Genomic DNA, 57,671 nt, shown 5'->3' with positions numbered 1-57,671 from the left:
TGAGATTATTTTGGCCAAAGAAATGAATAAACCGATTATTGCGAAGGATATGGATCGGGAAACCTATAAAGATTTTATGGCCTATCAGGGAGTATTCAAAGAAGCGTTTTCAGATGAACAGGGGGAACTGGTATGCGTCGGACTCGACGAGGGACTGGATGTATCAAGCTATGCCCGATCCAATGTGTCAGCCGATCAGATGAAAGAACGGATTGATCAGTTAAAACAGGGAATTGAGAATGATCTGGAGATTATTGATATTTCCGAAAGAAAACGCTTTGAACCGGAACTGGATTATGAAGAAGATTGGGCGCAGGAAGCATAAGCTTGTTTCCCGAGGAAACAGGAAATGGAAAGGAGAAGGTAATGGTACGGTTGCAGGTGACAGAAATTAAATGATCAAAAGCTGGATAAATTATTTTCTTGAAAATATCATGCCATGGCTTATTTATATTAGCATGCCTTTTACATATTTAACGCTGTGGGGGTCAGTATTTTTTTATACGCTTGGCGATGTTTTACCATTTATACTAATCATTCTATTTTTAACTGAAGGGGTGTTTGTGATATCTCGAATTATGCAAGCAAAATTCGTTTCAAGAATAATTGGATTAATTATTCTTGTCATAGCACCTTGTATTGTTTATTTATGGTGGTAATAGTCAATTTATCCAGTGCAGTATGTAAACTTGGAAAGGACAACCGATGCTAAATGAAATTAATGAAATTACAAAATATCGTAAACAGGAAAAAGAAATTGAGAGAGAAAAATATCGCAGGCGTACAAGATTTACCGTTGTTGGAATTTGTATAGCTGTAGCTTCTATATTGTTTCCATTTTGGAAAAGTTACAGTATCGAAAAGGATGATTTATTAGCTCAAACCGTCTTTGAACGGATGGAGGGTTATTCATTTGAGAATAAGGAAAATGAGAATGGTAAATGGAAGCGTATCATGTTTTATAGTGATGGATTTTTATATTATTACAGTGGTAAAAACATAGACACCTCAATAAATGAAGATTCAATTCAATATATGTATAAACAAATTGGTGACGATTCTTTTCAGTTTTTTACTGAAGGACACGTTGTTGAGGGGCAATTCATCAATTATTACACATCGGAGGAATTGCAACAGGAAATGACTTTTATGAGTTTTATGAAAGATGGTATTCCCGGAAGCTATAATTATCGGGGGATCCTTAATAATGGACAATTAAAACTAGTTGATGAAGAAGGGGAGGTATACATACTTGAGCGGGTTAAATAAAGATGATATGCAGGAGTTTGGAAACCTTATGATCCAGGCACGATAAGTTGAAAGTGGATTACGGTGACAGGCAGGTAAATAATGCTTAAATCTGTTTCCCGAGGAAACAGGAAAGGAGAGAAAAATGGGGCGTTTACCGGAGGAAGTGTTTGAAAAGGTCAAAGCGATCAGCATCGTTGATTATGCTATGGCCAATGGTTATGAACTGGTTCAGATCGGGAATCAGGTTAAAGTCAGGAATCAGGGTGGACTATTTATCGATCCCGATTTAAATCGTTGGAATTGTCTTTCCGATGATTCAAAAGAAGCGGGAGGTGGGATTATTCAGTTTGTGATGTATACGGAGAAAAAAAGCATGGGTGAAGCAATCCATGAGCTGGCAGCCTTTATCAATCATCATCACGAACCCAGTGAGGTGGCAAAAACCTATATCAAAAAAGCTAGGGAGTATAAAAAAACCAATGATGGCATCTTTAAGCCACCAGAAAAATCCGCCAATTATCGGCGGATTTTTGCATATCTGGTAAAAACCCGCTGCATTGCCCCGGAGGTGGTGAATTACTATGTCAAGCATCACAAAATCTATGAAGATAAAAATCATAATTGTGCTTTTTGTGGGTTTGATGAAAATGGAGTAGTTAAGAGCATTTCCCTTCGGGGTACCTACGATGTCCCTGGAAAGGAACCATTTAAAGGGATTGTAGAAAACTCAGACAAACATTACCCCTTTGTTCATGAAGGCAAAGGAAATCAGGTACTGGTATACGAAGCACCCATTGACATGCTCTCCTATCAAACCATTAAACGGTTGATTGGGGATATTAATCAAAATAAGGATGATCACTATATTGCACTGAATGGCGTAGCACATATTGGTCTGATTCACTATCTGAAGACACACCCGGAAATTGAACATATTGTGACGTGTCTGGATAACGATAAACCCGGACATAAAAATACCCTGGAACTAATTAATGCCGTTGAAGAAGTATTTCCAGGGAAGTACAGCTTTGATCTTAAGATTCCGCCAGAACCGCATAAAGACTGGAATCAACTATTAGTAAGCATTTGCCAGGAGCGAGAATACGCAGCCCTTCAAACAGAAGCAGAAGATGAGTGGGCGCAGGAAGCTTGAAGGAAATCTGTTTCCTCGGGAAACAGGAAATAGAAAAACAGATGATTAAGCCAAATGTGTTTCCCGGGGAAACACGGAAATCAGGAAATGGAGGATAAAGAATGTTATTTTTCGATACCAGTTAAAAGGAATAAATAAAAACGAAAGGAGGATTAACAGAGATTAAAAAAATAATACTACTGATATTGATGGTTGGTATGGTGGCTGTGGTAACCAGCGGATGTTTTATAACCGATCTGGTAACGGATATCTTTAAAAAGCCGGTGCTTGCCGGCGAATGGTACAACAAGGACAGCAATACCTACATTGCACTTAATGACGATGGAAATTTTACCATGGGGTATGGCAAAGGTAACGCCAATACGGGTGGAACCTATGATTATGACAAGAAGGAAATTACCCTCCATTTGGATTATACAATCAAGGCTGATGGAACAAAGGAGGATTGGGATCAGAGCAGCTTAACTGGTGGAGCCGGAAAAATTGTCATGCCCTATGAATTGCAAAGTAACGGATCATTAAAAATTAAGTCCGAAGGTGGTAATCTCATCTATGAAAAAATTGGCGGAGAATCGATAGAAACTAATTTAAAAAACCTAGTTGGAACCTGGGACTATGAAAAAGGCGGTCTTCAGCTGATATTGACAGACGATGGCAGCTATACCGTATGTGATGATTATGCCATATCAGATAATGACACAAAAAAGGACAATCCTGATCAGGGAAGTTATACATTCTCAGACGGAGTATTAACACTGACAATAAATGGATCATCCCACGATTTCCAGGCAGAGCTGGTGATGAAGGATCGGCTCAGGCTAGAGAATGAAACCGGAACTTTTTATTATGTTCGGGTTAAGGAATAGGCGGTGATATTGTGAAATTAAAAATTGTCCGTGCGGTCATGGCGGTGTTCATCTTTATGTTATTGGCTAGTATGTTTCTTTACTTTATCCGGGTCATTGATAGTTTTATGACTGGGCAGGGTATTTTAGAAATCTATCGTTTTCCAATTTGGGAGGTGCTAAATGATGTGCTTAATAACGAAAAAACATCACAAATGTTTCTCATTTGTCTGGCTGTTGCCCTATTTATGGCAGTGGCTTTTTTTATTGGCCAAAGCAAGACGTACAAAAGTGAACTGATCAGTATAACCCCGGATATTCAAACCCCCCGGCCGGCGGGACAGAATCAGCATGGTTCAGCCCGGTGGCTGGATCCGAACAAGAAGGATCGGGTCTTTGATTACGTGGTCATTCGAAAGAATAATCCCTTTATTCAATTTTTGTTACGCAGCGGAAAGGAGGAAAGAAGACAGGTTAAAAAAGGGAATTACTGGGTTGATAAAACCATCATGGAAAACAAAAGAAATTTCAAAATGGGTGGTTTAGTTTTGGGAAAAGAACGACAGGGATTACGAAATGAAAAGATCTACTTTATCGGGGAGGATGTTCATGGTTTAAATATCGGTGCTACCCGTTGTGGTAAAGGACGAACTGTGATCCTGCAAACCATCGGCCTGCTGGCAATGGCCAGAGAGTCGCAAATCGTTTCGGATCCCAAAGGTGAGAACTATGATTACACGGCCCCCTTTCTTAGAAAATGCGGGGTTGATGTGTTCGCTCTGGATTTTAAAGAACCCCTTAAAAGTAATCACTACAACTTTCTCCAATCAATAATTGATGCGGTTGAAAGCGGAAATATGTCTCAGGCCATTGATTATGTCTGGGATATTACCGGGATGCTGGTCGGTGAACCGAAAGGTGAAAAATTATGGAACAACGGTGAGGCCAGTATTATTGCCAGCTGCATCATGATCGTGGTCTTTGAAAACATGGACAATCCGGAGTATCAGAATCTGACCAATGTATTTTACTTCATTGCCGAGATGTGTAAAGCTCCCAAACAGGGGGACGATATGATGTTGGTTAAATATATGAAGAAACTAAAAGTCGAAAATCCGACCCACCCGGCTTTGGGGCTTGTCGCTATTTCCGATATTGCCCCATCTAAGACAAAAGGCAGTTTTTACACCAGTGCCCTGACGACCTTAAAACTCTTTACCAATCCGCTGATTTATGAAATGACCCGGAAAACGGATTTTCGGCCCAAAGACATTGGCAGTCGACCCACGGCGGTTTTTATAATCTTGCCTGATGGCAAAACAACCAATTATACCCTGGCAGCCCTGTTCTGTACCCAAGTCTACAGTGCGCTGTCGGATTTTGCGGATAAGCTGGGCGGGCGCTTGCCGATCCGGATTAATTATATGTTGGATGAGTTTGGAAACTTTACCAAGATCCCGGATTTTACGGCCCAGATTTCAGTGGGTGGCGGTCGGGGGATTCGCTATAACCTATTTTTGCAGTCCATGGCCCAACTGGAAGAAAAATACGGCAGGGAGATTGCCCGGATCATCCGATCCAACTGTGAAACCTGGATTTATCTTAAGGCCGAGGATCTGGAAACGCAAAAGGAAGTATCCGAACGACTGGGAAAATACACCACCACATCCTATTCCCTGTCATCGTCACAGCAGCAGTACACCTCCAATTCCAGTCAATCGGTCAATCTGGTGGGACGGGAGCTTTTGACCGCCAATGAAGTCAGTCGAATCCGACGCCCCTATAACCTGGTCACCAGTCGGAATGATCCTGTGATTATGACATCCCCGGATATCAGCAAATGGTCATTTAATGACTTCTATGGATTAGGCAGCAAAGAACACAATCGTATACTTCGGATGATCCGCAGCGATGCCAGACCGACCCACCAGGAAAATGGGATCCAATTATGGGGAATCTGGAAGCGCTATCAGATCTGAGTGAGCGTTGATACTTCTAAAGAAAGGAGGTGATGGCGATGTTTACGGAATTTGTTTGGGTTACCGGAACAGTTAAACTTCTGACCGATGCGTCTCTGGCGCTGTATATTGTATTACCGCTGTTGGCATTGATTGTTATTGGCTGGAATGTAGTCAAACGGCTACAGGCAGATGATCATGAAAAAATAAAATACAAAGAGAACATGAAAACGACACTGTTCTATCTGGTTATCGGAATGACGGTCAATGGTTTTATCACCATGGTCTTAAGCTATTTCCCGAGTTCCTGAAGGTTGTTTCCCGAGGAAACACGGATATAGAAATTCAATAAAATTTAAAGGAGAAATTTAATGGCTTTAAAATTAAAAAATGTAAAAGAAGCAGTAGTTAAACCCTTTGTGCTATGGCATGCAAAGCTCGTAAGCAGCGAAGCTGAAGAAATGAAAGCCGATTCCGGTTCGATCATTGAGGGGGCAGGGATGTGGATTGTCGGGTTGCTGGGTGTGGCACTGTTTTTGTATGGATTTCGGGATATCATTGGAAATACCATCCTACCATCCATCACTACTAACATCCAGACGTTATTTTCAAATATTCCCAAGCCTTAATGCAAGGATTCAAAAAGAACGGCTGCTGTTTGAACCGTTCTTTTTCTTTTTTAATCAAAGAGAGAAGGAAGAACCATGTATACAATCTTTAAAAACTTTATTTATGATTCAGTTAATAATAGCGGAGTGATCACCGGCAGCATCAAGAATCTGGCGGAGCAGGTGTTTTATATCGATAAATATATCGGAGATGTTTCGGGACTGGATCTGTCCACGGGGCTGACGCAAATTTTTTATCAACTGGCCCTATTGTTATTGGTAATCAAGTTTTCTAAGAGTGGCTTTGAAACCTATATCACCTGGACTGGTGGTGATCCGGATAGCGATCCCATGGCCATGCTGCAACGAACGGTTAAAGCGGTGGTCATGATTGTGGCTTTTCCGATGCTCTATCAGATCTTTGCCCGGGTTTGTACGGGGGTCTTGTATGAAATATTGAATAGTATGAATTCGGAGTTTTTATACGAAGATAACTATGTTAAGAACTTAATTGAAGCAAATATGGGGCCATTTGCGGTGCTTGTTTTTTTCATTGGTGCATTGATCCTCTATTTTCAAATGCTGGCCCGGGGTTTTCAGATGTGGATCATGCAGATCGGTTTTCCGCTGGCCTGTGTGGGACTCATTGAAAGTGACAACGGGGTGTTTGCCCCTTTTATGATGACCTTTTTCAAGGTCGGAATTACCACCATCATTCAGCTTTCACTATTGTCACTGTCCTATATTCTGATGGCTACCGGTGATTTTGCCATTGGCTTTGGTGCCCTGGCAGCGGGAATTTCCACGCCGGTCTTGCTACAACAGTTTATGGTTCATGCCGGCAATGCAAACCTATCCGGAAAGGCACTGACCATCGCCAGAGTAACGGAGGTAGCGGTGCGGTCAGTCAAATAAAAATGAGAGGAGTCGTATGGAAACCATTGATTATTTTATGGATTTAAACAATATCTATACTTTGCTTTTGTATTTAATCAATGCCGGTGTTGTCTTTCGGCTGGGTTACTGTATTACCCATATGATTCATTCCCCGGATGAAAAAGGGGTTTATATCAGGCGGATCAGGCACGTTTTAATCTTCTGTGTCATCGTCAACACTCTGATCCCATTTCGGGATTTAATTCTGGCTTATATCACATAAATCTGTTTCCTCGGGAAACAGGGAAAGGAGGAATTGATGGAGTATCATGAGGAACTGTATATCCCGATGGGGATTAAAGCCAACCGCCAGCTGATTGAAGGGATGGAAGTGAAGGAAATATTTTTGATGGGTGTGATGGTCTGTATCACTGTCATTCTGTGTACCCTTTACTATGTTACCTTTACCAATCCGTTTGGAACATTTTTCGGCGGTTTGGCGATCCTGTTGTCTTCCTATCTGGTGCTTAAAAAAAGCGAGAAAGATAATCAGTCTTTTCTGGATATGCTTATGCATATCGTCAGTTATTACCGGGGGCGTAAGCACTATGCCTATATCCACCTCAATGATTGGGAGTAGCAGAAATGGCAGCATTCGGATTATGTGGTGTTTTGGCTTGCTGGTTCTTTATGGGATCAGCATTAAAAAGGCAGTTTAAAAAGGCGGTTCTCCCCACGGCATTGATTGTGGCCATGCCTTTTTTATTTTTACTATTGGTGATCGATGATCCGGTGATTATTTTACGCACCGGATTATTTTGTTGTCTGATGTTTTACATCGGATACTTTGATTTTAAAACGAAGACCATTCCCCGAGTTGTCCATCCCCTGATTCTGTTTGTCGGGTGTTTTGGAATCAGCGGAGAATGGTTAGTGAGACAGGCCATCCCCGGGGCATTGACCCTGGGTATCCTGATGGCAGCTTCCGGCTGGCTGATTAAAAAAATCACCAGACAGGATCAGGCCATTGGCTTAGGAGATGTTAAGCTTGTCACCGTTTGTGGATTTTATCTGGGCATGGATGCCGGTGTAACCGGTCTGATGATCGGATTATTTCTGAGCATCCTATGGGCTCGGGCCAGACATTTGAAACGCAATGAAGTGTTTGCTTTTGCGCCGTTTCTATGCTCAGGCTTTATGATTGCAGTAATGTTATTAGAAAGGATGGTGTATCAGTGAAAAATGGAGGTAGAATGCTGATTGGTTTTTTTGTGGTCGTGTTTGCGTTGTTATTGGCCTTTGTGATTGTGCCCACGGGCACGGGCATGATTGGTAACACGACGACGATTGTACGGGTCAAAGAAACCATCCGGGTGGGGGATCAACTCACCGAACGGAATGTTGAGGAGGTGGAGGTTAGCGGATACAATTTACCGGCTAACGCCATCAAAAGTAAGAATGAGGTCATTGGCAAGTATTCCACCGCAAAGCTGGAATCGGGAGACTATGTACTGCAAAGCAAGCTGGTTAATGACATGATCACCAGTGGGAACTATATGAGTGCTCTGGATGGCGGAAAACAGATTGTGTCAGTGACCATTAAAGACTTTGCCAATGGCATTTCCGGAAAACTCATGCCCGGAGATGTGGTGATGATTTTAAATAATGCTGAAGCAGTGGGTAACCGCAGCACGATTTATCCGGAACTGCAATATGTCAAGGTGCTGGCAGTGACCACCCAGACCGGGGTGGATATGGGCGGAGAAAAATTATCTGATGATGCGGAGCTGCCAGCGACAGTGACCCTGCTGGTCAACAAGGCCCAGGCACAGCTGCTCACCGGCCTGGAAAAGAATGGAAACATTGTTTTTGCCCTGATGTATCGGGGAGACGAAGATACGGCCAACCAGTTTTTACAAAAACAGGAAGAAGTTTTTAAGACCGGTGGCATTTAAGCTGTTTCCCCGGGAAACAGGAAATGGAAGATTGGACGATACACAGTCTTGTTTCCTCGGGAAACAAAATGTTCAGGAAACGGAGGATTTTATGGAGCAAAGTCAGGAAACAGCAAGTAAATATGTGGGAATGTCTTGTGATTTTGAGAGATTGAATAGATTTTTAAAAGACGAGAAGATAATTTTTATCGATCCGAAGGGCGAATATAACCCAATACCTGAAAAGGAGGTGTCGCTATGGAAGTAATCACCGTATGGGGATCCCCAGGCGGGGGGAAAACAACCCTCAGTCTGGAGCTGGCCAAGCATATCAGTGAAAAAACAAAGGAAAACGTTGTGCTGATATTCACCGAGGATCAGGCCAGTCCCTTATCCTATTTGTTTCCCAGTCTCAATAAGGAGGGCGGATCCCTGGGAAAGATCATTACCATGGCCGGGTTTGACCAGGAAGAACTGCTAAAAACGTTGGTGAACCACCCCAAGAATAAATACCTGGCCTTTTTGGGGTATCGCAGTGAGGATTCCAAACGCAGTTATCCGGAAGTGGTGGAACCCCAGGTGATTGACCTGTTTGTCACTCTGGGCCAGAAATTCAAGTATGCCATCATCGATGGACAATCCAGCGTTCATAACGATTGGATTACCCAGTACGGCTTACGGTATGGAAAGTGTGTCATGGTCGGTGGCGGTGACTTAAAGAGCATTGCCTTTTTTAATGGAACCACCGCCATGCTCCAGGACTTTACCGGGTTTCGGGACAATGTCATCCGGGTACTGAATAACCCCTGGGATTTTGACTCCTGGCTGCTGGTGGGGGATAAATACGGGGGCGTTGATTATGCCTTTCCCTACAGTATGGATATTCAGATGGCTTATCTGGAGGAAACCTCCATCAAATCCCTTAAACAGACAAAACGGAATCGGGAGTTTGTGGATGCACTCAACCAGTTAAGCCAGGAGCTGATCAATGAAGATGAAAGAGAGGATCAGAAGAATAAAAAAAGAAAATCGGGAAATCAAAAGAAACGGCCTAAAAAAGAGCGCATTAAAAAAGAAAAAACGTCCAAACGTAAACTTTTTAAAATTCCTTTTAGAAAAACCAAGGGGGAAATCGAATGAACAGTCTATACAAGCGCAATCAGGAGCTGCTGGATCTGATCGGGCGGATACAACAATATATCAGCCGAACCAATTCCAAGGCGCTGGGGGATGTAAAAAAGAATGAAGCGTTGATTAAAAAAGATATCCGCAAGTACATTGAAGATCATCGGGTTTTAATCGATGGATACACCAGCATTGAGCTGCTTAACCGGATTTTTTCAGAGATGGGTGAATATGGGATCTTAACAGCTTACCTGGAAAATGAGAACAAGGAGCTGGAGGAAATAAATATCAATAGTTATGATAGTGTGGTGCTCCATTATAAAAATGGGGATGTGGTTCGTGCCCCGGAAACTTTCCTGTCAGCCGAATCAGCCAAAAACATCATGATCCGGTTATTGTTTCAGCAATCTGAAAAAACGTTGTCCGCAGCAACACCGAAAGTAACCGGATTCTTAAAAAACAATATTCGAATCACAGCGACCTGCCCGCCACTTGCTGACGAGGAGTGTGGTGTTCAGGCATCGATTCGTTTTGTCAATCCCAGTAAACTTAGGCGGGATGACTTAATCAGAAAGGAAACCCTGACAGATGAAATGTTTGATTTTATCAATTTGTGCGTTTCCAGTGGCTTGAGTGCGGTTGTGGCCGGATCAACCAGCTCCGGAAAAACCACCTTCCTCGATGGATTGCTCGGAGATGTGGAAAAACGTAAACGGATCATCACCATTGAAGAAGAAGTCAGAGAACTAAATTTAGTTACCCGGGACGAAAATGGGATTATTGATAATAACGTTGTGCACTGGAAAACCCATGGTTCAATCAATTCAAGAGAGTTATTAAATACAGCGCTAACCTGTGATCCCGATATTATTGTCCCCCAGGAAATGAAAGGGGAAGAAGCCTATACTGCCCAGGAAGCAGCCCGAACCGGCCATGCGGTTTTAACAACCACTCATGCCAACTCCTGCCGGGCAGCCTATACCCGGATGCTGACGCTTTGTATGCTGGATTCAACTCTGGAAGACAAGGTTCTGTACCGATTGGTATGTGAAGCCTTTACCATTGCGATATTCTGTAAACGGCTGGACGATTATTCCCGAAAGGTGATGGAGATTACCGAGTGTATTGTTGATGAGCATGGAGATGCAAACTTTCGGACACTGTATGACTATGAGATAGACAGCTCGGAAAAAATTTCAGATACAAAAACAATTATCAAAGGCCATTTTGTCAAGCGCAACAACATGTCAAAAAGCCTGCAACAATGGCTGATTACCAATGGCGTCCCGACTCGTACCCTGGAGCGCTTCATTGATGAGTCGTTGGGTGAGGAAGGTAAGGCGATATGAAAGGGATAAGTTTTTTTATCTTTACACTGCTTCTGGTGGGCTTGTGTCTGCTATTTAATGTTTCACCCTTTGAGCTGACCAGCCGGCTTATGGATCGGATCGTCAATGATAAGAGCGATATTCAATCGGTGATTAAAAAGACCGTCAGGAAAGACCGTCGAACGCCATTTCAGGGACTGACCACAACTATCCGTGAAGCCCAGATGATCTTAAAAACGACCAATCGGGAAAGTGTCTTTGCGATCCTGGTTATGGCAGCAACGATTCTTTTTATTGTGGGCCTGATCCTCGGATTACTGATGGAAAACATCCTGATATCGGCCGTCCTCGGTGTTGGTATGTCCTTGTTCCCTTTCTGGTACATCAAGCTGGCAGAAATAACCTATCGGAAGGAATTAAATGATGAACTCAATAAAACACTATCGATCATCACTACTTCCTACAGTCGATCACGCAATATTGTCAAAGCCATTGAGGAAAATTTACATCATATGAATCCACCACTGTTACCAGTGTTTGAAGCCTTTGTCTTTGATATCAGTTATATCACGGCGGATATTCCGGGAGCACTTCTGGAAATGAGTGAAAAGATTGATAACCAGATTTATAAGGAGTGGTGCCGGGCGGTGATTGCCTGCCAGGACAATCCCAACCTGATTGAAACGCTGCCGGCGATTGTCCGAAAATTTACGGATATCAAAGAAGCGAATGACGACTTTGGAACAGATATGCATACGCCTTTAAGAATTGTTCTCACCATGGTTTTTATCAATGTTGGTGTGCCGGTTCTTTTTTATTTCATCAACAGGACATGGTATCTGGCGCTTGTGGATTCATGGGGCGGTAAGATCATTCTGGCAGTTGTTTTGTTGGTTATTTTTATCTCTCTCAATGCTGCCATAAAAGATATCAAGCCCATTGAATACAGCAGGTAGCGAAAGGAGGTTGGATAATGAATAATACGGCCTATTTAATCAGTCTTGCAATGCTCTTTGTTTATGGGTTATTCCAGTTGGTTGGTGGTATTTTTGATGTGCCATCCCATCGTGAGATAAAAACAATCATGGCAGTTGGCAAAAAAAAGAAAGAGAAGGTCAATGTTCTGGATGCCTTTGTCTTTAAGGTATCCCACTTGATCATTCCCTATGTTCGGATCAATCCTTATAAACGCAAAAAAATGAGCAATGCCCTAAAGTCTTTGGGATCACTGGATACACCGGAAATGGTCTATAGCCGGGCTTTTGTTGAGTCTGCCATCTATGCTGGGGTTGGTTTGATTCTGGTGTTTATTCATCCGATTTTTACCTTGATTCTGCTTTTCTATGCGATACAGCGGTTTTCAGCCCAGATTGGAAAGATTGATCAGTTGATGCGGAAACGTCGTGAAAAAATCGAATGGGAATTGCCCCGGTTTGTCAATACCGTGCAACAGGAAATAAAAAAGCGACAGGATTTGCTGGCGATTCTCATTGATTTCCGTAAAAACTCTGACGGAGAACTGGGTGAAGAATTGGAAGTGACCATTGCCGATATGAAAACATCGGATTATGAAAATGCCATTTCACGTCTGGATGCCCGGGTGGTCAGCTCACTTCTATCGGATGTTACCCAGGGTTTGATTGCGGTGTTGCGGGGAGATGATATTGTTTCCTACTTTGAGCAGCTGGGGATTCAGTTGCGGTCTTTTGAAAAGAACCGGCTGAAAAAGGAAATGAACCGGCGACTGGAAAAAATCAAAAAGTACCCCTATATTTTACTTTTTACATTTCTGCTCATGGTTGTCTATGCCGTTGGTTATGACATCATGACCACGTTGCCAAGTATTTTTTAAAAAGGAGGGTTCAAGTGAAAGGTAATCAGGTAAAGGTTGACAAAGGTTCAGCCATATTGGAATTTTCGATATTCTTCCTGTTGGCAATGTTTGTCTTAACCCTTATATTGGGAGTTCTACCGGTATGGACTCAATATCAGAAGCTGAACTATATCGCCCATGGAGTCTTACGGGATGCCGAGCTGATGGGAAATACCGGGAATACAGTAATTGATACTTATGAAGATTTGCAGGCAGAAACGGGATTAAAGACAAAAGATATCAGTTTTAACGGAACAAAGTATATCGGTGGGACAAAAAATGTGCAGATTAACGACCCCATCCAGGTAACGGTGAAGTCAGACTTTGTATGGTTCAGCAGTTTTATCGGGGGTGGTTTCAACATTGAACTGGTGGCTCCTGCCAGTGGACGAAGCGGAGTGTACTATAAATGATGGGATTGGCGAAGCTATATAAGAAAAAAGATTCTGGGATGTCTGTTCCCATGGTTGCGGCACTACTGCTAATTCTGCTGATGCTGTTCTGTGCGATGTACGAGTATTTAAGGGTTGTATCCATTGTTATGCAGCTGGATCAGGCGGTGGAGCAGTCGGTTCAGGGCGTGGCGATAGAAAACTGGGACGAGATCTATCAGGGTGTCCGGGAAGGTTATGCCGGGACATACACCAAGGCCGAGTTGACGGATGACTGGGAAGAAGTGATGAATAAGGAACAGATCCTTGCTCAAATGAAAAAAATGATCGACTTTAAAGTGGAGGGCAATACCTGGGTCAAGGAGGATGATGCCGGCAATGTATTGTTTTCCTTAAAGCCAAAGGATACAACGGTGAAAATCACCAACACCCAGCTGGCAGCAGCGGAAGGGGATGCCCTTACTGTGGAAACCACCAATACCATCACCGTGCCCTGGCGGTTTTTGGGAGCCATGTTTAACGCTCCCCCAATTGTCGTGGAGCGGGTAACGGTATCTGGCTATACACCAAAGTTTTAGTGACGCTTTATGAATAACAAAAATCCAGAAAGGTTGGGAGGGAAATAAATGTGATGAATAATATAACGGAATTAAAGACGATGGTTCAGATAGAAGTAAATGAGGAAACACCTTGTTTATTGGCAAAAACAAAACCGCTGGTTGATATTTTAAATGAGATTCAACCCAATGATTACTGGCATACGGATTATTTTCATGCGCCATTTAACGAAAAAGACATGAAGCCGATCCTGATTAAAGGTCTGCACTACCTGGAAAGATTTCAGAAACACTACATAGAACGATGTTACGAGGAAAAAATAATAGCCCCTTACTACACACGGGAGATGATGGGACGTCAGTTTATGATGGCCTGTAAAGCGCTGAAGGCCATTGAAACCGGCCACTATAAAGATGCATACCATCGTTTATGGTATTGCATCGACGGCTTCAGCAGTTTAAATAATACCAATCCAACCATCAATTTAAATGAGTATTTAATCTATCGTTCTTTAATCAGTTGTTTTATTCAATCACTGCTAAAACAGGAAATGGTGATTAAAAAGGAAAAATCTGATAAAAGGGGAAAAATCTTTGGATAGCGAGCTGATTAAAATTGAGTTGATTGTTTTTTAGGGAAGCTTGTTTCCTCGGGAAACAAAATGGGAACAGGAATTAAAAAAAGATGGATTAACGGGAGTGAGATAATGATCATTGCTTTAGTGTTGCTATCGGTAATTGTCGTAGTTGAAGCTGTTTGGTTAAAGCGATTAAAAAAAGAAATTGAGCGAAAGGAAGTAAAAATAAATATGCTTGAATGTGTTATAATGAAGCTTAAAAAGGGGTAATGCAATGTGTGTTATTCTTGATGATAACGGATCATCGAAGGAATCACTTCAGTTTTTTTCTGATCATATTGACGATTTTAAACCAGTAAAAAAGTTGGTCGTCTTTCGTGATAGCGAAAATTTCATTTTTACTGAATATGCAATGAAGCGATTAAATGTAAATATGGTTCTTGAAAATTGGAATGGTGACCAGCTGCATTTGAAAAATCTTAACTGTGGTTACTATGGCGATGGCCCAGGAGGAACACTTGAAGTTATATCAAAACTGGGAATTACGGACTTAAAAAGTTTTGAATATAAAGACTTAGGACATCCAGGTATCGAGATTTTATTCCGGGAGGATGGAACAGTTAAGGATATAATCAATTCACAAAATGCGATTTTTTATTACCATCAGGCACGAGAATATAATGAAGTTCGACTGGGTCGGAAATACATACTTGTAAATACGATTTCTCAAAAAATTTATATCCGAAACCCTCAGAAGACATGTGCTAAAGGCCTATTAACTTTGATCGATCACTCGGAATTTGAATCCATGGAATATTGGTTGGGAGATGAAAGTCCGCTTGAAGATCGCTTCAGAGCAAGTGATTATTTTGAAGGAGTAAATCAGTATAATGAGCTAACCTTTGGTGCTGACGAAGTCAATCTAGTGCTGAATGGCAAAAATTATAAGATTTGCTGTCTGGTTATTAAAAGTGAGCTGATCAATTTAATAAATTCTATCTGGCTTTATCTTAACGGAAATAAAATAATCCAGGATCATATCACTTTTAAAAAAAATAATTTTTACGATGTTAAATCAGGAGTCAGCTTTTTCGAAAAAATTGGTTGGAGTATTGGTTCAAAATTATCTAAAAAATGTGTTTACAGAAAAATTTTAAAATGTGATGAGATGAATAGAAGGTGGGGGCAATAATGACGGATCTGAAGTATAATGGAACTTATCAAGTGATCGAAGAAACAAAGGATCGAAGCCAAAAAGAAAAATACTGGAATATCGGTTTTGGACTGAATAAGATCGATCAGCTAAACCCTTCCGAATATCTGACCAATGAATTACTTCCGGATCATTTCAGTGGGAAGCTTTCTTATCAGGAAGTGGAAAATGCCCTGGTCAATCATTATCAGACCTTACCGGAAAATGACCAGGTAAAAGGCGAGCGAGAATGCGACATTGTCTCGACACGGATCGCTTCTCTGCTTGATAATTCGGGGTTCGTTCTAAGCCCGGTATCTCTAAAAGGCATTCATCGGTATCTCTTTAAAAATATTCTGCCGGCGGAATGGGTCGGGACTTTCAGGGAGAAAAATATTTATAAAAAAGAGCCGGTTCTAGGTGGTGAGAGCGTTTCTTATGCCAACTATTTCATGATTGAAGATACCCTGGCTTATGACTTTGAGACAGAAAAAAAGAAAAATTACGTCAACATGGACAATCAGCAAAAGATCAGAAGTATATGCAGTTTTACTTCTTCCATCTGGCAGGTGCATCCCTTCCGGGAAGGAAACACCCGAACGGTGGCGGTATTTATGGTTCAGTATTTAAACGGCTTGGGTTTTCAGGTGAATAACGATCCTTTTGAAGAAAATGCGCTTTATTTCAGAAATGCCCTGGTTCGAGCCAATTATAGCAATCAAGTAAAAAACATCAGTCATACCGATGTCTATCTGGTTAAGTTCTTTGAGAATCTGCTCTTTGATCAGGAGCATCCACTGCTCAATCAGGAAATGCAGCTTATTTCTGAAGATGAAAAAGAGAATGACTGGGAACCGAAAATGTAATTTTGTTTCCCGAGGAAACAAAATAGGTACAGGAAACAGCGAAAAAATTAAATGATGGGATTATCATAAGGGGACAATTTTCGGATTGTTCTTTTTTTATTTTCAATTACAAGTCACTAAAAGGACGAGTTTTGCAAGGAGTAATAAAATAATGAAGGAGTTGCGATGATAAAAATTAGAAAGATTTACAGATTCGAAACCGGCGAAAAGGAAGCTTTCGATTTTGAACGATATCTGTGTATCGAAATAGTTTCAAAGGATCCGATGGAGCTTAATGCTTTTATTGAAAAAAACCGATTCTTATGTGGTTATATTGAAATCGACAATGATCCTGAAAGCAAAGATGAGGGTGATATTTGGTGGGCGACAATTGATTTTAAGTATGAACATGGAGAAATGACACAATTGAAGGAAGATGTTAAAGAGGCCATCAAAGAGTGGAATATGATGAAAAATATTACCAGTGAAATGGAAAAACAGCAAGATGAAAATCAAAATAATGACAGCATACAGTTGAAACAACAACTGAATCAATATCAAACGATTTATGAAGACGATTGGGAACCGGAAATGTGATCCTGTTTCCTCGGGAAACAAAATTAAGAACAGAAAACAGCGAAAAATTATACTGGGGGTGTAAAATGTACGATTTTTTAGTTTCGGAAGCTTGGTGGCTGGAAACTATTTTAGTCGCTTTGATTGTGGCTGGATTTACTTTTACTGCTTCAATGTTTGGAGCATGGACGTTTTATAATTATCGTTTAAAGGCAATTTAAGACGATTTGGAAAGATTGATTTATGAAAATAAGGAATTAAAAGCTGATCACGGGGAGCTATTAAAAGAACAACGAGAGTTATTGAAAGATTTAACGACTCAAATCGAAGATATAAAAGTGCTGATCATTGTAGAAAATAACGATCAAAAACATCGACATTACAACTTGACAGAGAACCAAAAAATGACAGTAAAGGGCATTAGTCACTTAAAAGATTTTACCACAAGAATGGAAAAGCGTTTCGGAGCCGGGAAGTTCAGCTTGTTTCCCGAGGAAACAAGCTGAAAACAGAAAACAGCTTAATAATTAAAAATTATGGAATGAATAGTAGGGAACAATTTGTCAGTTGTTCTTTTTTAATTGATTTAAAAGAAGGAGTGAAGCCATGGAAATGTTATTGATCGGTTTTGGTTTAATCACGGTAGCCGAAGGGTATCTCATTGTTAAGCAGCGTAGACTGCTGGATAAAAAGGAGCTGATGATTAACCGGTTGGAAACAGGGATTGAAAAAAGAAAACAGCCTGCTGGATAAATGTTTCCGATGGGAAAGAAATTTGTCGGCAATAAAAATAAATTTAAAAATATTGCAATTAAACCTTGACAGGAAGTTGATTATGGTGTATTCTGATATAATTTTTAGATGATGAAAGAGAGAGGTAAAATGATGAAAACAAATGGTGCAGCTTTAACCACCTGGTTGGCAAAAACAACGTTGAAACAGCGGATCGTTCTTGGTATTGGCGGAGTTCTGATGACTGGTATGATTGGCCTTGGCATTTATACAATTTTACCCAATAATACAGATACCTGGCAGTCCACTGCAAATGAAAAAACAGTGAAGGTACAGGATATCAATACCGAAAAGACAACGGCCGTAACCACCACCCCGGTGGAAAGCAAGGTCGTCGAAGCCCAAACCGTCACCAATGATAACAGCACCGTGGTCGAAAGCAACGTGACCACCGTTAATACCCCGGCAATCGAATCAGAGCCGGTCTACACCAGTGAAGAAACCGGGGGACATTACGAAGCTCCCCAGGACACCTATGTTGAGCCAGCCTATGAAGAACCGGCCTATGAAGCACCGGCAGCGGAAAGCAGCGGTGGCGGATGGGATGGTGATTTAGGGGCGACAGCCGGGAACAATTCAGGATTTGAGAATGGTGGTACCTTCGTCGGTAATTGATATAATTAAATAAGAACGAAAAAAAGAACAATTTTCGAATTGTTCTTTTTTTATGCAGAAAATAAGGAGGAATGAATGGACGTGTGTATAAAAAGTCGGCTCAGATCACTGTGGTTGCTGGTGCTGATTGTTTTACTAACCGGTTTTTTGTGGGGAATGACGCCCATGGTGGCCCGGGCTGAAGATAATTCCAGTACCGTTCCCGGGAATCCGACCTATACCGAAGATGCCTTCTACTACAGCGATCAGTATATGTGGAAGGTATCCTTATTCGTGGCCAAGTCTGATACGGTCAATAAGGATTCATCGAATATGAATGATTTTTACCGGATTGGTAATCAGGCTGTTTATCTGACGCCAGTTTCCAATTGGAATGGCTGGGCTGCCGGATCCCGACCATCGAATATCTCCGGGTTGTTCTTTTCCAAGGAAAACAAGGTAGATACCTTGATGGAGTTGCAGAGTAAAGGCGGAGATGTGAATGCACTGGATCCGGTACAGCTTGCTTCAGGAAATGGTGTTTACTTACTAAATCCAGTTGACAAACCACCATATGTCCCGCAACTCAGTGATGGAGACATATATGATAACGGCGTAATTGACGGAACGAAGGTGGGAAATATAACTAATGTTGCATCTTATTTTGGTAGTCCCTCCCTAGTATTTGATCTGATAAATTTCTATGCAGGGAAAGAAGGAAAAACCAAAGAAGAATTAGTTAAAAACTTTGAGTTTACCATTGATGGTGAAACCCGGACCGGGTGGAACCCCGAAGGAATTTTACCTAATGTAATAAACGATAACCCCACCAATCAGGTGGAATGGTTGATCGTATATGAGCCGGTATCGATTGTCTATGTGAAGGATACTGCCCATCCGGGATCCTATTATGGCTATGCCTTATCAGCCACTGATTTTGCAGTTTCTCAGATCAAGCACCAGATGGACTGGCGTTACGATGAAACCCGGTGGACAGCCTGGGCCGGACAACAGCCGGATGCCTGGAAGCCCAACGCCAATCGGCAGCACGTCTCCCGGTTGGCCTTTCTGTTGATGGGAAACTCAGTCATTACCAATAGTACCTGGTATGGGTTGGCAGCCGGCTCCGGGGTAGACCAGAATGCTGCCATTCCCTTTAATCGCTGGTTCAGCGATCAACAGGTCAAATATGGCGGGTGGGGTATGGCTCGGGCACTTAAGCCAGCCGAATACAATAAGCCCCGGGATAACGATTATCGGCCCAATACGGATGTTATTTTAAGTACGCCGGTTTACTCCAATATCAATGCCACCCCCGGGAGTGAGCTGATGGTGACGTACAAGATCAACGGGGAAGTGATCGGTACCGATTCACTGGTGGCTCCGATGAAAACCGAGTCCTACAGTTATTTAAAATGGCATACCCCGGATGTGAGTACAGTAACCAGTTATGATCTGGAAATGTCGATTTCACCTTATCCGGAGGGTACCATCAATTGTGGCGGGAATGAGTACACCCATCGGACGCTGACGATCCGGCCACTGGAGGAAAGCACCCCACCGGATCCGAAGGTGGGCGATACGATGCCAACCGATCTGCCGGCCAACCTGGTACCGCCAACCAGTGTACCCGGGGAAGATACGGCTGATGAAACGGTAGCGCCGGTGATCAAATCGGTCAAGGCCGTCACAGAAGCACCGTATTATAAAAATGAAACGGTCAAAATTGAAGTGGTGACCAATCGGGCCACTAAAAATCTGACCTTTACCAATACGGACAGTGGCGTCGGGAAACAATTTGGTTCCGATTCCCTGGGTGACGGGATGCTGATCAGCCGGTCGGTGAATGAGCTTTCAAATGAAATTGTCTGGACAATTGAGTTTGTTCCGGCCAACCTGGGAACCAATCATTATGCGTTTAAATCCATCAATGCTGCTGCCGGCGAAAGCGAAGTGTATACATTTGATGTGGAGGTCGTGGTGGATCCGGATCTCCCGGTTATCTATGATGTACTGATCAATCCGGTACAGGTTGTATATACCTTATACGAGGAAGTGGTTAAAACACCACTAACCTATGAGGTTTACTTTAATACCAACGGCGGGAATGAAATGGGTGCCCAGAGCGCTGAATATAACACCCTGCTGACGGAGCCAGGACAGCCGACCCGGGAAGGATATTCGTTTAAAGGGTGGTTTAAAGATCCTGGTTTTGCTTACCCCTGGAATTTTGAATCGGATCGGATTATGGGGGTTACCACACTCTATGCGAAGTGGGAAATAAACACCTATTTCGTCCATTTTGATCCCCAGGGAGGTTCAGACACCTTCATCCCGATTTCGGCGGAATATGGGGCAAATATCGAAGAACCAGCACCCATTCCAACTCGGAGTAACTATGTGTTTCTGGGGTGGTATAAGGATATCGGATGCAATACGCCGTGGAACTTTACCGAAGATACCATCACCGGTGACACGACCCTTTACGGGAAGTGGGATGCCACTGCCTTAACAGTTACATTTGATTCCCAGGGCGGAAGTCTGGTTGGTTCAATCAGTGCTGATTACAATATGATGATAACCAGCCCGAGCGACCCATTTAAACCGGGGTTTACCTTTAAAGGCTGGTATCAGGAAGCAGCGTGTAACACCGTCTGGACATTTGCCAGTGATCGGGTACAGTCAGATTTAACGCTGTTTGCCAAGTGGGATGTAAATCTTTATACGGTGAGCTTTGATTCCCTGGGCGGGAGTGCCGTGCCGGCACAGACGGCGCAGAATGAGTCGGTCACACCAAAGCCAGTTGATCCGATCCGAAGCGGGTATTCGTTCGGTGGATGGTTTAAGGAAGATGCCTGCATTACGCCCTGGGATTTTGGGGTTGATACAGTCACCCGGGATACGACCCTATTTGCCTTATGGACAGCGGATGAAGCAGCGATTGAATTTGTCACGAACAACGGTACCGACGTACCCAAAATGGTTGGTGCCACGGATCGTGAAATTCTCGATACCGGTATGCCGATCACTGTCCGGGATGGATATACCTTTAATGGCTGGTTTGCCAGCGCTGATTTCAGTGGGGATGTCATTACTGAACTCCCTGATAAGTATCCCATGGGCACGACGATTTATTACGCCAAGTGGACAGCAGACCCGGCTTTCATTGAGTTTGTGACCAATGGCGGTAGTGATGTTGCGACAATGACCGGTGTCACGGATCAGGCGATAGCACCGACAACCATGCCAACGACGAGCCGGATCGGGTACACGTTCTCCGGATGGTTTGCGGAAGCTGACTTTAGTGGGACAGAAGTAACGGCATTACCGGGGCAATATCCCATCGGCACCACGACCTATTATGCCAAATGGGAAGCCAACCCATCAGTGATTACCTTTGTAGAAAACGGGGGATCAAGTGTTGATGATCTGGTTGGTGTCACGGATCAGGTTATTGCGAACACAACCCTTCCTGTTTCGACAAAAGAGCATTATACGCTGGAAGGATGGTATGAAACGGCTGATTTTAGCAGCATGAAACTGTCCGCACTGCCGGATACGTTCCCGGTTGACGGAGCGACTTATTATGCGAAGTGGTCACCGGTTAAATATTCGGTCAGTTTTGACGCCCAGGGTGGGTCTGCTGTGCTGGCCCAGCAGATTGATTATGATACCTATGCGACAACGCCGGAAACACCAAGTCGTGACGGGTTTGTTTTTAAAGGCTGGTTTAAAGAAAGTGAATGTACGAATGCCTGGGACTTTGGAACGGAAAAAATCACTAGTGACGTAACGATTTTTGCCAAATGGGAAGAAGGGCTTCCCGGGCCAGAAGTACCGCTGGAATACTGGAGCTGGGATCAGATTAACAAGATTGCAGAACTGGGATTGGGCGAAAGCTACTTTGAGGTGGGTGAGGAAAAAAATATCACCTTATCAACCGGTGAAGTCTTAACGCTTCAGATCTATGGGTTCAACCATGATCAGCTGGCAGACGGAACGAGTAATAAGACGAATATTACGTTTGGGCTGAAGAACCTGATGAAAGATTATCGTGTTATAAATAATAATGATAATAATACAAACAATCTTGGGTGGAATGCTACTGACATGAGAGCATATCTTAATGGATTTGTTACGACATATCAATCGATGAATTATGCAACCACATCCGTTTATTCTCAATTACCGTTGGATCTTTCAAACGTAATTAAAAAAGTTAAAAAATATACGTCCAACGGTTATCCATCACAACAATTGATTACAACTGACGATAAATTATTTTTGTTTAGCGGTGTTGAAATTTATTCGTCTGATTATGGAACACTTTCTGGAGAAGGGCAACGATATAAAATATTTGTTGACGGCAAACCAATAATTAAAAATCGTCTTGCAACACCTTCCTTTTGGTGGTTAAGATCGCCTTCAATTAATACATTTTCTGATTTTAGAGGTGTTTCTGAAACGGGTGCCGTCTATGATGGTTATGCATCAGCTAATTCATCAAGAAGTGTCAACTTCGGCTTTGCCATCGGTAACGCTCCGACCAATACCTATACGGTCATCTACAATACCAACGGAGGTTCTGCTATCGCAAACACGACAGCAACCCTCAATACTGCCATTTCAGCTCCGACAGCACCAATTAAATCGGGATATGCGCTATATGGCTGGTATAAGGATGCGGAGTTAACCCAGAAATGGGATTTTGCCAATGATAAAGTAACCGACAATATAACGCTCTATGCGAAGTGGGGCGCACAGATTACATTTGATTCCCAGGGCGGATCGGCGGTCGCACCAATAACGGTTGAGTGCAATAAGACCTTTAGCGCCCCACCATCGCCTAGTCGTGACGGATGGGTATTCAAAGGGTGGTACAAGGAAGCAGGCTGTTTGTCAGCCTGGAACTTTGCTGTGGATCAGCCGACGGAAAATCGAACGCTCTATGCGAAGTGGGAAGCTGGATTGCCGGGGCCGGAAGTACCGCTTGAGAACTGGTCTTGGGATCAGATTAATCGGGTCGCGATGTTGGGATTGGGTCAAACGTACTTTGATGTTGGTGAGACGAAAAAAGTTTCTATTTATGGTACAGACTATGTATTCCAGATATATGGGTTCAATCATGATGTTCAAGATGGTGGGACTGGGAATAAGACGAACATTACATTTGGTTTAAAATCAATCCCAAATATTGCAGAAATGAAGTATCATGCAATTGGTAGTAATTCCCTCGGTGGATGGAAGGAAACAGGTATCCGGGGATGGCTTAATGGTGTAACGACGACAAATTATGATGCGCTATCTGGACAATCGAAATACTCGCAACTACCAACAGATTTAAAAAATATAATCAAACCGGTGATTAAACAATCATATCTTGATAAAACACGCAGTTCTTTAGTGCCAACTGTAGATAAGTTGTTTTGCTTCTCTTTAGAAGAAGTGTTTGGTTTTAACTATGGTACTGTTCATGAAGGGAGTATGTATTCTTTATTCACAGATACATTTAAAAGACAAATAAGTAGTACCTATGGAGAATGGTGGTGGACACGAACTATTTATGATGATGCTGATTATTTTGGTGTGGAATGTGGAAATACCTATTACACACATGCGTGGTATACCGGGTCAGTCAACTTCGGTTTCGCCATCGGCAACGCCCCAACCAACACCTACACCGTCAACTACAACTCCAATGGTGGTTCAACAGTCACCTCAACGACAGCAACCCTCAACACAACAATCACCGCACCAACCGCACCAACGAAAGCGAATGCGATCTTTGATGGGTGGTATAAGGATGCTGGGTGTACACTGAGCTGGAATTTTGCCAGTGATAAGGTGACTGGGGCTACGACGCTTTATGCGAAGTGGTCATCATTACCCGCTGTAGGAACACCCCTTGCAGATTGCTCATGGGATCAGATAGCTGCTGTCGCTAACGCTGGACTCGGGGATGTTTACTGGGATGTTGGCGCAGAAAAGGATATGACACTAGCTACCGGAGAAATTGTCACAATGCAGATATGTGGTTTCGATCATGATGATCGATCCGATGGTCTTGGAAAGGCTAATATCACATTTGCATCAAAAAATCTTCTTCAAGAGACAAGACAGATGTGTGGCATTATGACAAACCCAGGGTGGTCACCAACATTAATTAGATCTTGGGCAAACTCTACACTGATGACTGAATTTCCATCTGAAGTGCAGAATAATTTAGCAACTGTTTCTAAAAAATCTGGTTGTGGAACTTACCCAGAGTTATCTCTAGAGACTACTCAGGACAATGTATTTCTATTTTCACAATATGAGTTAACTGGTAATTCAAGCAATACGGTTCTCGGTGAAGGTCAGCAGTATGAGCTTTTTGTTAATGTGAACAATCGAATAAAGACTTTAGGAAATTCTGGTTCAGAGTATCCTTATTGGACAAGATCACGTTATGGAACGTATGGAGGATATGCGACAATTTTATCGTCAGAACAACCATCCCCGTATGTTGCAGCTGGTGGCTTTTCTTATAGTGGGGCAGATGGTTATTCGGGTGTGTGTTTCGGTTTCAGCATGGGTAAGGCAACAGATATGCCACCTGTTGGCACTGCATTAAAGGATTGCTCATGGCAACAAATAGCAAATATTGCAAATGCTGGTAAAGGTGATGATTTCTGGAATATTGGTGACACAAAAGATATGACTTTGTCCACTGGTGAAGTGGTTTCCCTCCAGATTTATGATTTCAACCATGACGATAAGAGTGATGGTAGTGGAAAGACGAATATTACATTTGGGACGAAAAATCTGTTGAGTTCAATGACAACTATGAACAATACATCAACCAATGCAGTTGGTTGGAGTGGCTCCGGTCTAAGAACGTGGACAAATGGTATTTTGTTGTCGAGAATACCTTCTTATATCCAAAATGAGATAAAACTCGTAAACAAATATACAACAGCAGGTTACTATTCTCATGACGTAATCACGACATCAGATAAAATATTTGTTTTGTCTGAAATAGAGCAATTTGGAGTATTAAAGTATTCGTTACCTGGGGAAGGCAGTTTATATCCAATTTTCACAAGTGATGACTCACGCATTAAGAAATTTAGCAATGGATCAGGAGCAGCGTGGTTTTATTGGGGAAGATCGCCAACACTTACAAATAATGGTTATAGTTGCGTTTCTTTTTTCGGATTGCCTAGCTACAACGCTTCTGATGGAGGAATAGGTGTAAACTTTGCTTTCTGTATGGGAAATGCTCCTGAATATTCTATTTCTTTCGATTCTCAAGGAGGATCGGCGGTAACATCAAAAACGGTGGGAGCAAATCTAACTACAATTGCTCCAGCCACCCCCACAAAATCAGGAATGACCTTCGCCGGCTGGTTCAAAGACGCAGCCGGAACGACAGAATGGAACTTTACGACGGATAAAGTAACCGGCCCGACAACGCTTTACGCAAAATGGATCACCTTACCAGCAATTGGAACGTCACTTGAAGCTTGCAGCTGGGATCAGATAGCTTATATTTCAAAAGCAGGACTTGCGGATACTTACTTTGATATAGGGAACGAGAAAAATATCACATTATCGACAAGTGAGGTCTTAACGATGCAAATCTATGATTTTGCACACGATAATAAAAGTGATGGCAGTGGCAAAGCTGGGATTTCTTTTGGGACAAAAACCCTAATGACAAGTAACAAAGCGATGAATCTGACAGATACTAATGTTGGTGGTTGGAGTGGAACTAATATACGGTCTTGGGCCAATGGAACGTTGTATGATAGCATGGCAACCGATTTGAAAAATGTAATTAAACCGGTTGAAAAAATGACGTCGGGAGGGTACCTAGCACAAAATATCGTTTCAACTTCTGACAAGGTGTTCTTGTTCAGTCAAAAGGAAGTCTCCGGAACTACTACCTTTACCTTAGAAGGGGAGGGTACACAATATCCAATATTTACTAACGCAGCTTCAATTGTAAAATATTATCCAAATACAAATGTTGGTAGTTGGTCGCTTCGTTCGCCTTATTCAAACCAAGAAAAATACTTCATGGGCGTTGGAACAAACGGATCAACTAATTACACATACTATGCAAGTAGTCCATGGGGAGTATGTTTCGGTTTCTGTGTCTAATTAAATCATTGTCAATGAAAAGGGATCTTCGGATCCCTTTTTATATTAAAGGAGAAAATCAATGAAAACAGTCAAAAATTATTTTTCATTCTTAGCAAAAGAATTCCTTTTGTCCCCATTAATGCAAAGAATGAGTACAAGGTACGCAAATTTAAAAATCATAACCTATCTGGTTGTACTGATTATTCTGCTGGCAAATTCACTTAATACCGGACAGAACGAAGTATCTAAATTACCCCATGTATTCATTATGGTCAATCCAATACTGATTTTGGGTTATATTTTCTATAACAGTTTTACAGAAAGAGTAGTCACGAAAGATTTGTCAGCGAGCGGAATGATCGGATTAACCTATTTTTTAGTTATTTTCATCTATGCGTTAATCACAATGTGCGTCTGGGATATTCTTGGCAGTTCTTCATATCAACTCAAGCAATACAGCTTCTTAAATCTGTTTGGTCTGCCAATGGTGATTGCAGCAACATCAATTATTATTAATTGGTCAATCACAATAAGCCGATGGGTTATTGTGAAAAGGAGGGACAAATGCATAAACGAAGCTTAATACTGCTCGTTTGTCTGCTTATAGGGACTGGGCTAAGTCCTTTTAATGTTTTCGCTGAAGGTGTTAAGGCGTTTATCGGCACAGCCGGTACATCAGGAGATAATATCACCATTACGATCAGCTCCAATAAGGATGTGGATCAGATCCTGATTAACTCTGGGACGGGTGAGTTTCTGCTAACCCCGCAAACCGAGTACAGTGATGAGCAGTTAAAAGGAAATAACCAGGTCATGGATTTAAATGGTGATCTTCAAGTTAATAGTGAAGATTATGATATCTTAAAGGCCCATGTTGATGGTGGCTGCAAGGATTACACCGCCAGGGAGCGGTGTCCCCATTGCGGAGCAACGGACGTGAATGATGATGGCGTCATCGATCATAAAGACCTTGAAATGCTGCAAAGCCATCTGGATGGGAATTGCCAGCTGGCGGACTGTTATTTTCATGGTACCCGGATTAATCGTAAAAATGATCCGAATGATCCAACTCGATATATTTGGTCATTTTCCTATACCCCGACAATACGGGGAACCGATCACATGAGCTTTAAGCCACAGTCAATAACATCAACCGGCTTACGCACCGGCGAGCAAAAAGACTTGTCGGTCAAGGCCGAGGAATTTAAAAACCCGGAGATCATTCGTGCCGGGGTCTTTCCCAATCAGAATAAATACCTGATTAATACACCGGTTAAGGTCTATGCGGTTACACCGCTTGAAACGGATCAGGTAATCTTTAAAACCAACAGTGCCACCTTTGTGGTCAATACTCCGGAATCCATTGATTATGTCAAAGCTGAAAAAACCTGGAGTAAAACCTATAATCCGGGAACTGCCGGCAATGAAATGATTAAAATTACCGGTCAGGGACAACAGTCAGGAGGTACCTATCTGGATAGTGCGGTGCCGGTTGATTTTACCGAGCGGATCGTCGATCCCCAGATATTGAGTTCGTCCAACAGCGTACAAACCCACTCCTATTCCTGGACAACTTCCAGTACCGATGCCGATGGAAAAGTGACCACTACCACCCATACTTATTACTGGTATACCATCACCGTGACCGCCACAGCCAACGCCGATACGGAATATGTCGTCTTTAATACCCCGGGGGGAGCAGTGACCGATAACAGCTATTCCGTTGCCGGCAGCAACCGGTATTTTTCAACGTCCTGGGACAGTACCAACAGCGGTGAGAGTGCATCGGCATCGGCCTATTGCTATATCAGCGAAAAGCCAGTAATTAAAAACAAATATCAGGTTACTTTCGATCCGCAAAACGGAAGCCAGATAGCGCCAATTACTGCCGAGTATGATACTTTGATAACAAAACCAGCCGATCCGGTACGTTACGGCTATTCGTTTTCCGGTTGGTTCAAGGAAGCCCGCTGTATCAATGCTTTTGATTTTAGTAAAGACAAGATCCGGGGAACAACCACCCTTTTTGCCAAGTGGACGATTAATGATTATCAGGTCAGCTTTGACTCCCAGGGAGGCAGCGCATGCGCTTCGGTGATAACGAAATATGAGTCAACCATCAACCCGCCGACTCAGCCGGCCAGAAATAATTACACGTTTGGAGGATGGTTCCGGGATACGAGTTTTACCAATCCCTGGAATTTTACAACCGACAAGGTTCAGGGGGACACAACACTCTATGCCAAATGGATCCCGGTGGTTTATAAAGTTACCTTTAACACTAAAGGCGGAAACGAGATCCCGGCAATCGGGGTAAATTATGACAGCACCTTGCCGGCTATGAGCCCACCGGTGCTCACCGGCTATTCATTTTCCGGTTGGTTTAAGGACAGCGGGTGTACCCAGGCATGGAACCTCGCCGGTGATCGGGTTACCGGGCCAGTGACACTTTACGCCAAATGGTCAATCAATCAGTATCAGATCAGCTTTGATTCTATGGGGGGCAGCTCAGTGGATCCGATTGTAACGAATTATAAAACCCTGATAACACCGCCCGATCCGCCAAATCGTGACGGATTTACCTTTGTGGGCTGGTACAAGGATTTCGGGTGTACCAATCCCTGGCGGTTTGATGCCTATCCGATATATGAAGATACGAAGCTGTATGCCAAATGGAAAGCGGATTGATTTCTTTTTCAATCACCAAGGAGGATAAAATGAATAGAAAGAAGCGGTTTAGCAGGGTTTTTGCCCTGCTTTATTTATTGGGATGGTTTATACTGCCAACTCCGGTTTTTGCCCACGATACCATTACAACCAATCAGATTACGACGATCCAGGACTCGGAAAAGACCTTTACCATCACGGTTGGCCATCTGAATGCTGCAAACGGCATAGCCGGTCTGACCTGTAAGGTCTGGAGTGCAGCCGGAAGCCAGGATGATGTGAAGACCGAAGCAATGATACAAAATGGCGATGGTTCTTATACCTATACGGTCGACATGGAAAAGGATCATAGTATTGAGGATGTGGCCAAGGTTAAGCATTATGACAAAGGTATGTATTACATCGAAATTTATGGAGTGGATAACGGCGGAGTGACCGGACTGGTGGATTCCACCTATCTTGTGATCCGATCCGATGCCAATGAATGGAAACGCCACAGCTATGATGGCTCAAACTTTCATGAAGATACCTATCGGGCAATCCTGACAGTAACACCAGAGATTAAAAACGGAACCCAGGAAGCCAACAGCGGGGCCAGTTTTAAATCCGGTTATGGTTATGCCCTGAATTTAAGCACAACCGTAGCCAGTAACGCCGATGTGGTAGCGGATCGATGGTTAGCCGGGGCACAGAATGCCAGTACGGTTTTCCCGGAGTTTAATTTTAAAACCGGGGTCACGACTAATGGCAGCTTTAATCAGTTTAATCGCCTGTCCGACTGCATGGGGATTACCAATAACAGCAATCTGTCAAACTCGATGCTGGAGTTAAAAACAAATCCGTTCTCGGCCAGCAGTGCCCGGGTGCATTTTACCCCGCTCTGGTTTCCGGATAATACGGAATACACGGTTTATTCAGAGATATTCGATGCCTGGACGCCGGGGGGGATGCTGGGGACTGCAACCACCAACAGCGTAAATATCAACGGAACCGTTTATGACGATTGGCAGGTTAATAATAAAAAATAAGGGGGGGCCGGTGAGAAACAAGGAAAATGTACTCCTGTCCATAAAACCGGAGTATGCAAATGAGATTATGGACGGAAATAAGCACTATGAATACCGGAAACGGATTTTTAGAAAACCGGTCAATACTATTGTCATGTACGTGACCAGGCCGGTGGGACTCATTACGGGGGAGTTTACCATTAAACGGATTATGGTTGATACACCGGAAAATATATGGTTAAAAACGGAAGCTTATGCAGGGATTAAAAAGAAGGATTTCGATGCCTATTTTAAGGGTCATGACAAAGCTTATGCCATTGAAATGGCGGATGTGATGGCGTATCATACCCCGATTAATCCATTTAGGGTATGGAACCATTTTGTACCACCGCAGTCATTTCGGTACATCTAAAAAAAGGGAATGTGATAAAAAAATAATTTATGGAGGGTGAGGATGAAGATAGGAACAGCAAACGACGGAAGTAAGGGGATATGTCATAGAAACCAGGTTTTTAAAGTAGGGCAAACAGTAAAAACAACCGGAACGGGACTTGACGGTGATAAATTTGATAAACACAAAAAGGTGTCAAAGCCGGGAATTGTTCTGGGCTGTTATGATTTCTTTGTCCTGGTGCAATTGCAGCATTCTAAAAAGTGTTTCTTTTATAATGAGCTTGAGGTCATATCGATAAAAGAATACCAGGATATGAGCATGAAGAAATTAAAAAATCCAATCAAGGGGCTGCACCATGGGGCGCATTAACGAAGAATATCATCGCTTTATCGCACTGCCTTTTGTGAATGAGACATTAAAAATGGAAGTGTGTGATAAAGATCGGTGGTTATTCTATCTGGATCGTGATAATCAGAGTGTACCTTATGTAGTGATTGAAAAAGTAAAGAAAGATGATCGGGTTATTCGAACGACTCGGGATTTGATGGACGTGGAAGCGCATTTATTTTCAAACGAAAAGAATGCGCTTATTTTTATGAATAATTTTAAAGGAGAATAAAAAATGGCGAATGGACAAAATGCAAGTTTGAGTGTTGGTATGGATCAGATTTTACAGCTGGGTGAGGTAACGGCCCGGATACTCTATGCCATTGTGGAATCAGAAAAAGCAAAAATGATGAAGCAGGCTGCCGGGGTGGGGCAAACAGCTGAAAAGCCTGCGGTGGGTGAAACCGGGGACGAAACGAGTACAGTTAAGGTCGAAAATCAGGCCGTTGCTGAAAATAGCAACCTTATCGACACCGATCTCCTTAATAAGCTGGATAGCGCATTTAACGAGTTTCTGCTGGTCAGCCGGCAAGTGATTAATCAAACCCTGGAACCGGTGATTGATTTAAAAAATATGGAGCAGCTGATTGACCCCAATCCGATCACCCGGGAGGAAAAAAAGTTGGCCAAAGAGATCAATGCGCTGGATCAGGCGGTGGAGCGCACCAGTAAAAGTCTGAAGCAGTTTTCCGATGCTGCTAGGGATCGTCGGATTCCCCGGCGCACGGTGATCCGTTCCCTGGGTGAGAAGATGATCCAGCTGGATGATAAACGTATTGCAGTGGCCCAGGGGATCGAAAACTATTTTTCCAACATGACCAACCGGGCACGGATCGGTTTTGCCACCTGGATAGTCAATCAGTTTGATGGGATCAACAGCCGGTTTGAACAGATCAAAAATGTGGCCAATCAACAGATTGATGAAATTAATCGGGCCGAGAAAAATAACCCGGTTCGGGAAGCAGCAAGCGAGACTGTGGCAAATAGTCAAACGAATACCCTGTCAGTGGACTCCAATTCGCCGGAAATCGATAAGATCAGGGATTTGCTGCTTACCATGGAAAACACCATGTCGGATCTGATGCGGGCCATTCATGCGATTAATCAATCGCCCTCAGAAACCCGAACGGTCAGCAATGATGCCAATCCCATCATTACCAGCGAAGCAGCCAAGACCCAGGAAAACGACGGAGAAATAAAGGTGGATCCGGTGATGGCCAATGCTTCGGTAACGGATCGGATCTATCATGTTGATGAGTATGGACTGATGCTTCTCGATCTTCACGATGGGTTCGATGCCGATCCCCAAAAACTGGCGGATTTCATTCAGTTTTCGACCCGGTTTCAGCAATATACCACCAAAAATCAGCAATTGATCTTTGCCCAGAATGCCAACGCCATCCAAGTGGCCAATGTTCATGATTTATTGGAGAATGGGATACAGGTTAGGTCAGGTGAAAAACCGATAAAAGTCTTTGTACCCAACGAAGCAAATGAAGGCCCCCGGTTTGTGATGGGATCAATTTATGATATTACTCAAACCAATTTATCCGAAAGTGAATATCCTGATATAAAATCCAGTGAACAAATGGTTGAAAATAAGAATTTAACAGCTGGGATACTGGAATATTGCCAGGCGACGATTAAACCCAATTATGATGGTTTGGAAGGTCAATTGGAAGCCCAGGGGGTGGCTCTGATGCTATTGGCCCACAATAACCTCAAAGCACCCGGAGAATTAAACGAAAAACTCAAAAAAACCTATCAGGCATATCGGGAAACACTTCAAGGCTCCCCAAGCGACCAGCAGAAACGCCTGGATGCGACCTTTAAATCCATGAATAAAACATTTCAGGATCATGTGGCGGAGTTGGATCAGTATTTGAGTCATCAACCGGTAACACCGGAAGAAAGCAGCTTAAAACGGGAACTGGAGGAACGGCAGGAAGAAACCTGGGAGCCGGAAATGTAATCCTGTTTCCCGAGGAAACAAAAAAATAGAGTAACGCCTGTTTCCCGAGGAAACAAAAATAGCAAAACGAATCCTGTTTCCCCGGGAAACAAAAATAGAAAGGATATGAAGACGAAATGGATAAAATCATCCCCCTTATTATTTGTTGTGCGGGTATTATCGCACTGATTGTGATGAACATCTGGAATAAAAAAAATAAGACGGTTCAATTCAAAGGAAAGAAGAAGGAGCCGGAGCATAACAGCGTTCATGATTTTATTAATGTCAAAGACATCAAAGGGAATTTTCTTTATACCAAAGATAATAAAATCTGTGCCTATTACCGGGTGGATGCCATCTCTCTGGATTTACTGTCACAGAGTGAAAAACGCTCCTTGTGTAAGCAGCTGTGTGTGCAGATGGCGCCGGAATCCTCCTGGCGCTTTCTGTCCGTCGAAAGGCCGGTTGATATTTTTCCCCTGGTGGAAGAATACTCCCGGATCTGGACGCAAACCACTGAGCCGGTGGTCAAGGATATTCTGGGTAAGGAAATGCTGGAGATGCATCACTTTGCCGAATCCGGGGAAATTGTTCAGCGTCAGTTTTATTTTATCGTCTGGGAAGAATACGAAGATGGCATTGAACGGGATTTCCTCAAGCGGATCACCGATATTGCAAGCCGGTTGGCCAGTGGAACAATCACCGGTGAGATTCTAAAACAGCAGGAAATTGTCAGACTGTGTAATCTGATTAATAACCCGGCCTATTGTCATCTGGAAGATATGGAATACGGCACTCAGATTACAACGATTATGGATTTATATAAAAACAGTCATGAAAGTCAATTTGTGGCAGCAGATCAAATACAGGAGGTCGCATATGCGTAAGCACGAGAAACCAAAAGAAAGTAGGAAAGCACGGATCGCAGCCGAAAAACCGGTGAAGGACAAAGCGCCAAAAAAAGAACGTCGATCTATTTTTGGAAAAAGTGAGGAAAGTCAACCGGAACAGCCCAAACGGGGAACCAAATTTGGGCGATCAAAAAAAGCAGCAATTACTGAAAATAAATCCCTGATGAATATTATTTCGCCCATCAACATGGAAATCAAGCCCAATGAATTGTGGATCGGTGAATATCTGGCCCGGGTGTATGGCGTGATCCAATATCCGGCGCACCGGGATTATGGGTGGTTGGGGAAACTGTCCAATATCCCCGGAACAGTCTTCTCCATTGAGTTTGATAAAATTGAGAATGCCGATTTTATTAATAATCTAAACAAGTCCGTTAATCAGCATCGGGAAAAAGCCCAGGAAGCCAATGGAAAAGATGCCCTGGCCGAGATGAATGCAATCAAGCGGGAGGAAGACTCAATCAAAATGCTTAAAAACATTGAGTTTGAACAGGAAGTGGTTGGCAGTGTGGGGATATCGGTTATGCCCATGGCCAATGACCGGGAAGTATTCAATAAGATGTGCCGAAAAGTGCAAAGCACCTTTTTAATGGAAAAAACAAAGATTCGATCCTTTCCTTATCTGCAGAAAGAAGGCTTTCGCAATCTTTTTCCAGCCTGCACCCAGGAAAAGAACGTCCAGCAGATCATTAAAACGGTCATGCCTATTTCATCCGTTCTGGGGGGCTTCCCTTTTGCCAGTTGTGGCTATAACGATCAGGAAGGGTTTCTGTATGGCAGGGACTCCACTGGAGGTCGAGTTTGTCTGAATCTCTGGAAGCGTGGTAAAGATCGCACCAACTCCAGTGTTGTAGTGCTGGGTGATGTGGGGTCCGGAAAATCAACAGTTATCAAAAACATTGCTCTGATGGAGTACGCCCTGGGAACCCGGATCATTTTTATCGATCCCGAGCGGGAATATCAGGACTTATGCCGAAATCTTGGCGGGGATTGGATTAATGCCGGCGGGGATGGTAAGCACCTGATCAATCCCCTTCAAATTTTACCGTTGGAAGAAGATTTATATCTTGAGAAGGACGATGAAACAGGAAAAGATACCCAAAAAGAAAAGGATGCTCGTAAGTTTGGAGCCATGGCCCTTCACTTAAAAACGCTGGACGTCTTTTTTTCGCTGTATTTCAAAGATTTGACGGATATTACCCGAGCATTACTGAAGGACGCAGTCATTACCCTTTATAATCGCTTCAATATCTTTTGGGATACGGATGTGACCACCATGAAAAACACCGATTTTCCGACCTTCAGGGATCTGTATGATTTATTGATTGAATTGGAAGAAGCCGAACAGGAACGGGGTATTAGCGAAAAAGCGTATACGGATTATCGGGATCTGGCCATTATCTTTAAGGATCTGGCCATTGGTGGGGATTCCTTCCTGTGGTCGGGTTACACATCCCTAAAATCGGATGCCCGGTGTGTGTGTCTGGATACCTTTGATCTAAACAACTCATCCGACACCATCAAATCGACCCAATATTTTAATCTATTGTCCTGGGCCTGGCAGGAAATGAGTCGGGATCGTCATGAGCGGATCCTTCTGGTTTGTGATGAATCCTATCTGATGATTGATGAACGGGTGCCGCAATCGCTGATTTTCCTTAGAAATGCCATGAAGCGCTGCCGAAAATATGAGGCCGGCATTATGATTATTTCTCATGCGGTTGAGGATTTCTTAAACCCCAGTATTAAAATGTACGGCCAGGCACTTCTGGATCAGCCCTGTTACAAGATTATGCTGGGAACCACCGGACAGAACCTTCAGGACTTGAAAAAACTCTATTTTTTAACCGAAGCCGAGCAGGAAGTCTTAACGGCCAAGCTCAGAGGAAAGGGACTCTTTATAATCGGTCGGGATCGGATCAGTATGTCCTTTGATGTGGCCGATTACAAATTTAAGTATTTTGGGGATCGGGGTGGTCGGTAGTCATGGCGATTCCAGTCATTGCCAAAGCAGCGACCGCAGTTGCAACGGACAAGAAATTAAGAAATATCGTCCTGGGAATACTGGCCGGATTTTTGGGGCTGGTCTTAGGACTGGTTTTAACCCTTGTATACATTCTGTCTACCCCCATCACCATGCTGACCAGTATCATTACCAATCCGGATATCCTGGCAGTTGTGCTGCAATTAAAAACCGAGTATCAATATTTATTACCGGGAAAAGCCAATGGCAATGGCCAGTTTGCCTGGCCACTGGATGCCGAATACAAACTGGATCGATCTGATGAAACAAACCTGTTCGGTGAACGGGTACATCCGATTTATGGTGATGTGCGGATGCATACCGGGATTGATATTCAAGCACCCGATGGCTCGAATTGCTATGCCATTGGTGACGGAACCGTTGTTTATGCCGGGATGAACGGCGGTTGGGGGAACACCATTATTTTAAATGTCGGAAAGGCCAAAGACGGGAAGGAAATCACCGCTTTCTACTGTCACTTAACGTCCGGATCCTGGTCAATTAATGCCGGCGATATGGTCAAACGGGGACAACAGATTGCCCTGACCGGTGCAACTGGCAGCACCCAGGGGGGACACATCCATTTCGAAATAAAAGCTGACGGGGAATATGTGGATCCGATGCTTTACATTTCCGATAGTGACGCTGCACTGTCTGGTGAAATTGATTTAAGCAAAGCCGAAATGGTAAATGCTCAGATCACAGCTTATTGTGATTATGGAACTACATCTTCCGGGACGACCACCACCGCCAACCGGACAGTTGCCGGTTATCCCAGTCTGGAATCAGGTACCCGGATTTATATTCCTGTCCGGGCCGATCAGCCAAACGGCGGGGTCTATGTGGTCGAAGATCGTGGGGGTGCTGTGGATGAAGAACGGAAAGTTATTGATATGTGGCTGCCGACCGAAGCGGAGTGTCTATCATGGGGTCGGCAATATGTGCCGATTTATGTTATACAGGAGGATAGTGCCACGAAAAAGCAAAGGATTGTTGATTTAGGGGGCTATGATTTCAGGTAGAATTAATCAATTAATTAATGAGAGAAAGTAGGTAAAAAAATGAAAAAAGTGGAAACCAATAAGACCAAGGAAGCGAAAAGCTTCAGAGATGATATTCTCAAGTTTATGCAGACCCTCAACGGTGTGGATGATGAAAACTTAACCCCGGAAGAAGCCGAAATTCTCCGGGAATCCGTTGAGGAATTTGCATCGCAGTTCATTTATTTCCGAGAGTCCTATACCCAGAAAAATTCCCATATCCGGCATATTTCGGTGCTGATGGAAGATATCCGGGAGCTGGTTGGGGAGTCCGGAGAAAAATACGAAGAAGCTGAGGATCTGGAAGAATCCAATACGATTCTCTTTAATGCGGTTAATGAGGTTATCGGCAAGCTCAGTGAGGTGGAAAAAAATCTGGAAGAAGCTGAAAAAGAAGAAAGTGAATTTAAACGGATCGAGAGCATTGAGCGGATGTTCGTACAGGCAAACCTGAGTGTCCAGGGATCAGAAGAAACCATCAAAAAAATGGCGGATCAGATCAAGGATCAAATGGTGACTTTCCGGGAAGGCGTCGAGAGCAATGACCTTCAGCTGGCGATTATTGAAAAAAACACCATCGACTTTAAGCAGCAGTGCGATACCATCATTAAAACCTTTGAGTCGTTCAGTCAACATTTTGACGAATCCAGAGAAGTCTCCCAAAAGAAGCTCGATGAGCTTTTTACAAATCTGGTCGAACAGGTTAATCAGACCAAGACCGATATCGTGGGGGAGCGGGAAAAAGAACTGGATGCACTCACCGGCAAGTATAACGAGGCCCTGGATAAAATCGAGACAAAGAGTGATGAAGCCCTGGGAAAAATGGAAGGTTTAATGGATCGGGTCAATACGCTCTTATTTGCCGAAGGCTTTAAACAGCTCTTTTTTATGATTGGTGGTGGGTTCTCCATCATCAATTTTATCATGTTAATTGTACTGATATTCACGAAATAGGAGGAAAGAATCATGCTTTTATATGTAACCAGTAACCAGAACAATGGGATTTTTGATTTTCTGAAAAAGGAAAACGGGATGCCGATTAAAAAATTCATCGGGGATTATGAACTGGCAGCCTTTGTTGAGAATGATCTCACTAAATTTGATTCCTATCGCTATCTGGCGGTGGATCTGGAGTGTTTGCTTGATATTCCAGAGGGTCTATTTAAGGCAATACACGCCATTCAGGATTGGTTCGAACAGCGACTGATCATCTTTGCCCGGGAAATCACCCCGGAGCTGAAACAGGAGCTATTGAATCGGGAAGTCTATAATATCATTACCGGCGATCCCAGGGAATTTGAAGCCCAGATTCTCAGGGCAGTCAGTCGAACCGGGATCACCTACCAGGATCAGCTGCTAAATGATGAGATTCATGAAGTAGTGGCAATTGAGCAGCCGTCGATTGCAGAAATCATTCAAAGGCCGGTTGTTATCGATGACCAACCGCTGATTGAAATGCCCTTTATTGAGACAGTCATAGCGGATCCAATGGAACTGGAAGCACGAGCTGAACCGAAGGAACAGTTTATATTTGTTGCCGGCTCCCAGCGCCGGACCGGTACCACCACCACGGCCATCCAGCTGGCTAACTATCTGGCTAATCAGGGAAAAATGGTGGCTTACATGGAAGCCAATGATCACAATCATCTCAAATCAATTATTGAAGCTTACCGCATGAAAAAAGAAGAAATCGAGGATGGGGAATGGCATCAGACCAAGGGGGTCGACTATTTCTATCGGAATGGCCTGGTCATGAAAACCTATGATTACATCATCTTTGATGTGGGGGTTTTGAATGAAGATGTGATTGAACCCTTTAGTCAGGGGCACATTAAAATTTTGTGTGGTGCCGGCAAGTGCTTTGAACGGGCAGCTTTAAATCAGGCATTGGCACACTACCAGAAGGATGAGCTGGAGGAAATCAACCTGTTATTAAATTTCATTGCCCCGGAAGAAGAAGCGACACTGAAAACTTTCTTCCCAACGGCGAAGTTTAGTCAGTATGCTCCCAATATCATGGGATGGCACGCTAATAAAGAATTGTTCAGACAGTTATTGAAAAGAAATGAGCAGGGGGTTTCGTAATGACAGCAGCCGTTAAAAAAGGGGACTTCATACGAACCGAGAGAGCCGATCAGACAGTGGTTTTGGATGTGCAGGGCAGTGATGCCCTGCTTTTTACCGGGACTCAGTTTATCAAAGCCCATGGCATCCAGATGATTGAAGGCAAATTGATCTGGGATTTCGGGAATTATTATCAGTCGATTGATCAGATACCCAAAAACTATGAAAGCCTGGGTTTCCAGGATCTCAAAAAGGACTTGGCCAGCATGAAGCAGACCAATGAAGCGGAAATGATTAAGGCGCTGCTGGTTGTTGAAAATCGTTTTGAGGGAACGGAGCTTTTGAATCACATCCATGAGCGGTTTGAAAATGAGGGTTTTAATCTGCTAAATGACGGGTTTGATCGGGTTCATGCGGAGCTGACCCGGGAAGAAGATTATGAGCTTGACGATGACTGGGAGCCGGATGATAATTATTGTTCAAATTGTGGGGAGTGGCAGGAAAAGTGAGTAAGAAGCCTGTTAAAACCTATGGGGACTATTGGGTATATGAAAGCTTCGAAAGGGAGCGATACTGGTGCAATGGAACGATATATGACAGAATATATGTTTCATCTTTTGCATTTTTGATTTGCGAGTGGATTTTGTTATTTGCAACAATTGTTGATGCTGTTGTTTTTCTTGCATTGTTTTGTGTTTCTAAGGGCTATATGAAACGTAAATATAATAATGAAAATGTTTTTGTTAATCCTATTAAACTGTATGAAATTGGGAGTAAGAGATTTATTACATTCGTTCTGATCGCTTTCATAATCTTAATGCCGGTCATTAACATTGGGGTTAATGAATTCCGGCATTATCAGTATCTTTCGCACATTAAGTCACTACTTCTGACTGAAGAAAATCTAACTGGCACTTATGTAAGCTTCAATGGTGATATCAGCAACCCAGAAGATTTTAGTGAATCATTCTCATCGAGAATATTGAAAATCTCTCTTGACGGATCTTATTACGACTTTATTCTTGATAAAGACGGCGAGCACAAGGAATCCGGAAACTATCAAATTATTGATGATCAGGTAGTTTTTCAAACTCATGATCATTCTGAAACATTTCGCGTGGAATTAAAAGAAGATACGAATTTAAGTGCAGAAATGGATGATAAATTTATTGTACTCAATCTATACTCAGTAAACAGTGAAGATGGTGAATCGATTAATAATGATCAGGAAAAATTGATTTTCAGTGGGATTAATATGGGAGTTGAAGAAACAAAGGAATAAAGGTAGTCTGTTTCCCGAGGAAACAAGAAAATATGAAAATAAAGGAGTAATTGACAGCAATGGACACAGTTACTAAAGAATTGTTTGACATTTTCGGGAAATACCATTTTGATTCCCCACCAGAATTGAATACTGAAGCCAGAGAAGCGCTTTGCCTATTTCTCAAAAAACTCAAAAAGACAAAAAGCAGGAAGTCGTATCAAAGCAGTTATAACTACATGTTCTATTTACACTATTTGATGATTATACGAAGGGGATTAATTGATGAAAATTACCGCATTGTGTGTAACGAACTGGGCAGTTTGATTTATCGCTTTCCACCAACGGAAACCCGAATCAAGTTAATCATCATTGAACTACTTGAAGAATTTCTAAAGGAGTGAGCCGATGTTTGGAAAAAAGAAACCAAAGCCGCCGAAAATTTGCATTGGTGGATCTAAAGAAAATTTTGACGATGCATTATTTGCCATTCAGAATGGCCTTGCCATGGAAAAGGATATTACCGGGAAAATTGCTTGTCTGGATTTTGCCCTGAAGGTTTTACAGACCGACCTGAAACATTCCATTCTTTCGGAATCGATTTATAAAAAAGATATCACGGATTTAAAAGATAGCTATATCCCGTCAGTCACGCCATTAAAAACAGATGGGCAGAACTGGATCAATCAACGAACCGGTGAAATAATCAAGCCGGTTTTAGATTTTCGTATCGCCGTTATGTTTGAAGTGGAAAAAATAAAATTTGAATTACAACACGAGCTTGAAACCGGTTATATAAAGCCGGGAAGGCGCTGTGCTATTCCAGATGCATGGCGTTTTTTTATTTGTTCAAAATGGATCGATGTCTATTAATCGTTGAATATGGGAATACAGATAATCCTGTTTCCCGAGGAAACAAAATGTCGAAAAGACCAATCCTGTTTCCCGAGGAAACAAGATATTCGAAAAGGAGAAATAATGCAGAAAATTAAAAACGGATCATTTGCAAAATATTTAGTTACGTTAGAAGCGCATGAAAATGACTTGCTATTATTTAATGGGGATCAATTTATCTGGGCATTCGATACGGAGTTTGATGAAGATACCCAAAAACTCATGCGGGCAGCTGCCCGTTACTTTGATGATTATCGGATCGTTCCGCCATTGGCAGAAATTAAAAAGTATTACGACTACCCATTTGTCATCACTAATGGTTTTTCGTTTGTCATTGATGCAGAAAATAACCGGGCGGTATTGGCCGGATCAAACTTTCACCATGAAGATCTTCCCATCAATAAACTGATTTCAGTTCCCGACCGGATCACGTCTCAAGGGATTTCTTACCCGGTTAGGGCCATAGCAGACTGGGGCTTTTACAAAGATACCAGTATTACCGATCTGATTCTGCCGGATTCAATTACCCAAATCGGGAATTATGCCTTTGCTAATTCGATCATCCATGACGTAAAAATGCCGGCAGATTTCATTATGGGAAATAATATTTTTTATGGCTGTAACCATTTAAGTGAAAAAATGAAAAATTATCAGGACGGAATAAAAATTGATCAGCATCCGCAATGCAATGTATTAAGAAAAGGCGATGTTTTTCAAACCAATGCTTCCGATCAGACGGTGGTATTGGATGTAAACGGGAGCGACGCCCTGTTATTTAACGGTCGGCAATTCATTCGAGCCACCAACATTCACCAGGACGAACAGGGCTTACAGTGGGACGAAAGCCAGATTTATGAGCAGTTTAGTGATATCTCGAAACAGCAATCGGAGCAATCGTTTGAGGATGAATGGGAGCCGGAAATGTAAATTTGTTTCCCGAGGAAACAGGAAATGGTTGGAGATCAAAAAAAGATCTCTTTTTTTATTGAAAGATTCAATGATCCGATTAAAAAATATGAATTTTTGGGAGGTAAGAAGTGGAGCGGAATGAGAATGTAACGCAGTCCTTATGCATTGTGTATGATGGGGCCGTAGTAGAAGTGGATAGCTTGAAGGAGGGGTTGAAGCTGGCCGACGAAATGGTGTGTGAAAATGGTTCGGATATTACCATTGTGCAGAATGAGGAAGTCATCGCCAGACGGGAATGGATTGCGGAATCAGAAGTTATTGATCCCTTTGGGGATCCGATGGATGCCGAGCGTGACCCGATTGTTTTTGAAGGGGTTGGATTTTATTCAGATTGGTTGATTGATCAAAATTTCAAGGAAAATGAAGATAAAGATAAGCCTTTTAATGTGTTGTTTGATACCGGTCGAGTTAGCGATGTCCAATATGAGCAGTTGCATAATGCTGAATCACCAGTTGCTTCGGCGTCGGAATTGAAAAGTTGGAAATTAGAGTTGATCTTAGAAATAAACAACTGTACTAGGATAGCAGAAAATCGGGAAATGTTTATTGAAATGATGAAAGACAGAAGTTACGGAGTGTGTTGGAATGACGAAAGAAGATATATTACTTTCACTACTCCCGATGGGAATGTGTGCCGAAATAGTAGCCTATATCCATCTGATCGATTTACAAAGGAATATCTACTAAAACAATTTGAAGATAATTACCAAAAAAACAATCTGGATAAGCTCAAAACTTTTGGGGCATTACTTAACAGCAATCAAGCCTTTGACTGTGAGTTGATTATTGGGGATGTAGATATGCCAGCATCCTTTGTCTGGAATGAAGAAAGTCGCATTACTCCCTATGGCTGTGACTACTTTAAACCGTTGATGGAATGCAGTTACGAGTTGCTGGAGAATGGCAATATTTCTATTGCTGATTGTGATGAGGTAACGGGCGAAAAATTTGCTTTGGCCTGTGCCGGTTATATTTCAACTTCAGAATTTAATAAGATGTTTAGTGAAGTGGTGTTGGATGAAAAAGCGCATGATAGTACACAAGATCAAAGATATGAGGATCTTGAAGATGAGTGGGAGCCGGAAATGTAATTCTGTTTCCCGAGGAAACAAAATTAAAAAAACGAACGTCTTGTTTCCCGAGGAAACAGGCAGAAAGGAATAAAAAATGCAAGCTCTAGCAATTGAAAATGAAGTGATCGGTTATATGAATGGTAAAGCGATTGTTAAAAATGAGAATGGTGAGTGGTTTTATGTCGAAGTTCCGGAGGAATTTATTATCGCCGGCGAACAGATTGCTGATGAAGATTTAGCGCCACTGGAACTTTTACCAAAACCGGTTCAAATGGGTATTCTTAAGGAAATGGGAGATCGGTAAATGGCCAAGTATGAGAAGCGAAGTCCAGAAGATATTAAAAAGGAAATGGATCTCTATAACCAGAAAATAATTGATCTGGGTGAGTCGTTCAAGCGTGATCCGGCGGTTATTGCTGAATATTTAGAGTTTTCTTCAAAGTTTTATCGTTACAGTCCCCGAAATCAGCAGCTTATTTTTTCTCAGAATGATCGGGCATCCTTTGTGGGCAGTTATCAGTTTTATAAGGAAAAAGGTTATCAGGTGCAGAAGGGTCAAAAAAGCATGAAGATTCTGGTACCGGTTAAAGCGTCTTATTTTTATCGGGATGGCGAAAATACGTCCACTCCTTTAATTAATGCAACCAAAAGTGAGCGGGAGCGGATCAAGCGGGGAGAGATCGATGTAAAATCGGTCATGCGGTTTAAACTGGGATCGGTTTTTGATATTTCCCAAACCGACTGCCCGGTAGCCGAATACCCCCGGTTAGTGAGTTTTGGCGAAGTATCTCAGGATCATGCCACCTTATATGAGCAGCTACGGAGTTATTGTGAAGACCAGGGATTCCCGGTTGAGGAAACAGCTTTGCGCTCGATCAAATTACGGGGATCCTATACGCCATCAACCAATGAAATCAGACTGAACGAAAAACTTCAGGATACTCAAAAGCTCGGGACGTTTCTGCATGAAATGTCCCATGCTTTTTTAGACCATACGGCTGAAGCATATCGTTCCGAAATAAGTGAACACCAGCATGAATTTGAAGCTGACGGTTTGACCATTATGTTTTTGAGTCGCTTTGGCCTGGAAGTCACTGAAGGTACCAAAGATCATCTGGCATCCCATTACCAGAGTTTTCTGGAACAGATCGAAGCGCTGCCGGCAGAAGAACAGAAAAAATATAGTTTAAACCTGTCCATGGATAAGATTAATAATACCTATAAAGAACATATCGGGGCGATGGAAGAACATCTGAATCAACTGAATGCCGGGGCACAGTTTGAAGACTATGAAGAAGAATGGGAGCAGGAAATGTGATTCTGTTTCCCGAGGAAACAGGATTATAATCAATTTAATAGTTTATCAGAGAGAAAACGCCTTAAAGCATGGTTTGAACAAATGAGAGGCGGTGAATTTTTATAAAAAATTACATGATAAGTATGTCATTAATTATGCTGACATTAGTTATCAGTTTTTGGGTAACTGGTGGAAGTAAAATGGATGCCGGTTCGTTAGGAATAGTCATTGCTCTAATCGGCGTTTTTGGAGCATTATGTACTGGGATTCTTACGTTGTTTAAAGATTTTAAAAAAAGTGAAGATGTCAGACAAGATACTGGAGATATGAAACCAAGAGTGCAACGGATCGAAGAAGACAGCAAAATGACAGCATCGGTTTTGGCTGAAAATATAAATCCAAGCATTAAAAAGATCTCAGAAATATCTGGTGGGAATGCTGACGCTTTAAGGATTTTAGTTGAAGAATTTAATTATCAAAAACGCCTGAAAAATGAGTCTTCAGGAGATAAAGGCTATCAGAAAGATCGAACAATCAATCATATTAATCAACTATTTAAAGAAAATGTGATGCTAACGAATAAACTAAAAGAAAAAGAAATTGAACTTAGTCGAAGCAGAGAAGTTGCATTAATGCTAAAGGAAAAATGCGAGTTGTATGAAAATGAGAATTTCAAATTAAAAGAAATAATTAAAGAAAAAGAAAATAGTCAGAGCAATAATTGGGAACCGGAACAGTGATGCTGTTTCCCGAGGAAACAGGAAATAAAAAATCATAATCTTGTTTCCCGAGGAAACAAAATACAGAAAACACATTACAATGAGATTCAAGCGGATCTCTTTTTTTCAATCTCAATGGCAAGCTCATTCTGATGCATGGTGAACAGGCTGAAGGGAGGTTTTTTTAAAATAGATGATAAGGTAGAGTGAATTGTGTTATCATTAGCTAAACATTTTACCGTTGTCAAAGAAAGTATGCTAAGAAAGTGAGGGATGATCGATTGAAGATGGAACAGCTATTAAAAGAAATTGAAAATAAAAATAACGTCCTTCAGTCCTGCCGGCCTTTAACGCAAGGAGAATTAGAACGACTCAACGAATCATTTATGGTTCAGTTTACCTATAACTCCAATGCGATTGAAGGCAATACCTTAACGCTTGGAGAAACTGCCATGGTTTTAGAAGGACTTACCATTGATCAAAAGCCCTTAAAAGATCATTTGGAAGCCATCGGTCATCGGGACGCCTTTGAATATATTAAAGACCTGGTGAGTGAAAAAGCCATTTTATCCGAAGCAGTTATTAAAAATATTCACTCCTTGGTTTTAATCAATCGACCCAAAGATAAGGGGATTTATCGACGAATACCGGTTTCAATTGCAGGAGCCTTTATCGAGCCGGTGCAGCCGGTTCAGATACAGCCATCCATGGAAGAATTGATTCTAAAGAATGAACAGTGGAAGTCAACACTTCATCCAATCGAGCGAGTCGCACGGTTTCATTTAGAATTTGAAGGGATTCACCCCTTCATCGACGGAAATGGTCGTACCGGTCGGTTAATCCTTAATCTTGATCTGATGCAGAATAATTATCTGCCTATTAATGTGAAATTTTCAGATCGGAAAAAATATTATGAAGCATTCGACACATATTTTAAAAATGATGATGTTTCAGCAATGGCGAAACTGATCGGAAACAACCTTTTAGAACGCATTAATGAATATATCAACATTCTGTCCGATTCTCAAACCCTTGAAAATGATGAAGAATGGGAACCGGAACAGTAATTCTGTTTCCCGAGGAAACAGGAATAAAAAATCACGACCTTGTTTCCCGAGGAAACAGGAAATAGAAAATCACAATCTTGTTTCCCGAGGAAACAGGGAATCAAAAATCATAATCTTGTTTCCCGAGGAAACAAAATACAGGAAACACGTCGCAAGGAGATCCAATCGGATCTCTTTTTTCTTTTCAATCACAATGACAAACGCATATTGACGAGAGGTGAATAGAATGAATTCAAGAGAAATACAACATTTTCCCCAAATAGCGCAAGAAAATTTTCAGACACCGGAAAACTGGATGACCTTTCTGGAACGGTCGGCCTGGCATTATAAGCATACCTTTTACAATCAGATGCTGATCGTGTTCCAACGACCGGATGCGACCGCAGTAACCGGAATCGAGGCATGGAATAAAAAACTCAATCGAACGGTCAACGTCGGTGCAAAGCGAATTCTGGTGCTGGATGATCAGCTGAAGTATGAATTTAAAAACGTATTCGACGTGAGTGATACCCATAAACGCAATCCGGATGGCCCGGATTTTAAATTGTGGAGCCGGGAAAATGTGGATGAAGTCGAGATAATTAAACGAGCGACTGAACAGTACCAGGAAACACGCTCAAAGCATACGCTGCCATACTACATTATGACGGAAATGAAAGTGCGAAATAAAGATCAGTTTGAGTATTTTAAGACTGAGATCATGGAGTCGAACAGACTTTATCTCCGGAATCTGGATGTGAGTGGCTTTGCCAATCTGTATGATAACAGTGTGATTTATCAGATCTTATCCCGATGTGGTTATAATCCCCGGGATTATTTTAATCCGGAAGATTTTGCACAAATAAAAAACATCAAAAACTTTAAGTCGCTGATATTTTTGGGTAATAATGTAACGAACACCACCAAACCCTTTCTCATTGAAATGGGAAAACTGGTGCAAACCATTGAAATGGAACAACTGAAAAATCAAATAGAAGGAGAATCAAAAAATGAGCAAAAATCAGGAAGCATTCAAACCATTGGAATTGACCTATCACCAGGAAGGGGAGTTTCTGACCCCGGATATCAAACCCCTTACGCCACCCAGTCAGGAAATCGGGAAGTACGGAATGATGAGAAACGAATATCTGAAGGAATTCAAGCCGGATCTGTTGATGGAACTGATCTTCGACGACAAGATCAACGAACACCTGGTGGAAGTGGATCAGGCAGCCCAGCGCCGGCTGGAATTGATCATGGAGGGGATGATGAAAAATCATCCGGCTCCGGACAAGAAAACCAGACCAATGGAATGGGCCGGGCATATGAACAACCTAATGAAGCAGGCCAACGAGATCGTTCTTTCGGAACTCATTTACAACTAAGCCTGTTTAAGCCTGGACAGGAGCCAATAAAACCCAACCAACAAGCGGAGAGCCTTAAGCCCTCCGCTTTTTCTATTCCCCAGCATGATATTGATGTGATCCTTCGCAGTGCCGGCAATAACAAAAACAGTCAGTTGCGCATTGTCGCCCAATACAAGAAGCAGCTGCTGGCAGAAGACAATGTTGCCTTTCTACAAGCAGAATACCGCACCGGTGGCAAAGGGTTTTACATTGATGAAAAAGAAGTGGCGGTCTGGTTTGATAAAAACGGCATTCAGATCGCCAGGGGTAACACGGTACAAAGTAATTTTATGAAAACCACCCTATCATGGGAACAGGTTGAAAAGCGGATCGGGGAACTCTTGGAAAATGGCCTTTATATGGGCCAGGAACAGCTTGATCAGGTCGATGGCCACGAACGCAAAGAACTGGCAGATAAACTCTGGTATCTGCATCAGGATCGATCCGGGGAATTTTTTATGGAGGATGACATTTTTCGTGGGGGTCATCCAGATAGTTCAGCTCGGATTGCTGAACTTTACACTGATCCGGAAAAATTGGATGAAATTATTAATGGACTGGACGGGTTTGCCCAAAAATATAAGGTTGACCGATCTATTTTGCGTTTTCACTTTCACAAGCCGGATGAGTTGTTAAAACGACTCCATGATCTCAAACGGGAGCGTCGGGAGTATCAGGCGAACGGGTTTGACTACCAGGAACCGGCGATGTTTATCACCAAGGATGAAGTAGATACAGTTATATGTAGTGGTAGCAGTATGTCTGGAGGAAAACAGCGGATCATCAACTATTTCACTGAAAACCACTCACCCCAGGAAAAAGCGGATTTTCTCAAAAATGAATATGGCCAGGGGGGACGATCTCATGCGCTTTCCGGAGCGGATCACAGCTGGTTAGATTACAGTGTCAAAGGGATGCTGTTGCGCCGGGAGGAAGCAGAAAAAAGCATCCTTTTACCCTGGCCAAAAGTGGCAAAGCGTATCGAAGAATTGATGACCCTGGGGCGCTATGTGCTTGAAGAACCAAAACGGGTTAAACTTACCGGACAGAAACCAGAAAAACCGGTAATTCCGCTGGACGACATTCATGATCTGCTAATCAACGTGACCCCGGACGACTACACCCGGCCGGTGATCTATGATTTATTATCCGAAACCCAAAATAATGATGAGTTTGGCGAAGTGATTAAAAACACCTATTTATTCAGCGAAGTCCCGGTGCTCGGAAATCTCACGGATACCTACCGGCAGCATCTTGATCAGAATGGGATTCGCTTTGAAAAGACTGCCGATCCGTCGATTAATCGTTTTTTATCCTGGGCGGAGATTGCCGGGGAAGTCAGAGAACTCATTGAAGCCGGCCAATACGTCGTGCCGGGAGCATATCAGGAAATGGATCCGGAACCCTATGTCGAAAGCTATGGAGAAACGAGGTCTTTTATAACCTTTGATCGGGATCCGGAAGATGCTAACGATCGGGAATTGATTGCTGTATCCGCAGCGGATCAGGATGAAGGGGATCACAGCGACCAGAAAAAAACGGATAGAAATATCCCTAAACCAGAGAACTATAAAATAACTGCTGATGTCCTGGGAGAAGGCTCACCACGACAAAAGTTCAAAGCCAATGTTTTGGCAATTCGAACCCTGCAAGAGATTGAAAAAGAAAAGCGGGTGGCCACGCCGGCAGAACAGGCGATTTTATCCCAATATGTGGGTTGGGGTGGATTACCCCAGGCATTCGATCCGGATAACATCCATTGGCAGCTGGAAGCCAAGGAATTAAAAGACTTACTTACCGAGGATGAATACAGTTCGGCCAAGGGATCGACACTAAATGCCCATTATACAGCGCCGGTTATTATCAAAGCCATGTACGTCGCACTGGAGCAGATGGGTTACTACAAAGGGAATATTCTGGAACCAGGGATGGGTGTGGGCCATTTCTTTGGCTTATTGCCGGACACCATGAAGGATTCGAAGCTTTATGGCGTGGAGCTGGATGAGATTACCGGTCGGATCGCCAAAGCCCTTTATCCGGAAGCGAACATATCAGTATGCGGGTTTGAAAAAACTCAGTTCTCCAATAACTTTTTTGATGTGGCTATTGGGAATGTCCCCTTTGGCGATTATCAGGTTTATGATAAAGCTTATGATAAACACAGTTTTATGATCCATGATTATTTCTTTGCCAAGTCTCTGGATAAGCTGCGGGATGGGGGTGTAGTAGCCTTTATCACCAGCAAGGGAACCATGGATAAGAAGTCGCCCATGGTCAGGCAGTATCTGGCTGAACGGGCGGAATTAATCGGCGCTGTGCGCCTGCCGAATAATGCCTTTAAAGCGAATGCCGGTACCGAAGTCACATCGGACATTATCTTTCTGAAGAAACGGGATCGGAAAGTCCTAGCAGTTGATGAACCCTGGGTACATCTGGGAATGGATGAAAATGGAATCCCCATGAATCAGTATTTCATTGATCACCCGGAAATGATTTTGGGAGAAATGCAAATGGTGTCCGGACGGTTCGGTGAGGAATCGGCCTGCCTGCCGATCCCAGGGAACGATCTGAAGCTTGCACTGGAAAAAGCCCTGGGCAATCTGGATTATCAGTTCCCCTATACGGAAATTGAAGCTGAAAGCCTTATGGAAGATGACCAGGCTACCATCCCCGCCGATCCGGATGTGGCCAATTACAGTTATACCATCGTTAACGATGAACTTTACTACCGGGAAAATTCTGTAATGAACCGGATGGATAAACCCGCAGCCACAACGAGCCGGATTATGGGATTGATCGGTCTCCGTGATTGCACCCGGGAACTGATTGACCTGCAACTTGAAAATGGTAGTAATGAGGAGATTGAAAAGAAACAGGAAGAACTACACACCCTATACGATGCCTTTTCTAAGAAACACGGCCTGATTAACGCCACCGGAAACCGTCGGGCCTTTGATGAGGATGGATCCTATTGGCTCTTATGCGCTCTGGAAGTGTTAAATGAAGATGGTACCTTTAAAGATAAATCAGACATCTTTTATAAGCGCACCATTCGCACCAATGAGGTGGTCACGGCGGTTGATACCTCCAATGAAGCGCTACTGGTTTCCATCAACGAAAAAGCCAAGGTCGATCTGGACTATATGAGCAGTTTAACCGGAAAACCCCGGGACGTTATCATTAACGATCTGGAAGGAGTGATCTTCCGGGATTTTGGCAATCTGGATCCGGAGCAGCTCCCCCAAAACCTTTTCGATGTCACGGACGTTCCCTTTGTCACCGCCGATGAATACCTGTCCGGAAATGTCCGAAAGAAGCTGGATCATGTCCGTCAGCTGTTTGAAAACCTACCCAACGATCAGGCCGAAACCCTTTTACCAAACATCAGTGCACTGGAAGCAGCCCAGCCCCGGGATCTGGAAGCATCGGAAATCGAAGTAAGGTTGGGAGCAACCTGGATCGATCCCGGCTATATTCAGGATTTCATGGTTGATACCTTTAAGCCGGCAACCTATCTGGTTAACAGCGGATCCATCAAGATCCGTTATTCCCCCTATACCGGGGTCTGGAACGTACAAGGCAAGAATGCCGATACCTATGATAACGTCCTGGCAAATGTCACCTATGGCACCAAACGGGCCAATGCTTATCGCATCCTGGAGGATTCCCTTAACCTGAAGGATATCCGGATTTATGACACAATCCAGAACGCTGATGGCAATGATGTCCGTGTTCTTAATAAAAACGAAACCATTCTGGCCAATCAGAAGCAGGAGCTGATTAAAGAAGCGTTCCGGGATTGGATCTTTCAGGATCCACAACGTCGGGAGGTTTTAACCAGGAAATATAATATCCTGTTTAACAGCATCAGACCCCGGGAATACGATGGAAGTCATGTTGTCCTTCATGGCATTTCGCCAGAGATCAGCTTGCGGGATTATCAGCTTAATGCCATTGCCCGGGGGCTTTACGGCGGAAATACCTTACTTGGTCATTGCGTCGGCGCCGGCAAAACCTTTGAGATGACCGCCATTGCTATGGAAAGCAAGTACCTGGGTTTATCCAACAAAGCCCTGTTCGTAGTTCCCAATCATTTAATCGGACAATGGGGAGCAGAGTTTCTGGCTCTCTATCCCGGGGCCAATGTCTTGGTGGCTCGGGAAAAGGATTTTGAACCGATTAACCGTAAGAAGTTTTGTTCCCGGATTGCCACCGGCGATTATGATGCCATTATTATTGGTCACTCTCAATTTGAGAAAATCCCCCTGTCCAAAGAATTTCGGGAACAGGCCCTGGACAGCCAGATTGAGGATGTGCTAATGGCCATTGAGGATGCCAAGCGCAATAATGAGGAACAGTTCACGATCAAACAACTGGAAAGAACCCGGAAGTCACTGGAATTACGTCTGAACCGGCTCAATGATGACACCCGGAAAGATGGTGTCATTACTTTTGAGGAATTGGGGGTAGACCGCCTGTTTGTGGATGAGGCGCATAGTTACAAAAATCTTTTTTTATATACTAAGATGCGAAATGTGGCTGGGATCGGGCAAAGTGAATCCCAAAAAGCCACCGATATGTTTAATAAATGCCAGTATCTGGATCAATTAACCCAGAACAAAGGGGTGGTCTTTGCCACCGGCACACCAATTTCAAACAGTATTACCGAACTGTATACGATGATGCGCTATCTCCAGTACGACACCCTGATGGACATGGATTTAGGTCACTTCGATGCCTGGGCATCAACCTTTGCCGAAGTTGTCACCGCCATCGAATTATCCCCGGAAGGAACCGGGTACCGATCCAAAACCCGTCTGGCCCGGTTTTATAATCTGCCGGAGCTGATGGCCGTCTTTAAGGAAGTAGCTGATATTCAAACCCCGGATATGCTTAATCTTCCGGTACCAAAAGCTATCTATGAAGATGTGGTGATTAAACCGTCCGAACATCAGAAGGAGATGCTCATGGAGCTGGTCGCCCGGGCCGAACGGGTCCGAAATCATCAGGTCGAACCCTATGAGGACAACATGCTGAAGATCACCAATGACGGACGCAAGCTGGCTCTGGATCAGCGACTGATTAACTCGCTGCTGCTCGATCCGGAAGAATCAAAGGTGAATAAGAGTGTCGAAAATATCGTCAAAGTCTGGCAGGACAGCATGAATCAGCGGTCAGCTCAATTGGTATTTTGTGATTTATCCACGCCCAATAAGGATGGCCGGTTTAATGTCTATCAGGAGATTAAAAACAAAGCCATCGAAAAAGGGATCCCGGAAGATGAGATTGCCTTTATTCACGATGCCGACACAATTGTGAAGAAGATGGCACTTTTTTCAAAGGTAAGAAGCGGATCCGTGCGGGTACTGTTTGGATCAACGCTAAAAATGGGCGCTGGAACCGACATCCAGGATAAACTGATTGGTTTGCATCACCTCGATGTGCCCTGGCGTCCGGCTGACATCGAGCAGCGTGAAGGTAGACCGATAAGACCGGGAAATGAGAATCCGGAAGTAAAAATTTTTCGTTATATCACCGAGCAAACTTTTGACAGCTACTCGTGGCAGCTGATCGAGAATAAACAAAAATTCATCGGTCAGATCATGACTAGCAAACTCCCCGGGCGATCCTGTGAGGATGTGGATGAGCAGGCGTTATCCTATGCCGAAGTCAAAGCTCTGGCCACCGGCAATCCGCTTATTAAGGAGAAGATGGTGCGCCCATAAGCGACTACCGCTAAAAGTAGTTGCGTGGGAATATTGAAATACCGCCTTAAGCAAGCGGTGGGTAAAAATATCAAGAAAGGTAGGTGAAAATCAACCCATTATCTCACAACTTATCCATGAGGGGAAACCCAGTGGGGAGTGTAGCATGTTGTTGCAACGTAAGTTGCAGATAGTTACAGGACAATAAATCTCATAACAAACCTGTAAATATGGAGATAAAAATTCATACACGAGGATAAAAGCTAAACTGCTTAAATGATAGCCAAAGCTTGGGAGTATCTTTTCCTAATTGCGAAATGAGATGAAACGCAATTCGTCCTTGCAGATGTTCTTCCATCTTGTGCATTTGCGTGATATTAAGGACAAAGCAACTTTTAGATAAAGTAAATGGCGAAAGTCGTATCCGACAGTATGAAAGGCTTATGTTTCAATATACCTAAATGGGGATGACCTAAACCCGAGAAATCGGGCATGGTTACACAGCTTCCGTAGTAGTCCGAGAAACCTGAAATGACAGGTAATGCCGTAAAACGGATGCGGGAAAGCCGCTTACATGGCGAAGGGAAGCAGTTTACTTTTTTAATACAAAAGAAAGGATGGTGCGAGAGGCACTATGAGAAACCCAATTGCAGTATTAAATAGTCTAAGCGAAAAATCACAACAAAAAGAATATAGATTTGAACGGTTATACCGCAATCTATATAACCCAGAGTTTTATCTGTTGGCATACAAAAATGTTTATGCAAATGACGGCAGTATGACAATGGGAGTGGATGGTTCAACAATCGACGGTATGAGTAGCAGAAGAATTGAAAATATCATTACAAAAATCAAAGACAAAAGCTACCAACCTAACCCTGCTCGAAGAACCTATATTGAAAAAAAGAATAGCACCAAAAAACGTCCACTTGGCATACCGTCAAGTGACGATAAACTGGTACAAGAAGTAGTTAGGCTAATATTAGAAAGTATCTATGAACCAAATTTTTCAAAGAACTCTCATGGGTTTAGACCAAAGAGAAGTTGCCACACAGCATTATTGCAAATTCAAAGAACATTTACAGGGGCAACATGGTTTATTGAGGGCGATATTACAGCCTGTTTTGACAGTTTTGACCACCATGTGCTAATTAGTATTCTACGCAGAAAAATCAATGATGAAGCCTTTATCGGGTTAATGTGGAAATTCTTAAAAGCCGGGTATATGGAGCAATGGGAATACCATGCAACCTACTCCGGAACACCACAAGGCTCTGGTGTAAGTCCAATTCTTGCAAATATCTATCTCAATGAATTGGATAGCTACATGGCAGAATACAAGGCGAAATTTGATTTAGGTAATTCACTAAAGCGCAAAAGAAATCCAGAATACGAGCGTGTGCATGGAACAGCATGTAGATACAAAAAGTCAATGTCAAAAGTATGGGGCAATCTAACCGAAGAAGAAAAAGTAAAGTCTGCACAGCAGTTACGGAACCTGAAATCAGAGGTGCGAAAATTGCCAGTAAATCACCCGTTTGATACGAACTATAAGGCACTTCAATATGTGCGGTATGCAGATGATTTTATCGTCAGTGTTATCGGAAGTAAAGAGGACGCCGAAAAAGTAAAAGCCGATATAGCAAAATTTGTATCAGAAAAACTGAAACTAACACTTTCAGAAGAAAAAACAAAAATCACGCATACTTCCCAAAAGGCAAGATTCTTAGGATATGACCTAACGGTATCTAAAAGTCAAGACATCAAGCGTAATGCCAAAGGTGTCAGAGTTAGAATTTATAGTGGTGTACTAAAACTTTATGTACCTCACGAAAAGTGGGAAAACAAGTTACGTGAATGCGGTGCTATTAAAACAGTTAAAGACGAGCATGGAAAAGACCGATGGAAAGCCATTCACCGTGGAAAGTTAATAAACAAGACAGATATTGAAATATTAGCAAAGTACAATTCAGAAATTAGAGGGTTATACAATTATTACTCTCTTGCCTGTAATGCCTGTGCACTTTCAAAATTTGCAAGTCTTATGAAATATAGTATGCTTAAAACCTTTGGTGCAAAATATCGCACTCAAGTTTCCAAGATTAAATCAAAGTATGTGGAAAATGGCAACTTCACTGTCCACTACACGACTAAATCTGGAAATCGGCAAGCTGTATTTTACAATGGTGGATACAAAAGGAAAACTACCCCACTATTCGACCAAATGGATGTAATTGATTATCTTAAAAAATACGACAAGCCTAATAGTTTAGCAACAAAGCTGAAAAGCAATGCTTGCGAGCTATGTGGTGCGACAAATATTGAGATTGAAATACACCAAGTGAAAAGACTTAAAGACTTAACAGGCATAGCAGAATGGGAGAAAATTATGCTGAAAAGGCATAGAAAAACCCTTGCTGTGTGTGCTGACTGTCACAAAACAATCCACGCAAGTGATTAAATCGTAAGGTGATAGTAAATGGCGAGCCGTATACGCCGAGAGGTGTACGTACGGTTCTGGAGGGAGTGGGCAACTCGCCTGCTTACCTCATGATCTGGATGTGAAGGTCACCAAGCTGAAGCTGATCAAAGCCAATTTTGTCAGCCAACGGTATCGTCTGGAGGACAATATCTTAAAAGCCTATCCAAGAGATATCAGTATCCAAACCGAGCAGAAAAACGCCTTAGTGGAGGATCTGAAGCTCTATGAAGCACAACGACCATCTAAGGATCATTTTGAAATGACCATCGGTAATGTCTTTTATACCGATAAGAAGGAAGCCGGCACCGCCATTCTGGAAGTGATTAAAAAGCTGAAAGACGATAAACCACGATTGATTGGCCAGTATGCCGGATTTAAAATGGCAGCCAAGTATTCCGGTTTCGATGGGATCGATCTTTTATTCAAAAATCAGGCCACCCATACCGTCCATTTGGGCGCCGATCCCCTGGGAAATATCACCCGAATCGGTCATGTTCTGGAAAGCATCCCGGATCAGATCAAAAAATGTGAAATGAATATCCAGGATACCATGGAACGGCTGGAAAACGCCAGAGATGAGGTTAAAAAGCCTTTTCCCCAGGAGCAGGAACTAAACGACTACCTGCTACGATTAAACGAGTTAAATACGATTCTCAGCGTCGAACAATCCGACCATTCCCAGGGAACCCCGGATAATGATGCAAGTATGGCGGATCATCTGGAGTATATGGAAATGTGTGCCATCGACGAAGGGGAATGGGAGCCAGAGCAATAATTTGAATCAAATCAATGATCTTAATAGAAAGGAATCGAAGAAACCGGATGGTAAAATCGACTAGTCAAGAAGTAGCAAAACCGTCAACCAGCTCCTGCATGAGCAAGCTGGTTGGATCCGATAGAAGAAGTAGAATCATTGAAAATTTTCGTAATCTGAATATTTCTTTTCAATAACAAAGGGGTGTGTAGTAGTCACTTGATTGCTGCACACCCTTTTTGTTGTGCTTAAAATTTGATTTAAGAAGGATCTTACAGCTAAATAATGAGGGTGGGGACAACGTTAGACCACCGAAAACAGAAGCGTGGTGTGGTAGAGCCTAAATAATAAATCTATTCGGCCTTTTAATGTGCTGCTGCATTAAAATGTCGTCATTGGGGATGAGAACGTAAACCCAAGTAAAATAATCACGGTTCGGGGGAAACTTCGGGAGAGATTTTGGATTCGTTAAGGTGATAGTCACCTTTGTAGTTTGGACGAAGGATAATGAGAATCCAGTGGTCATGAAAAAACCACCTATCCAGCAGACTTTTTATTTAAGACGTAGAAATGACAAGCTTTATGCTTTTTTTGCATTCAGGATTTCTACGCCCTTTTTTAGTGATTGAAAAAGAAAATAAAGTGTTTTATCGCAATCACAAACTTTTCAACATGGGTACATATGGTAAATCTGTTTCCTCGGGAAACAGAAAACAATCAAGGAGGTTTTGATAAGAAAAATGAATCGCTGTGTTTAGACGTGTCAAAAAGGGGTTATTAGTAAGAATAACAGTCACAAAGGAGGTATATCAGTAAGAAAAGTGATGAAAATAATATGTTTCGACATTTGGATATAGTCACGAATCGGGTTTGGGATGATAAAAAAAAATTTTGAGAGGTGAACTACAAATGAATTCTGTATTTGAAAGTTATGCCAATGTTGTTAAAAATGAGTGGGGTTATTATCCGGTATTTCCTCCGGGATATCCACTATCACTGGGTGATTTTGGATCGGTT

At 42.7% G+C, this 57,671-nt stretch carries 54 protein-coding genes (1 of these 54 running past the window's edge); all 54 read left to right on the top strand.

What is annotated here, in order from left to right; translation table 11 throughout:
• Window positions 1–325, top strand: the 3' portion of a protein-coding gene (locus tag ACWI_RS05125) for a DUF7768 domain-containing protein (RefSeq protein WP_070370359.1). It extends 263 nt beyond the left edge of the window; only the last 325 of its 588 coding nucleotides appear in the window; its start codon lies beyond the left edge, outside the window; it ends in the stop codon at window positions 323–325.
• 380 nt (window positions 326–705) lie between these two features.
• Window positions 706–1,269, top strand: a complete 564-nt coding sequence (locus ACWI_RS05115) for a hypothetical protein (protein ID WP_070370357.1) — start codon at window positions 706–708, stop codon at window positions 1,267–1,269.
• Between the two features lie 124 nt (window positions 1,270–1,393).
• Complete coding sequence (locus ACWI_RS05110; RefSeq protein WP_070370356.1) at window positions 1,394–2,404, top strand: DUF3991 and TOPRIM domain-containing protein; 1,011 nt, start codon at window positions 1,394–1,396, stop codon at window positions 2,402–2,404.
• Window positions 2,405–2,601: 197 nt separating this feature from the next.
• Window positions 2,602–3,270 carry a hypothetical protein gene (locus ACWI_RS05105; protein ID WP_139142320.1) on the top strand — a complete coding sequence of 223 codons (669 nt, stop codon included), beginning with the start codon at window positions 2,602–2,604 and terminating at the stop codon, window positions 3,268–3,270.
• A gap of 11 nt (window positions 3,271–3,281) precedes the next feature.
• Entirely contained in the window at window positions 3,282–5,228 is a 1,947-nt protein-coding gene (locus tag ACWI_RS05100) for a VirD4-like conjugal transfer protein, CD1115 family (protein ID WP_242871578.1), read from the top strand.
• A 38-nt stretch (window positions 5,229–5,266) separates the two neighbouring features.
• Window positions 5,267–5,518 carry a hypothetical protein gene (locus ACWI_RS05095; RefSeq protein WP_070370354.1) on the top strand — a complete coding sequence of 84 codons (252 nt, stop codon included), beginning with the start codon at window positions 5,267–5,269 and terminating at the stop codon, window positions 5,516–5,518.
• 60 nt (window positions 5,519–5,578) lie between these two features.
• Window positions 5,579–5,836 carry a hypothetical protein gene (locus ACWI_RS05090; protein WP_070370353.1) on the top strand — a complete coding sequence of 86 codons (258 nt, stop codon included), beginning with the start codon at window positions 5,579–5,581 and terminating at the stop codon, window positions 5,834–5,836.
• A gap of 75 nt (window positions 5,837–5,911) precedes the next feature.
• Window positions 5,912–6,730: a conjugal transfer protein TrbL family protein gene (locus ACWI_RS05085; protein ID WP_070370352.1), complete on the top strand. Its 819-nt coding sequence runs from the start codon at window positions 5,912–5,914 to the stop codon at window positions 6,728–6,730.
• Between the two features lie 16 nt (window positions 6,731–6,746).
• Window positions 6,747–6,974, top strand: a complete 228-nt coding sequence (locus ACWI_RS05080; RefSeq protein WP_070370351.1) for a hypothetical protein — start codon at window positions 6,747–6,749, stop codon at window positions 6,972–6,974.
• 36 nt (window positions 6,975–7,010) lie between these two features.
• Window positions 7,011–7,331: a hypothetical protein gene (locus ACWI_RS05075; RefSeq protein ID WP_070370350.1), complete on the top strand. Its 321-nt coding sequence runs from the start codon at window positions 7,011–7,013 to the stop codon at window positions 7,329–7,331.
• Between the two features lie 5 nt (window positions 7,332–7,336).
• On the top strand, window positions 7,337–7,930 hold the full coding sequence (locus ACWI_RS05070; RefSeq protein WP_070370349.1) for a prepilin peptidase: 594 nt from the start codon (window positions 7,337–7,339) through the stop codon (window positions 7,928–7,930).
• Between the two features lie 14 nt (window positions 7,931–7,944).
• Window positions 7,945–8,646, top strand: coding sequence for a Flp pilus assembly protein CpaB (gene cpaB / locus ACWI_RS05065; protein ID WP_070370348.1), 702 nt, complete (start codon window positions 7,945–7,947; stop codon window positions 8,644–8,646).
• 31 nt (window positions 8,647–8,677) lie between these two features.
• A complete protein-coding gene (locus ACWI_RS05060) occupies window positions 8,678–8,893 on the top strand; it encodes a hypothetical protein (protein WP_139142319.1) in 216 nt (71 codons plus the stop codon).
• Window positions 8,884–9,765, top strand: coding sequence for a hypothetical protein (locus ACWI_RS05055; RefSeq protein WP_070370346.1), 882 nt, complete (start codon window positions 8,884–8,886; stop codon window positions 9,763–9,765). The genes ACWI_RS05060 and ACWI_RS05055 overlap by 10 nt, the downstream gene beginning before the upstream one ends.
• Entirely contained in the window at window positions 9,762–11,099 is a 1,338-nt protein-coding gene (locus ACWI_RS05050; protein WP_070370345.1) for an ATPase, T2SS/T4P/T4SS family, read from the top strand. The genes ACWI_RS05055 and ACWI_RS05050 overlap by 4 nt, the downstream gene beginning before the upstream one ends.
• Window positions 11,096–12,034 carry a type II secretion system F family protein gene (locus ACWI_RS05045; protein ID WP_070370344.1) on the top strand — a complete coding sequence of 313 codons (939 nt, stop codon included), beginning with the start codon at window positions 11,096–11,098 and terminating at the stop codon, window positions 12,032–12,034. Before ACWI_RS05050 ends, ACWI_RS05045 begins: the two co-directional genes overlap by 4 nt.
• A gap of 17 nt (window positions 12,035–12,051) precedes the next feature.
• Entirely contained in the window at window positions 12,052–12,930 is an 879-nt protein-coding gene (locus ACWI_RS05040; RefSeq protein WP_070370343.1) for a hypothetical protein, read from the top strand.
• Window positions 12,931–12,944: 14 nt separating this feature from the next.
• Window positions 12,945–13,364 (top strand): DUF4320 family protein, encoded by a 420-nt coding sequence (locus tag ACWI_RS05035; protein WP_070370342.1) that lies wholly within the window; start codon window positions 12,945–12,947, stop codon window positions 13,362–13,364.
• A complete protein-coding gene (locus tag ACWI_RS05030; protein ID WP_070370341.1) occupies window positions 13,361–13,921 on the top strand; it encodes a hypothetical protein in 561 nt (186 codons plus the stop codon). The genes ACWI_RS05035 and ACWI_RS05030 overlap by 4 nt, the downstream gene beginning before the upstream one ends.
• 53 nt (window positions 13,922–13,974) lie before the next feature.
• Window positions 13,975–14,502 carry a hypothetical protein gene (locus ACWI_RS05025; protein ID WP_070370340.1) on the top strand — a complete coding sequence of 176 codons (528 nt, stop codon included), beginning with the start codon at window positions 13,975–13,977 and terminating at the stop codon, window positions 14,500–14,502.
• 60 nt (window positions 14,503–14,562) lie between these two features.
• Window positions 14,563–14,748 carry a hypothetical protein gene (locus tag ACWI_RS05020; RefSeq protein ID WP_070370339.1) on the top strand — a complete coding sequence of 62 codons (186 nt, stop codon included), beginning with the start codon at window positions 14,563–14,565 and terminating at the stop codon, window positions 14,746–14,748.
• A 4-nt stretch (window positions 14,749–14,752) separates the two neighbouring features.
• The gene (locus ACWI_RS05015; protein ID WP_070370338.1) at window positions 14,753–15,670 is read left to right on the top strand and encodes a hypothetical protein; all 918 of its coding nucleotides are present in this window, start codon (window positions 14,753–14,755) and stop codon (window positions 15,668–15,670) included.
• On the top strand, window positions 15,670–16,536 hold the full coding sequence (locus ACWI_RS05010; RefSeq protein WP_070370337.1) for a Fic/DOC family protein: 867 nt from the start codon (window positions 15,670–15,672) through the stop codon (window positions 16,534–16,536). Before ACWI_RS05015 ends, ACWI_RS05010 begins: the two co-directional genes overlap by 1 nt.
• Before the next feature lie 165 nt (window positions 16,537–16,701).
• Window positions 16,702–17,112 (top strand): hypothetical protein, encoded by a 411-nt coding sequence (locus ACWI_RS05005; protein WP_070370336.1) that lies wholly within the window; start codon window positions 16,702–16,704, stop codon window positions 17,110–17,112.
• A 65-nt stretch (window positions 17,113–17,177) separates the two neighbouring features.
• Window positions 17,178–17,312 carry a hypothetical protein gene (locus ACWI_RS19455; protein ID WP_278278279.1) on the top strand — a complete coding sequence of 45 codons (135 nt, stop codon included), beginning with the start codon at window positions 17,178–17,180 and terminating at the stop codon, window positions 17,310–17,312.
• 15 nt (window positions 17,313–17,327) lie between these two features.
• The gene (locus ACWI_RS05000) at window positions 17,328–17,597 is read left to right on the top strand and encodes a hypothetical protein (RefSeq protein ID WP_070370335.1); all 270 of its coding nucleotides are present in this window, start codon (window positions 17,328–17,330) and stop codon (window positions 17,595–17,597) included.
• Between the two features lie 100 nt (window positions 17,598–17,697).
• Window positions 17,698–17,844 (top strand): hypothetical protein, encoded by a 147-nt coding sequence (locus ACWI_RS18965; protein ID WP_175440900.1) that lies wholly within the window; start codon window positions 17,698–17,700, stop codon window positions 17,842–17,844.
• A 129-nt stretch (window positions 17,845–17,973) separates the two neighbouring features.
• A complete protein-coding gene (locus ACWI_RS04995; RefSeq protein WP_070370334.1) occupies window positions 17,974–18,498 on the top strand; it encodes a hypothetical protein in 525 nt (174 codons plus the stop codon).
• A gap of 75 nt (window positions 18,499–18,573) precedes the next feature.
• Window positions 18,574–26,622, top strand: coding sequence for an InlB B-repeat-containing protein (locus ACWI_RS04990; protein ID WP_070370333.1), 8,049 nt, complete (start codon window positions 18,574–18,576; stop codon window positions 26,620–26,622).
• A gap of 61 nt (window positions 26,623–26,683) precedes the next feature.
• Window positions 26,684–27,187, top strand: coding sequence for a hypothetical protein (locus ACWI_RS04985; protein ID WP_070370332.1), 504 nt, complete (start codon window positions 26,684–26,686; stop codon window positions 27,185–27,187).
• Complete coding sequence (locus ACWI_RS04980) at window positions 27,169–29,292, top strand: InlB B-repeat-containing protein (RefSeq protein ID WP_070370331.1); 2,124 nt, start codon at window positions 27,169–27,171, stop codon at window positions 29,290–29,292. Before ACWI_RS04985 ends, ACWI_RS04980 begins: the two co-directional genes overlap by 19 nt.
• A 29-nt stretch (window positions 29,293–29,321) precedes the next feature.
• Window positions 29,322–30,299 (top strand): DUF8195 domain-containing protein, encoded by a 978-nt coding sequence (locus ACWI_RS04975; RefSeq protein WP_070370330.1) that lies wholly within the window; start codon window positions 29,322–29,324, stop codon window positions 30,297–30,299.
• Between the two features lie 10 nt (window positions 30,300–30,309).
• Entirely contained in the window at window positions 30,310–30,690 is a 381-nt protein-coding gene (locus ACWI_RS04970; RefSeq protein WP_207648644.1) for an ASCH domain-containing protein, read from the top strand.
• A gap of 42 nt (window positions 30,691–30,732) precedes the next feature.
• A complete protein-coding gene (locus ACWI_RS04965; RefSeq protein WP_070370328.1) occupies window positions 30,733–31,041 on the top strand; it encodes a hypothetical protein in 309 nt (102 codons plus the stop codon).
• Window positions 31,028–31,291 carry a hypothetical protein gene (locus ACWI_RS04960; protein ID WP_070370327.1) on the top strand — a complete coding sequence of 88 codons (264 nt, stop codon included), beginning with the start codon at window positions 31,028–31,030 and terminating at the stop codon, window positions 31,289–31,291. Before ACWI_RS04965 ends, ACWI_RS04960 begins: the two co-directional genes overlap by 14 nt.
• 3 nt (window positions 31,292–31,294) lie before the next feature.
• A complete protein-coding gene (locus ACWI_RS04955) occupies window positions 31,295–33,031 on the top strand; it encodes a hypothetical protein (RefSeq protein WP_070370326.1) in 1,737 nt (578 codons plus the stop codon).
• A 116-nt stretch (window positions 33,032–33,147) separates the two neighbouring features.
• The gene (locus ACWI_RS04950; RefSeq protein WP_070370325.1) at window positions 33,148–33,897 is read left to right on the top strand and encodes a hypothetical protein; all 750 of its coding nucleotides are present in this window, start codon (window positions 33,148–33,150) and stop codon (window positions 33,895–33,897) included.
• Window positions 33,890–35,905 carry a VirB4 family type IV secretion system protein gene (locus ACWI_RS04945; protein WP_242871577.1) on the top strand — a complete coding sequence of 672 codons (2,016 nt, stop codon included), beginning with the start codon at window positions 33,890–33,892 and terminating at the stop codon, window positions 35,903–35,905. The genes ACWI_RS04950 and ACWI_RS04945 overlap by 8 nt, the downstream gene beginning before the upstream one ends.
• A gap of 2 nt (window positions 35,906–35,907) precedes the next feature.
• Window positions 35,908–36,966 carry a peptidoglycan DD-metalloendopeptidase family protein gene (locus tag ACWI_RS04940; RefSeq protein WP_070370324.1) on the top strand — a complete coding sequence of 353 codons (1,059 nt, stop codon included), beginning with the start codon at window positions 35,908–35,910 and terminating at the stop codon, window positions 36,964–36,966.
• 39 nt (window positions 36,967–37,005) lie between these two features.
• Entirely contained in the window at window positions 37,006–37,938 is a 933-nt protein-coding gene (locus ACWI_RS04935; RefSeq protein ID WP_070370323.1) for a hypothetical protein, read from the top strand.
• Between the two features lie 12 nt (window positions 37,939–37,950).
• Complete coding sequence (locus ACWI_RS04930) at window positions 37,951–39,069, top strand: hypothetical protein (RefSeq protein ID WP_070370322.1); 1,119 nt, start codon at window positions 37,951–37,953, stop codon at window positions 39,067–39,069.
• Window positions 39,069–39,557 (top strand): hypothetical protein, encoded by a 489-nt coding sequence (locus tag ACWI_RS04925; protein ID WP_070370321.1) that lies wholly within the window; start codon window positions 39,069–39,071, stop codon window positions 39,555–39,557. The genes ACWI_RS04930 and ACWI_RS04925 overlap by 1 nt, the downstream gene beginning before the upstream one ends.
• Complete coding sequence (locus tag ACWI_RS04920; protein WP_070370320.1) at window positions 39,554–40,330, top strand: hypothetical protein; 777 nt, start codon at window positions 39,554–39,556, stop codon at window positions 40,328–40,330. The genes ACWI_RS04925 and ACWI_RS04920 overlap by 4 nt, the downstream gene beginning before the upstream one ends.
• 59 nt (window positions 40,331–40,389) lie before the next feature.
• Complete coding sequence (locus ACWI_RS04915; protein ID WP_070370319.1) at window positions 40,390–40,713, top strand: hypothetical protein; 324 nt, start codon at window positions 40,390–40,392, stop codon at window positions 40,711–40,713.
• Between the two features lie 4 nt (window positions 40,714–40,717).
• Window positions 40,718–41,182: a DUF6710 family protein gene (locus tag ACWI_RS04910; protein ID WP_070370318.1), complete on the top strand. Its 465-nt coding sequence runs from the start codon at window positions 40,718–40,720 to the stop codon at window positions 41,180–41,182.
• Between the two features lie 105 nt (window positions 41,183–41,287).
• Window positions 41,288–42,130 carry a leucine-rich repeat protein gene (locus ACWI_RS04905; RefSeq protein ID WP_070370317.1) on the top strand — a complete coding sequence of 281 codons (843 nt, stop codon included), beginning with the start codon at window positions 41,288–41,290 and terminating at the stop codon, window positions 42,128–42,130.
• Window positions 42,131–42,240: 110 nt separating this feature from the next.
• Window positions 42,241–43,263: a hypothetical protein gene (locus ACWI_RS04900; protein ID WP_139142317.1), complete on the top strand. Its 1,023-nt coding sequence runs from the start codon at window positions 42,241–42,243 to the stop codon at window positions 43,261–43,263.
• Window positions 43,264–43,339: 76 nt separating this feature from the next.
• The gene (locus ACWI_RS04895) at window positions 43,340–43,549 is read left to right on the top strand and encodes a hypothetical protein (protein ID WP_070370315.1); all 210 of its coding nucleotides are present in this window, start codon (window positions 43,340–43,342) and stop codon (window positions 43,547–43,549) included.
• A complete protein-coding gene (locus ACWI_RS04890) occupies window positions 43,550–44,563 on the top strand; it encodes an ImmA/IrrE family metallo-endopeptidase (RefSeq protein WP_070370314.1) in 1,014 nt (337 codons plus the stop codon). It begins immediately after the preceding gene.
• A 122-nt stretch (window positions 44,564–44,685) separates the two neighbouring features.
• Window positions 44,686–45,282, top strand: coding sequence for a hypothetical protein (locus ACWI_RS04885; RefSeq protein WP_139142316.1), 597 nt, complete (start codon window positions 44,686–44,688; stop codon window positions 45,280–45,282).
• Between the two features lie 266 nt (window positions 45,283–45,548).
• Entirely contained in the window at window positions 45,549–46,328 is a 780-nt protein-coding gene (locus tag ACWI_RS04880; protein WP_070370384.1) for a Fic family protein, read from the top strand.
• Between the two features lie 226 nt (window positions 46,329–46,554).
• Window positions 46,555–53,439, top strand: a complete 6,885-nt coding sequence (locus tag ACWI_RS19515; protein WP_070370312.1) for an Eco57I restriction-modification methylase domain-containing protein — start codon at window positions 46,555–46,557, stop codon at window positions 53,437–53,439.
• Between the two features lie 613 nt (window positions 53,440–54,052).
• Window positions 54,053–55,879 carry a reverse transcriptase domain-containing protein gene (locus ACWI_RS04870; protein ID WP_070370311.1) on the top strand — a complete coding sequence of 609 codons (1,827 nt, stop codon included), beginning with the start codon at window positions 54,053–54,055 and terminating at the stop codon, window positions 55,877–55,879.
• Between the two features lie 100 nt (window positions 55,880–55,979).
• The gene (locus ACWI_RS04865; protein ID WP_070370310.1) at window positions 55,980–56,675 is read left to right on the top strand and encodes a hypothetical protein; all 696 of its coding nucleotides are present in this window, start codon (window positions 55,980–55,982) and stop codon (window positions 56,673–56,675) included.
• Window positions 56,676–57,671 lie beyond the last annotated feature (996 nt).

This window comes from Acetobacterium wieringae (assembly GCF_001766835.1).
Classification (GTDB): Bacteria; Bacillota; Clostridia; order Eubacteriales; family Eubacteriaceae; genus Acetobacterium; species Acetobacterium wieringae.
The sequence above is the reverse complement of the archived record's forward strand: the minus strand, read 5'-3'. Positions and strand labels throughout refer to the sequence as shown.

Bases quoted from the DNA above. Each gene is read 5' to 3' on its own strand.
- ACWI_RS05115 (WP_070370357.1), top strand. From the start codon at position 706: ATGCTAAATGAAATTAATGAAATTACAAAATATCGTAAACAGGAAAAA.
- ACWI_RS05110 (WP_070370356.1), top strand. From the start codon at position 1,394: ATGGGGCGTTTACCGGAGGAAGTGTTTGAAAAGGTCAAAGCGATCAGC.
- ACWI_RS05105 (WP_139142320.1), top strand. From the start codon at position 2,602: ATGGTGGCTGTGGTAACCAGCGGATGTTTTATAACCGATCTGGTAACG.
- ACWI_RS05095 (WP_070370354.1), top strand. From the start codon at position 5,267: ATGTTTACGGAATTTGTTTGGGTTACCGGAACAGTTAAACTTCTGACC.
- ACWI_RS05090 (WP_070370353.1), top strand. From the start codon at position 5,579: ATGGCTTTAAAATTAAAAAATGTAAAAGAAGCAGTAGTTAAACCCTTT.
- ACWI_RS05085 (WP_070370352.1), top strand. From the start codon at position 5,912: ATGTATACAATCTTTAAAAACTTTATTTATGATTCAGTTAATAATAGC.
- ACWI_RS05080 (WP_070370351.1), top strand. From the start codon at position 6,747: ATGGAAACCATTGATTATTTTATGGATTTAAACAATATCTATACTTTG.
- ACWI_RS05075 (WP_070370350.1), top strand. From the start codon at position 7,011: ATGGAGTATCATGAGGAACTGTATATCCCGATGGGGATTAAAGCCAAC.
- ACWI_RS05070 (WP_070370349.1), top strand. From the start codon at position 7,337: ATGGCAGCATTCGGATTATGTGGTGTTTTGGCTTGCTGGTTCTTTATG.
- cpaB (WP_070370348.1), top strand. From the start codon at position 7,945: ATGCTGATTGGTTTTTTTGTGGTCGTGTTTGCGTTGTTATTGGCCTTT.
- ACWI_RS05055 (WP_070370346.1), top strand. From the start codon at position 8,884: ATGGAAGTAATCACCGTATGGGGATCCCCAGGCGGGGGGAAAACAACC.
- ACWI_RS05050 (WP_070370345.1), top strand. From the start codon at position 9,762: ATGAACAGTCTATACAAGCGCAATCAGGAGCTGCTGGATCTGATCGGG.
- ACWI_RS05045 (WP_070370344.1), top strand. From the start codon at position 11,096: ATGAAAGGGATAAGTTTTTTTATCTTTACACTGCTTCTGGTGGGCTTG.
- ACWI_RS05040 (WP_070370343.1), top strand. From the start codon at position 12,052: ATGAATAATACGGCCTATTTAATCAGTCTTGCAATGCTCTTTGTTTAT.
- ACWI_RS05030 (WP_070370341.1), top strand. From the start codon at position 13,361: ATGATGGGATTGGCGAAGCTATATAAGAAAAAAGATTCTGGGATGTCT.
- ACWI_RS05025 (WP_070370340.1), top strand. From the start codon at position 13,975: ATGAATAATATAACGGAATTAAAGACGATGGTTCAGATAGAAGTAAAT.
- ACWI_RS05020 (WP_070370339.1), top strand. From the start codon at position 14,563: ATGGGAACAGGAATTAAAAAAAGATGGATTAACGGGAGTGAGATAATG.
- ACWI_RS05015 (WP_070370338.1), top strand. From the start codon at position 14,753: ATGTGTGTTATTCTTGATGATAACGGATCATCGAAGGAATCACTTCAG.
- ACWI_RS05010 (WP_070370337.1), top strand. From the start codon at position 15,670: ATGACGGATCTGAAGTATAATGGAACTTATCAAGTGATCGAAGAAACA.
- ACWI_RS05005 (WP_070370336.1), top strand. From the start codon at position 16,702: ATGATAAAAATTAGAAAGATTTACAGATTCGAAACCGGCGAAAAGGAA.
- ACWI_RS19455 (WP_278278279.1), top strand. From the start codon at position 17,178: ATGTACGATTTTTTAGTTTCGGAAGCTTGGTGGCTGGAAACTATTTTA.
- ACWI_RS18965 (WP_175440900.1), top strand. From the start codon at position 17,698: ATGGAAATGTTATTGATCGGTTTTGGTTTAATCACGGTAGCCGAAGGG.
- ACWI_RS04995 (WP_070370334.1), top strand. From the start codon at position 17,974: ATGATGAAAACAAATGGTGCAGCTTTAACCACCTGGTTGGCAAAAACA.
- ACWI_RS04990 (WP_070370333.1), top strand. From the start codon at position 18,574: ATGGACGTGTGTATAAAAAGTCGGCTCAGATCACTGTGGTTGCTGGTG.
- ACWI_RS04985 (WP_070370332.1), top strand. From the start codon at position 26,684: ATGAAAACAGTCAAAAATTATTTTTCATTCTTAGCAAAAGAATTCCTT.
- ACWI_RS04980 (WP_070370331.1), top strand. From the start codon at position 27,169: ATGCATAAACGAAGCTTAATACTGCTCGTTTGTCTGCTTATAGGGACT.
- ACWI_RS04975 (WP_070370330.1), top strand. From the start codon at position 29,322: ATGAATAGAAAGAAGCGGTTTAGCAGGGTTTTTGCCCTGCTTTATTTA.
- ACWI_RS04965 (WP_070370328.1), top strand. From the start codon at position 30,733: ATGAAGATAGGAACAGCAAACGACGGAAGTAAGGGGATATGTCATAGA.
- ACWI_RS04960 (WP_070370327.1), top strand. From the start codon at position 31,028: ATGGGGCGCATTAACGAAGAATATCATCGCTTTATCGCACTGCCTTTT.
- ACWI_RS04955 (WP_070370326.1), top strand. From the start codon at position 31,295: ATGGCGAATGGACAAAATGCAAGTTTGAGTGTTGGTATGGATCAGATT.
- ACWI_RS04950 (WP_070370325.1), top strand. From the start codon at position 33,148: ATGGATAAAATCATCCCCCTTATTATTTGTTGTGCGGGTATTATCGCA.
- ACWI_RS04945 (WP_242871577.1), top strand. From the start codon at position 33,890: ATGCGTAAGCACGAGAAACCAAAAGAAAGTAGGAAAGCACGGATCGCA.
- ACWI_RS04940 (WP_070370324.1), top strand. From the start codon at position 35,908: ATGGCGATTCCAGTCATTGCCAAAGCAGCGACCGCAGTTGCAACGGAC.
- ACWI_RS04935 (WP_070370323.1), top strand. From the start codon at position 37,006: ATGAAAAAAGTGGAAACCAATAAGACCAAGGAAGCGAAAAGCTTCAGA.
- ACWI_RS04930 (WP_070370322.1), top strand. From the start codon at position 37,951: ATGCTTTTATATGTAACCAGTAACCAGAACAATGGGATTTTTGATTTT.
- ACWI_RS04925 (WP_070370321.1), top strand. From the start codon at position 39,069: ATGACAGCAGCCGTTAAAAAAGGGGACTTCATACGAACCGAGAGAGCC.
- ACWI_RS04915 (WP_070370319.1), top strand. From the start codon at position 40,390: ATGGACACAGTTACTAAAGAATTGTTTGACATTTTCGGGAAATACCAT.
- ACWI_RS04910 (WP_070370318.1), top strand. From the start codon at position 40,718: ATGTTTGGAAAAAAGAAACCAAAGCCGCCGAAAATTTGCATTGGTGGA.
- ACWI_RS04905 (WP_070370317.1), top strand. From the start codon at position 41,288: ATGCAGAAAATTAAAAACGGATCATTTGCAAAATATTTAGTTACGTTA.
- ACWI_RS04895 (WP_070370315.1), top strand. From the start codon at position 43,340: ATGCAAGCTCTAGCAATTGAAAATGAAGTGATCGGTTATATGAATGGT.
- ACWI_RS04890 (WP_070370314.1), top strand. From the start codon at position 43,550: ATGGCCAAGTATGAGAAGCGAAGTCCAGAAGATATTAAAAAGGAAATG.
- ACWI_RS04885 (WP_139142316.1), top strand. From the start codon at position 44,686: ATGTCATTAATTATGCTGACATTAGTTATCAGTTTTTGGGTAACTGGT.
- ACWI_RS04880 (WP_070370384.1), top strand. From the start codon at position 45,549: ATGGAACAGCTATTAAAAGAAATTGAAAATAAAAATAACGTCCTTCAG.
- ACWI_RS19515 (WP_070370312.1), top strand. From the start codon at position 46,555: ATGAATTCAAGAGAAATACAACATTTTCCCCAAATAGCGCAAGAAAAT.
- ACWI_RS04870 (WP_070370311.1), top strand. From the start codon at position 54,053: ATGAGAAACCCAATTGCAGTATTAAATAGTCTAAGCGAAAAATCACAA.